Source organism: Streptomyces yangpuensis (assembly GCF_001005295.1).
Taxonomy (GTDB): domain Bacteria; phylum Actinomycetota; class Actinomycetes; order Streptomycetales; family Streptomycetaceae; genus Streptomyces; species Streptomyces yangpuensis.
In genome coordinates, this window is the sequence record NZ_LBMK01000003.1 from 1 (window position 1) to 56,757 (window position 56,757).

Annotated in this window: 45 protein-coding genes, 2 tRNA genes and 2 pseudogenes; 26 read left to right on the top strand and 23 right to left on the bottom strand. The window is 70.4% G+C overall.

Annotated features, from left to right (window positions below; genetic code table 11):
- Positions 1–342 precede the first annotated feature (342 nt).
- Positions 343–879, bottom strand: coding sequence for a MarR family winged helix-turn-helix transcriptional regulator (locus AAT21_RS15235; RefSeq protein ID WP_030666248.1), 537 nt, complete (start codon positions 877–879; stop codon positions 343–345).
- A gap of 124 nt (positions 880–1,003) precedes the next feature.
- Between AAT21_RS15235 and AAT21_RS15240 the strand changes: the two genes are divergently transcribed.
- Positions 1,004–2,287 carry an MFS transporter gene (locus AAT21_RS15240; protein ID WP_046778358.1) on the top strand — a complete coding sequence of 428 codons (1,284 nt, stop codon included), beginning with the start codon at positions 1,004–1,006 and terminating at the stop codon, positions 2,285–2,287.
- A gap of 122 nt (positions 2,288–2,409) precedes the next feature.
- On the opposite strand, the gene AAT21_RS15245 is transcribed toward AAT21_RS15240, so the two are convergent.
- A complete protein-coding gene (locus AAT21_RS15245; RefSeq protein WP_046777472.1) occupies positions 2,410–4,224 on the bottom strand; it encodes an ATP-binding SpoIIE family protein phosphatase in 1,815 nt (604 codons plus the stop codon).
- Between the two features lie 135 nt (positions 4,225–4,359).
- Positions 4,360–5,790: an NAD(P)/FAD-dependent oxidoreductase gene (locus tag AAT21_RS15250; RefSeq protein ID WP_046777473.1), complete on the bottom strand. Its 1,431-nt coding sequence runs from the start codon at positions 5,788–5,790 to the stop codon at positions 4,360–4,362.
- A gap of 333 nt (positions 5,791–6,123) precedes the next feature.
- On the opposite strand from AAT21_RS15250, the gene AAT21_RS15255 reads away from it, so the two are divergent.
- Both AAT21_RS15255 and AAT21_RS15260 read left to right on the top strand, forming a co-directional pair.
- Complete coding sequence (locus tag AAT21_RS15255; protein ID WP_079025722.1) at positions 6,124–6,900, top strand: TetR/AcrR family transcriptional regulator; 777 nt, start codon at positions 6,124–6,126, stop codon at positions 6,898–6,900.
- Between the two features lie 310 nt (positions 6,901–7,210).
- Positions 7,211–9,235 (top strand): sigma-70 family RNA polymerase sigma factor, encoded by a 2,025-nt coding sequence (locus AAT21_RS15260; RefSeq protein ID WP_046777475.1) that lies wholly within the window; start codon positions 7,211–7,213, stop codon positions 9,233–9,235.
- 77 nt (positions 9,236–9,312) lie between these two features.
- Here AAT21_RS15260 and AAT21_RS15265 read toward each other — a convergent pair whose 3' ends face one another.
- Positions 9,313–12,900, bottom strand: a complete 3,588-nt coding sequence (locus tag AAT21_RS15265; protein ID WP_046777476.1) for an AfsR/SARP family transcriptional regulator — start codon at positions 12,898–12,900, stop codon at positions 9,313–9,315.
- A gap of 41 nt (positions 12,901–12,941) precedes the next feature.
- Positions 12,942–13,448: a MarR family winged helix-turn-helix transcriptional regulator gene (locus AAT21_RS36800; protein ID WP_046777477.1), complete on the bottom strand. Its 507-nt coding sequence runs from the start codon at positions 13,446–13,448 to the stop codon at positions 12,942–12,944.
- Between the two features lie 151 nt (positions 13,449–13,599).
- Here AAT21_RS36800 and AAT21_RS15275 point away from each other — a divergent pair, with 151 nt between their 5' ends.
- On the top strand, positions 13,600–14,880 hold the full coding sequence (locus AAT21_RS15275) for an MFS transporter (RefSeq protein ID WP_046777478.1): 1,281 nt from the start codon (positions 13,600–13,602) through the stop codon (positions 14,878–14,880).
- A 46-nt stretch (positions 14,881–14,926) separates the two neighbouring features.
- Here AAT21_RS15275 and AAT21_RS15280 read toward each other — a convergent pair whose 3' ends face one another.
- Complete coding sequence (locus AAT21_RS15280) at positions 14,927–17,137, bottom strand: asparagine synthase-related protein (protein WP_235438887.1); 2,211 nt, start codon at positions 17,135–17,137, stop codon at positions 14,927–14,929.
- Positions 17,138–17,776: 639 nt separating this feature from the next.
- Between AAT21_RS15280 and AAT21_RS15285 the strand changes: the two genes are divergently transcribed.
- The 4 genes from AAT21_RS15285 to AAT21_RS15300 all read left to right on the top strand — a co-directional run bounded on the left by AAT21_RS15285 (position 17,777) and on the right by AAT21_RS15300 (position 23,190).
- On the top strand, positions 17,777–19,498 hold the full coding sequence (locus AAT21_RS15285; RefSeq protein ID WP_046777479.1) for a sporulation protein: 1,722 nt from the start codon (positions 17,777–17,779) through the stop codon (positions 19,496–19,498).
- Positions 19,499–19,527: 29 nt separating this feature from the next.
- Entirely contained in the window at positions 19,528–20,760 is a 1,233-nt protein-coding gene (gene lhgO, locus AAT21_RS15290) for an L-2-hydroxyglutarate oxidase (RefSeq protein WP_046777480.1), read from the top strand.
- Positions 20,761–20,885: 125 nt separating this feature from the next.
- Positions 20,886–21,725, top strand: coding sequence for a tRNA (guanosine(46)-N7)-methyltransferase TrmB (trmB, locus tag AAT21_RS15295; protein WP_046777481.1), 840 nt, complete (start codon positions 20,886–20,888; stop codon positions 21,723–21,725).
- Positions 21,726–21,789: 64 nt separating this feature from the next.
- On the top strand, positions 21,790–23,190 hold the full coding sequence (locus AAT21_RS15300) for a PrsW family intramembrane metalloprotease (protein WP_235438888.1): 1,401 nt from the start codon (positions 21,790–21,792) through the stop codon (positions 23,188–23,190).
- Here the strand turns inward: AAT21_RS15300 and AAT21_RS15305 are convergent.
- Complete coding sequence (locus AAT21_RS15305) at positions 23,099–24,115, bottom strand: M23 family metallopeptidase (protein WP_046777483.1); 1,017 nt, start codon at positions 24,113–24,115, stop codon at positions 23,099–23,101. The genes AAT21_RS15300 and AAT21_RS15305 overlap by 92 nt on opposite strands.
- Positions 24,116–24,702: 587 nt before the next feature.
- Positions 24,703–24,776: transfer RNA gene (locus AAT21_RS15310), tRNA-Met, on the bottom strand.
- Positions 24,777–25,094: 318 nt separating this feature from the next.
- Here AAT21_RS15310 and AAT21_RS15315 point away from each other — a divergent pair.
- Positions 25,095–26,366, top strand: coding sequence for a hypothetical protein (locus AAT21_RS15315; RefSeq protein ID WP_046777484.1), 1,272 nt, complete (start codon positions 25,095–25,097; stop codon positions 26,364–26,366).
- 83 nt (positions 26,367–26,449) lie between these two features.
- On the opposite strand, the gene AAT21_RS15320 is transcribed toward AAT21_RS15315, so the two are convergent.
- Together AAT21_RS15320 and AAT21_RS40135 are read right to left on the bottom strand one after the other, a co-directional pair.
- Complete coding sequence (locus AAT21_RS15320; RefSeq protein ID WP_046778360.1) at positions 26,450–26,965, bottom strand: GNAT family N-acetyltransferase; 516 nt, start codon at positions 26,963–26,965, stop codon at positions 26,450–26,452.
- Between the two features lie 242 nt (positions 26,966–27,207).
- Positions 27,208–27,420, bottom strand: a pseudogene (locus AAT21_RS40135) (hypothetical protein); the annotation flags it as partial.
- A gap of 478 nt (positions 27,421–27,898) precedes the next feature.
- Between AAT21_RS40135 and AAT21_RS15325 the strand changes: the two are divergent.
- The 4 genes from AAT21_RS15325 (at position 27,899) to AAT21_RS15340 (ending at position 34,525) form a co-directional block, all read left to right on the top strand.
- Complete coding sequence (locus AAT21_RS15325) at positions 27,899–31,393, top strand: helicase-related protein (RefSeq protein ID WP_046777485.1); 3,495 nt, start codon at positions 27,899–27,901, stop codon at positions 31,391–31,393.
- Positions 31,394–31,448: 55 nt separating this feature from the next.
- Positions 31,449–33,317, top strand: a complete 1,869-nt coding sequence (locus tag AAT21_RS15330) for a hypothetical protein (protein WP_046777486.1) — start codon at positions 31,449–31,451, stop codon at positions 33,315–33,317.
- Positions 33,293–34,105 (top strand): phospholipase D-like domain-containing protein, encoded by an 813-nt coding sequence (locus tag AAT21_RS15335; RefSeq protein WP_046777487.1) that lies wholly within the window; start codon positions 33,293–33,295, stop codon positions 34,103–34,105. Before AAT21_RS15330 ends, AAT21_RS15335 begins: the two co-directional genes overlap by 25 nt.
- 225 nt (positions 34,106–34,330) lie before the next feature.
- Positions 34,331–34,525 carry an AbrB/MazE/SpoVT family DNA-binding domain-containing protein gene (locus AAT21_RS15340; RefSeq protein WP_046778361.1) on the top strand — a complete coding sequence of 65 codons (195 nt, stop codon included), beginning with the start codon at positions 34,331–34,333 and terminating at the stop codon, positions 34,523–34,525.
- Here the strand turns inward: AAT21_RS15340 and AAT21_RS39865 are convergent.
- Together AAT21_RS39865 and AAT21_RS15350 are read right to left on the bottom strand one after the other, a co-directional pair.
- Positions 34,502–35,311 carry a very short patch repair endonuclease gene (locus AAT21_RS39865; protein WP_046778362.1) on the bottom strand — a complete coding sequence of 270 codons (810 nt, stop codon included), beginning with the start codon at positions 35,309–35,311 and terminating at the stop codon, positions 34,502–34,504. The two genes, AAT21_RS15340 and AAT21_RS39865, sit on opposite strands and share 24 nt — an antisense overlap.
- 5 nt (positions 35,312–35,316) lie before the next feature.
- Positions 35,317–36,594, bottom strand: a complete 1,278-nt coding sequence (locus AAT21_RS15350) for a DNA cytosine methyltransferase (protein WP_079025724.1) — start codon at positions 36,592–36,594, stop codon at positions 35,317–35,319.
- Between the two features lie 143 nt (positions 36,595–36,737).
- On the opposite strand from AAT21_RS15350, the gene AAT21_RS15355 reads away from it, so the two are divergent.
- Positions 36,738–37,583 carry a GIY-YIG nuclease family protein gene (locus AAT21_RS15355; protein ID WP_046777488.1) on the top strand — a complete coding sequence of 282 codons (846 nt, stop codon included), beginning with the start codon at positions 36,738–36,740 and terminating at the stop codon, positions 37,581–37,583.
- 29 nt (positions 37,584–37,612) lie between these two features.
- A complete protein-coding gene (locus AAT21_RS35670; protein WP_079025725.1) occupies positions 37,613–38,296 on the top strand; it encodes an Eco29kI family restriction endonuclease in 684 nt (227 codons plus the stop codon).
- A 69-nt stretch (positions 38,297–38,365) separates the two neighbouring features.
- Here AAT21_RS35670 and AAT21_RS38050 read toward each other — a convergent pair whose 3' ends face one another.
- Both AAT21_RS38050 and AAT21_RS15365 read right to left on the bottom strand, forming a co-directional pair.
- A complete protein-coding gene (locus AAT21_RS38050; protein ID WP_167350592.1) occupies positions 38,366–38,506 on the bottom strand; it encodes a hypothetical protein in 141 nt (46 codons plus the stop codon).
- 29 nt (positions 38,507–38,535) lie between these two features.
- Positions 38,536–38,913: a hypothetical protein gene (locus AAT21_RS15365; RefSeq protein WP_046777489.1), complete on the bottom strand. Its 378-nt coding sequence runs from the start codon at positions 38,911–38,913 to the stop codon at positions 38,536–38,538.
- Positions 38,914–39,075: 162 nt separating this feature from the next.
- Between AAT21_RS15365 and AAT21_RS15370 the strand changes: the two genes are divergently transcribed.
- Entirely contained in the window at positions 39,076–39,354 is a 279-nt protein-coding gene (locus tag AAT21_RS15370) for a GntR family transcriptional regulator (protein ID WP_046777490.1), read from the top strand.
- Positions 39,355–39,518: 164 nt separating this feature from the next.
- On the opposite strand, the pseudogene AAT21_RS15375 reads toward AAT21_RS15370, so the two are convergent.
- The 3 genes and pseudogenes from AAT21_RS15375 to AAT21_RS15385 form a co-directional block, all read right to left on the bottom strand.
- A pseudogene (locus tag AAT21_RS15375) lies at positions 39,519–39,713 on the bottom strand (NUDIX hydrolase); the annotation flags it as partial.
- 160 nt (positions 39,714–39,873) lie between these two features.
- Positions 39,874–40,590: a creatininase family protein gene (locus tag AAT21_RS15380; protein ID WP_046777491.1), complete on the bottom strand. Its 717-nt coding sequence runs from the start codon at positions 40,588–40,590 to the stop codon at positions 39,874–39,876.
- Positions 40,591–40,608: 18 nt separating this feature from the next.
- Entirely contained in the window at positions 40,609–41,667 is a 1,059-nt protein-coding gene (locus tag AAT21_RS15385; protein WP_157879716.1) for a hypothetical protein, read from the bottom strand.
- A 350-nt stretch (positions 41,668–42,017) separates the two neighbouring features.
- Here AAT21_RS15385 and AAT21_RS15390 point away from each other — a divergent pair, with 350 nt between their 5' ends.
- The 7 genes from AAT21_RS15390 to AAT21_RS15420 all read left to right on the top strand — a co-directional run bounded on the left by AAT21_RS15390 (position 42,018) and on the right by AAT21_RS15420 (position 49,223).
- Positions 42,018–42,914, top strand: coding sequence for an aminoglycoside phosphotransferase family protein (locus AAT21_RS15390; RefSeq protein WP_046777493.1), 897 nt, complete (start codon positions 42,018–42,020; stop codon positions 42,912–42,914).
- Positions 42,915–42,990: 76 nt separating this feature from the next.
- Positions 42,991–44,241 (top strand): methionine adenosyltransferase, encoded by a 1,251-nt coding sequence (locus AAT21_RS15395; RefSeq protein ID WP_046777494.1) that lies wholly within the window; start codon positions 42,991–42,993, stop codon positions 44,239–44,241.
- Positions 44,242–44,351: 110 nt separating this feature from the next.
- A complete protein-coding gene (locus AAT21_RS15400; RefSeq protein WP_235438889.1) occupies positions 44,352–45,167 on the top strand; it encodes an aminoglycoside phosphotransferase family protein in 816 nt (271 codons plus the stop codon).
- On the top strand, positions 45,164–45,880 hold the full coding sequence (locus AAT21_RS15405) for a histidine phosphatase family protein (RefSeq protein WP_046777496.1): 717 nt from the start codon (positions 45,164–45,166) through the stop codon (positions 45,878–45,880). Before AAT21_RS15400 ends, AAT21_RS15405 begins: the two co-directional genes overlap by 4 nt.
- The gene (gene serS / locus AAT21_RS15410) at positions 45,873–47,165 is read left to right on the top strand and encodes a serine--tRNA ligase (protein WP_046777497.1); all 1,293 of its coding nucleotides are present in this window, start codon (positions 45,873–45,875) and stop codon (positions 47,163–47,165) included. Before AAT21_RS15405 ends, serS begins: the two co-directional genes overlap by 8 nt.
- Before the next feature lies 1 nt (position 47,166).
- Positions 47,167–48,189 (top strand): glycosyltransferase family protein, encoded by a 1,023-nt coding sequence (locus AAT21_RS15415; RefSeq protein ID WP_046777498.1) that lies wholly within the window; start codon positions 47,167–47,169, stop codon positions 48,187–48,189.
- The gene (locus AAT21_RS15420; protein WP_235438890.1) at positions 48,186–49,223 is read left to right on the top strand and encodes a hypothetical protein; all 1,038 of its coding nucleotides are present in this window, start codon (positions 48,186–48,188) and stop codon (positions 49,221–49,223) included. The genes AAT21_RS15415 and AAT21_RS15420 overlap by 4 nt, the downstream gene beginning before the upstream one ends.
- A 33-nt stretch (positions 49,224–49,256) precedes the next feature.
- On the opposite strand, the gene AAT21_RS15425 is transcribed toward AAT21_RS15420, so the two are convergent.
- The 5 genes from AAT21_RS15425 to AAT21_RS35675 all read right to left on the bottom strand — a co-directional run bounded on the left by AAT21_RS15425 (position 49,257) and on the right by AAT21_RS35675 (position 53,702).
- Positions 49,257–49,901 carry a hypothetical protein gene (locus AAT21_RS15425; protein ID WP_046777499.1) on the bottom strand — a complete coding sequence of 215 codons (645 nt, stop codon included), beginning with the start codon at positions 49,899–49,901 and terminating at the stop codon, positions 49,257–49,259.
- Positions 49,902–50,456: 555 nt separating this feature from the next.
- Entirely contained in the window at positions 50,457–52,013 is a 1,557-nt protein-coding gene (locus AAT21_RS15430) for a P-loop NTPase family protein (protein WP_079025726.1), read from the bottom strand.
- On the bottom strand, positions 52,010–53,110 hold the full coding sequence (locus AAT21_RS15435) for a bifunctional DNA primase/polymerase (RefSeq protein WP_052757830.1): 1,101 nt from the start codon (positions 53,108–53,110) through the stop codon (positions 52,010–52,012). The genes AAT21_RS15430 and AAT21_RS15435 overlap by 4 nt, the downstream gene beginning before the upstream one ends.
- A gap of 65 nt (positions 53,111–53,175) precedes the next feature.
- A complete protein-coding gene (locus tag AAT21_RS15440) occupies positions 53,176–53,457 on the bottom strand; it encodes a hypothetical protein (RefSeq protein ID WP_046777500.1) in 282 nt (93 codons plus the stop codon).
- Positions 53,454–53,702: a helix-turn-helix domain-containing protein gene (locus AAT21_RS35675; protein ID WP_079025727.1), complete on the bottom strand. Its 249-nt coding sequence runs from the start codon at positions 53,700–53,702 to the stop codon at positions 53,454–53,456. The genes AAT21_RS15440 and AAT21_RS35675 overlap by 4 nt, the downstream gene beginning before the upstream one ends.
- 255 nt (positions 53,703–53,957) lie before the next feature.
- Between AAT21_RS35675 and AAT21_RS15445 the strand changes: the two genes are divergently transcribed.
- Positions 53,958–54,620 carry a hypothetical protein gene (locus tag AAT21_RS15445; protein WP_157879717.1) on the top strand — a complete coding sequence of 221 codons (663 nt, stop codon included), beginning with the start codon at positions 53,958–53,960 and terminating at the stop codon, positions 54,618–54,620.
- Between the two features lie 2 nt (positions 54,621–54,622).
- The gene (locus tag AAT21_RS15450; protein ID WP_046777502.1) at positions 54,623–56,236 is read left to right on the top strand and encodes a site-specific integrase; all 1,614 of its coding nucleotides are present in this window, start codon (positions 54,623–54,625) and stop codon (positions 56,234–56,236) included.
- A 34-nt stretch (positions 56,237–56,270) separates the two neighbouring features.
- On the opposite strand, the gene AAT21_RS15455 is transcribed toward AAT21_RS15450, so the two are convergent.
- A tRNA-Lys gene (locus AAT21_RS15455) sits at positions 56,271–56,343 on the bottom strand.
- Between the two features lie 209 nt (positions 56,344–56,552).
- Here AAT21_RS15455 and AAT21_RS39010 point away from each other — a divergent pair.
- A partial coding sequence (locus AAT21_RS39010) for a hypothetical protein (protein ID WP_235439062.1) occupies positions 56,553–56,757 on the top strand: 205 nt, incomplete at its 3' end.

Below are 56,757 nucleotides of genomic sequence, written 5' to 3' on the forward strand. Positions count from 1 at the left end.
CTCACCCTCAGCAACATCGGCTGGGGCTTTCCTCCGGGCTTTCGTTCTGCTGTCTTGCGTTTCCGACTCTATCAGACTCTTTCGGGCCTGACCCCCGGTCAGCGGGGTTTGCCTTCCGGGCTGTTGGGCCCTTCCGACTCCCCAAACTCTAGTGGATTTCCCCGGCGATTCATAATCGGCCTTCGGAAATGAATTCGGGCATGCCGAAATCTTTCCCAGTGGGAGATCGTGCTGAGTTGGGTGCCGCAACGAGGCGGCGGATTCGTTGTCGCCGAATCCTTCCGGCTCCGGGGCAACTCGAAGAACCTTACGGATCTGCGGAGGCTGTGTCAACCCCGGCGGTCAGCTGGGCGACTGGAGGTCTTCCACCCGGTCGAGCAGGCGCGTGAGCATGTCGCCGAGCACCCCGCGCTCCGCCGTCGAGAGGTCCTGGAGGAGGTCCTCCTCGAAGATCGTGGCCGCCCGCATCGCGTCCAGCCACTTGCTGCGGCCCTCGTCGGTGAGCTCCACGATCACGCGGACCCGGTTGGACTCGTCCCGCTCGCGGGTCACCAGGCCCTCCGCCGTCATGCGGTCGATCCGGTGGGTCATCGCCGCCGGTGTGAGGCCCAGCTGCTTCGCGAGCTCGCTCGGGCCCATCCGGTAGGGGGCTCCGGAGATGACCAGGGCCTTGAGGACCTCCCACTCCGCGTTGCTGATGCCCAGGGCGGCGGTCTGGCGCCCGTACGCGACGTTCATCCGGCGGTTCAGCCGGCTCAGCGCCGACACCACCTTCTCGACCTGGGGGTCGAGGTCCTGGAATTCGCGCTGGTAGACGGCGATCTGCTCATCGAGGCTCGGCTCGGGGACGGACGTGGTGCCGTCGGGGGTGTCACCCATGCCTCGAAGTATGGCACGAGCGCGTTGGCGTCTAACTCCTTCGGTGTGTACTGTTAAGGGTCGAACTTTAGGTATGAAGTCTTCAGTCTTCAGCTATCAAGGCAGGTGAGAAGTGACCAAGGTGATGGGCGCTGCGATGCGGCGGATCCAGGCCGGGAACGCGCTGACGGCGTTCGGCATCGGCTTCACGGTTCCGTTCCTCTACATCTATGTGGCGCAGGTGCGAGGTCTGGGCTCCATGGCCGCCACGAGCGCGTTCGTGGCCTTCGCCCTGGGCGCTCTCGTCGCGCTGCCCTTCACCGGTCGGGTCATCGACCGACGTGGTCCGGTGCCCGTGGTCATGGGTGCGGCCGTGGTCGCCTCGGCGGGCGCGCTCGCGCTCGGGCTCTCCACGGGGGTCGTGCCCATCCTGCTGTCCGCGCTGGCGCTGGGCGCCGGCCAGGCCGTGATGCAGCCGGCCCTGGCCACGATGATCGTGTGGTGTTCCACGCCGTCCACCCGGACCCGTGCCTTCGCCCTCCAGTTCTTCATGCAGAACCTGGGTCTGGGCATCGGCGGTCTCCTCGGCGGTCAGATCGTCGACGAGACCCGGCCGGGGAGCTTCACCCTGCTGTTCGGCATCGAGGCCGTGATGTTCCTGGTGCTGGCGGGTGTCGTCGCCACCGTGCGGCTTCCGCACGTACCGGCCATCAAGGACGCCCTGCCGAAGGACCCGGCGCAGGCCGGTGCCGGCGGCTGGAAGCGGCTGCTGCGGCACAAGGCCATGGTGCAGCTGTGCGTGCTGGGCTTCGTGGTGTTCTTCGCCTGCTACGGGCAGTTCGAGTCGGGTCTGGCCGCGTTCGGTACCGAGGCCGCCGGGATCTCCCCCTCCACGCTCGGTTTCGCGCTCGCCGCCAACACCGGTGCGATCGTCCTCGCGCAGTTCGTCGTGCTCAAGCTGGTCGAGAAGCGCCGCCGGTCGCGGGTGATCGCGCTCGTCGGGCTGATCTGGACCGGGGCGTGGCTGATCGCCGGGTTCTCGGGCCTGGGCCACGGCAGCGCGGTGATGGCCGCCGCCGCGTTCGTCACCACGTACGCGCTCTTCGGCATCGGCGAGGCCATGCTGTCGCCGACCCTGGCCCCGCTTGTCGCCGATCTGGCGCCCGAGGGCTCGGTGGGCCAGTACAACTCGGCTTTCGCGCTGGTCAAGCAGATGGCGTTGGCGCTGGGGCCGCTCGGGGTGCCGCTCGGTGCGGGCGCGCCGATGCTGTACATCGCGGTCTTCGTGCTGGTGTCGCTCGGGATCGCCGGTCTGGCGCTGCGGCTCGGCAAGGGCCTCACGCCGATGCAGGACAACCCGGTGCTGGCGAGCAGGATCGTCGCGCAGGGCGGTCCCGCCGTCGTGGTGAAGGAGCCCGTGCACGTGTAGCCGCATCGGTACGTAGGTACGTAGGTACGTAGGTACGTAGGTACGTAGGTACGTAGGTACGTACGGTGGGCAAGGCCCCGGTCCTCGTGGACCGGGGCCTTGCGCGTGTCCGGCTGCTGCGGCTACTTGTCCGGCAGGGCGAACTCGCACCAGACGGCCTTGCCGCCGCCCGGGGTGCGGCGGGAGCCCCAGGCGGAGGCGATGGTGGCGACGATGGAGATGCCGCGGCCGGTCTCATCGGCCGGTTCGGCGCGGCGGCGGCGCGGCAGGTGGTCGTCGCCGTCGGTGACCTCGATGATCAGCCGGCGGTCGGTGCGGCGCAGTCGCAGTCGCATGGGCGGGGTGCCGTGCTGGAGGGAGTTCGCCACGAGCTCGCTCGCCGCGAGGACCCCGAGGTCGCAGAGCTCGACGGGGAAGCGCCAGGAGGCGAGGACGCCCTGGGCGAAGGCACGGGCGCGCGGGGCCGCTTCGATGCCGCCGAGGAGTTCCAGGGCGGCGTTGTGGAAGAGCTCGGCGTCGGCGCCGGCGCGGGCGGGCTGCTGGAGCACCATCACGGCGACGTCGTCGTCGTGATCGGCGTCCACCCCGAGGGCGCGCATGAGGCGGTCGCAGATGACGGTCGGGGGGCCCTGGGCGCCGGCGAGGGCGCGTTCGAGCGCGGCGACGCCTTCGTCGATGTCCTCACCGCGGCGCTCGACCAGGCCGTCGGTGTAGAGGACGGCGGTGGAGCCGGGGCCGAGCGCGATGGTGCCGGAGGTGTGCAGCCAGCCGCCGGTGCCGAGCGGCGGGCCGGTGGGGTCGGCGGCTCTGCGTACGGTGCCGTTCTCGTCGCGGACGAGGATCGGCAGGTGGCCGGCGGAGGCATACGCGAGCAGGCCCTCGTTGGGGTCGTGGACGGCGTACACGCAGGTGGCGATCTGGCTTGCGTCGATCTCGGCGGCGAGTCCGTCGAGGAGCTGCAGTACCTCGTGCGGGGGCAGGTCGAGGCGGGCGTAGGCGCGGACGGCGGTGCGCAGCTGGCCCATGACGGCGGCGGCGCGGACGCCGCGGCCCATGACGTCGCCGATGACGAGGGCGGTGCGGCCGGCGCCGAGGGTGATGACGTCGTACCAGTCGCCGCCGACAGCGGCCTCGGTGCCGCCGGGCTGGTAGGTGGCGGCGATGCGCAGGTCGTCGGGCTGTTCCAGCTCCTGCGGGAGCAGGGAGCGCTGGAGGGTGACGGCGGCCTCGCGCTGGCGGCGTTCGCTGGCGCGGAGGCGCTCGACGGCCTCGGCGTGGTCGGTGACGTCGGCGAGGTGGATCAGGACGCCGGTGTGGTGGGCGTCCGCCTCGTGCGCGGTGGTGGGCCGGGGGAATTCGACGGGTGTGCAGGTGACGGTGTACGAGCTGCCGCCGCCCGGTGCGGTGCGGTTCTTGGCGGTACGGGATTTGCCGCTGCGCTGGACCTGGTCGAGGAGGGGGAGGAGGCCGAGCTCGCCGAGTTCGGGGAGGGCCTCGTGGGCGGGGGCGCCGGGGGTGCGGGCGCCGAAGCCCGCGGTGTAGGCGTCGTTGACGTAGGCGACGCGGTGCTCGGGGCCGTGGACGAGGGCGACCAGGGCGGGGAGCCTGCCGAGGACCTCGCGTACGGGGAGTTCGTCGAGGGAGGGCACGGCGGTGAGGACGCCGGCCCGCCGGGCGGGGGCCGTGCCGCTGCCCGGTCCGGTCCCGGCGCCGCCCGGATCGGTGCTGCTGCCGGAGCCGGTGCCGGAGACCGTGGGGTCGGCGGGGTGGCCGTCGGCGGCGGGCGTGGACCGCTCCGTTCCGGGGTCGGGACGGCCGCCGCGGGCTGCGGGGACCGCGCCTTCACCCCGCTTGGCCTGGGCGGCGTCATGTTCGGTCCGGGCGGCGGCGCGGCGCTGCGTTCCGGGAAACCGGGCGCTCCAGCGCGTGAAGTTCACTGCGTTCAAGCCTCGTGGTGTCGCGAGTGGTCGCTGTGTCGCTCGTGGGCGGTCGCTGACGGGACGATGTCACTCTGTGCAGGTGTGAGCACACCTATGGTCACACGTCCAGTGTGGCCGACCGCACTGACAACGTCAGCCCTGGCCGTTCTGCGGGGGGTTGGGAGCGAGGGGCGGGGGAGGTGTTCTGGGGCCGCCGCCGGCGGCCAGTTCGAATTCTGCCCTGGGGTGTTCGAGTGAGCCAAGGGAGACGATCTCACGCTTGAAGAGGCCTGAGAGGGTCCATTCGGCAAGTACGCGCATTTTCCGATTGAAACTGGGGACGCGGCTGAGGTGGTATGCGCGGTGCATGAACCAGGCCGGGTAGCGCTTGAGCTTGCGCCCGTAGACGTGGGCGACGCCCTTGTGGAGGCCGAGGGAGGCGACCGAACCGGCGTACTTGTGGGCGTACTCGGTCAGGACCTCGCCCCGCAGGGCGGCGAGGAGGTTGTCGGCGAGGACCTTCGCCTGGCGGACGGCGTGCTGGGCGTTGGGGGCGCACTCGCGGCGGGGGCCCTCGGCGTCCGGCGGGGCGGTGATGTCGGGGACGGCGGCGGCGTCGCCCGCGGCCCAGGCGTGCTCGACGCCCTCGACGGTGAGGAACGAGGTGCAGACGAGGCGGCCGCGCTCGTTCCTGGGAAGGTCGGTCGCGGCGAGGACGGGGTGGGGCTTGACGCCGGCGGTCCAGACGATGGTGCGGGTGGGGAAGCGGGCGCCGTCGCTGAGGACGACGACGCGGTCCTCGCACGATTCGAGCCGGGTCTCCAGCCGGACGTCGATGTTGCGGCTGCGCAGTTCGCGGACCGTGTAGACGCCCATCTCGAGGCCGACCTCGGGGAGGATGCGGTCGCTGGCCTCGACGAGGACCCACTTCATGTCCTCGGGCTTGATGTTGTGGTAGTACCGCGCCGCGTAGCGGGCCATGTCCTCCAGCTCGCCGAGAGCTTCGACGCCCGCGAAGCCGCCGCCCACGAAGACGAAGGTGAGGGCGGCGTCGCGGAGGGCGGGATCGCGGGTGGAGGAGGCGATGTCCATCTGCTCGATGACGTGGTTGCGCAGGCCGATGGCCTCTTCGACGGTCTTGAAGCCGATGCCGTAGTCGGCGAGGCCGGGCACGGGCAGGGTGCGGGAGACGGAGCCGGGGGCGAGGACGAGTTCGTCGTACTCCATCTCGACGGGGCCGGTGCCCTCGTCGGCGGTGGCGAGCGTGTTGATGGTCGCGGTCCGCTTGGCGTGGTCGATGCTCGTGGCCTGGCCGATGACGATGCGGCACCTGCCGAGGACGCGGCGCAGGGGGACCACGACGTGGCGCGGTGAGATCGCGCCGGCGGCCGCTTCCGGGAGGAAGGGCTGGTACGTCATGTACGGCTCGGGCGTGACCACCGTGACCTCGGCTTCTCCCGCTCTCAGCTTTCGCTGGAGCCGGAGCGCCGTGTACATGCCGACGTAGCCGCCGCCGACGATCAGGATGCGCGTGCGGGGCGGGGTACCGGGGGCCGTGCCCCGGGGGTTAGCAGCCTTCACCATCCCATGACGCAACGTGGCCGGGAGTTTGTCCACAGGCCCGGCACATTGTGTGACCGGTGGTGGCCCTGGGACGGGGCGGAAGAGGACCGTCGGGGGCGGCGGAAGTTCGCAGGTCAGGGCGGTCGGAGAGGGAGGTTCCGAGGGTGTGGGAGGGAAAAGTGGGAGTGAATGCTCCGATCGGGCGGTGGTCCGTCCGGGGCTGCCTCTTCTGAATTGACTCTGGCTCAACTATGTTCGTATCTCGTCGAGGACCGGGCCTGAGACCGTGGCCCCCCTCGGCGTGAAGGCGGGGAGTGTCTCCGGGGGGAGACAAATGATTACCGGGGGATACATATGAACATTTCCGATTTCCATGGTTCTGCGACCGCGCTTTCGGTCGAGAGCAACGGCCGCGCCATGACCGGCGCGACCACGCACGGTGTGGGCAGGTCCACGCCGCTGCGCGTCGACGCCCAGCGCAACCTGGAGCACGTGCTGCGTGCTGCCCGCGAGGTCTTCGGCGAGCTGGGCTACGGGGCTCCGATGGAGGACGTGGCGCGCCGCGCCCGGGTCGGTGTCGGCACCGTGTACCGGCGTTTCCCGAGCAAGGACGTCCTGGTCCGGCGGATAGCCGAGGAGGAGACCACTCGGCTGACCGAGCAGGCCAGGACCGCGCTGGGGCAGGAGGAGGAGCCGTGGCAGGCGCTGTCGCGCTTCCTGCGCACCTCCGTGGCGTCGGGCGCCGGGCGGCTGCTGCCGCCGCAGGTACTGCGCGTCGGCGGGGCCGCCGAGGAGGCGGCCGAGGAGGCGGAGGAGGCACGGGTTCCGTACCAGCGCCAGGCGGCCGAGGCTGCCGGGGCTCCCGGCCTGCGGGTCGTGGGCGGGGCGCGGGGCGCGGCCGATGACGAGCCTTCGGACGACGCGGGTGCGGGTGCGCTGCTGGAGGTCGTCGGCCGGCTGGTCCACCGGGCACGGGAGGCGGGCGAGCTGCGTGCCGATGTCACGGTGGCCGATGTGCTGCTGGTGATAGCGACGGCGGCGCCCGCGCTGCCCGACCCGGCACAGCAGGCGGCGGCTTCGACCCGGCTGCTCGACATCCTGCTGGAGGGGCTGCGTTCGCGGACGGTGTGATCCGGGCGGTTTCGGTGCGGGCCCGATGACGGGCCGGCACCGGGCCGGCGCGGTAGTCGGTAGCGAGTCGGCGCGGTAGCGGTCCGGCGCGGGGCCCGGTTGCGGTCCGGCGCGCTCCGATGGCGGTCGGCAGGGGTTCGGCTTCGACACCGGGGCGGCGGCGCTCCGTTGGCGCGGCCGGGGCCTGTTCGGGCATGCGCGCATGCCTGCCCGGACGGGTGGATGGTGCGCGGAGGGGTCCGAGGCGTGTCCGCCATGTGACACGCTTGCTCGGTGTACCGGTGGAGCGTGTCGTGCGGGAGCTTCCGCTATGAGCATTGACGGGCGTGAAGAGTCACCCGGTGGCGCCGGGGGCGATACCGAGGTGGGCAGCCTGCCCGCCGGGCAGGTGCCGGCGCAGCGCGAACCGGGCGGGCGCCGTGCACGGTCCTCGCGCTCCTCCGGCCCGGGCGGGGCCGGGGGCGAGCTGCCACCGTCCGACGGGGACTTGATCGCCCGGATGCGGGGCGGCGACGACGGTGCGTACGCGGAGCTGTTCCGTCGTCACGCCGACCCCGTACGGCGCTACGCGCGCTCCTGCTGCCGGGACGGGCACACCGCCGACGACCTGACCGCCGAGGTGTTCGCGCGGACCCTGCAGGCGGTACGGGGCGGTGCCGGGCCGGACCAGTCGGTGCGGGCCTATCTGCTGACGACCGTACGCAGGGTCGCGGCGGCCTGGGCCAAGACGGCGAAGCGGGAGCATCTCGTCGAGGACTTCGCGGTCTTCGCGGAGCAGGCGGCCACGCGCACCGAGAGCGGCGGCGGGATGTCGGGGCTGTCGGGGGACGACACCCTCGAACTCGGCGCGGACGTACGGGCGATGCGGGTGGCGGAGCAGTCGCTGGCCATGCAGGCCTTCCGGAGCCTGCCCGAGCGGTGGCAGGCCGTGCTGTGGCACACCACCGTCGAGGACGAGTCGCCGAGTGCGATCGCGCCGCTGTTCGGGCTGAGCGCCAACGCGACCGCTGTGCTGGCCAGTCGGGCCCGCGAGGGTCTCAAGCAGGCCTATCTGCAGGCCCATGTGAGTTCGGCGCTGAGTGAGGGCGGCGACTGCGCGCGGTACGCGGACCGGCTGGGCGCCTACGCGCGCGGCGGCCTGCGGATGCGGGCGGAGCGGGGACTGCGGGGGCACCTGGAGGAGTGCGTCAAGTGCCGGCTGGCCGCCGGGGAGCTCAAGGACGTCAACGCGGGCATTCCCGCGCTGCTTCCGGTGGCGGTCATCGGCTGGTTCGCCGCCTCGTACGCGGCCAAGGCCGCCGGGGTGGTGGCCGGTGGGGCGCTCGCCGCGGGCGGGGCCGGTGCCGCGGCCGCCGCCGCGGGCGGGTCGACGGCCGGAGGCGGTGCCGGTGCCGGTGCCGGTGTCGCCGGTACGGCCGGGGCCGGGGCTGCGGGGAGTACCGCCGGGGCCGGGGCCGGTGGTTCCGGGTCCGCGGCCGGGGGTGTTCTGGTCTCCGAGGGGATCGGGCTGCCGGCCAAGGCCGGTATCGCCGCCGGGATCGCGGTGGCCGCGGCCGCCGGGGTGGTGTTCGCGCTGGCCGGGGACGATCCCGAGCCGCAGGCCCGGGTGCGGCCCGCGCCGAGCGTGGCCGCTCCGGCCGCGCCGAAGGCTCCCCCCGCGCCCTCGCCGTCGGCGGAGCCGAGCCCGGCCGGGGCGGAGCCGCCGCCCGCGCGTAGCTCCGTACCGCCGTCGCCGAAGCCGACGCCGACGCCGGCGCCCTCGGCCTCTCCGACCGCGGCGGCGCCGGCGCCCTCGGTGTCCCCGTCGCCATCCCCCGGCCGGGAGAAGCCCGCGCCGACGCCGTCCCCGAGTACGCCCTCGCCGGAGCCGACGACGCCGTCGCCCGCCCCGAAGCCGCCGCAGTCGTTCCGGCTGGCCGCTCTGCCGCGCTCGGCGCAGGGCGACCACAGCGGCCCGGAGCTGCAGACGTGGCGCAGCGGGTGGGTGTGGCAGCGCTGGGGGCTGTCGGTGGGCGACCGGCGCTTCTCGCAGGGGATCACCGTGCACTCGCGTTCCTCGGTGGAGATCGCCCTCAACCGGCAGTGCACCACCTTCTCGGCGTGGGCCGGGGTGGACGACCTGTCGCTGTTCACCGACCGGTCGGTGCGGTTCGCCGTGTACGCCGACGGGCAGCGGCTGTGGCAGTCCGGCGTCCTCGGGCACGACGATCCGCCGGCGGCCGTCGAGGTCTCCGTCGCCGGGCGCACGTCGCTGCGGCTGGTGGTGGAGCGGGCCGGTCCGGGCAACCTGCCGACGCTGGCGAGCTGGGCCGACGCGGTGATCGGCTGCCGGTGACCGACGGCCGGTGACCGACGGCCCGGCGAGGCGAGGGCCCGGCGAGGCGAGGGCCCGGTGAGGCGACGGGCCGGTCCTCAGCTGCCGGTGAGAACCGTGACGACCTCGGTGGGGGTGAGCAGGGCGCCCGCGGCCTCCTCCCGCGCCCAGCGGTCGGGGCCGAGCAGTGCGCGGGTGCGTTCCGGCAGGCCGTCCACGACGGTCGCCTCGGGGGCCGAGCGGGCCAGGCCCGCCCGCCAGGCGGTGGCCGCCGCGAGGACCCGTACGGCCTCGGCGGGGCGGTCGGCGTCGGTCAGGAACCGGGCCGCCGCCTCGGCCATCCCGGCCAGCACGCGCTCGGCGCACCGCGCCGTGACCGCGGCCCCCAGGGCGGGCCCGATCAGGGCCAGGGCGGCCCCCGGCCCCTGTTCGCGTGCGGTGAGGACGGCGTCGACGGTGTCCAGCCCGGCGGTGAGCTGGCCCGGGACGGTGATCCGCTCGGTCTGGACGCGAGCGAGCTGGCACTCGGTCCTGGCCCGGCCGGCGTCACCTCGCTGGAGGGCGAGCAGGGCGCCGAGCAGCCGGGCGTAGGCGCTGACGTCGTACACACCGCCGTGCTGTTCGGCCTCCTCGTCGGCCTCGGCCAGGAGCCGTTCGGCGTCGTCGAGGTCGCCCGCGCTGTAGGCGACCTCCGCGATCCGGGCGATGGCGAAAGGCGCCTCGACGTGGGCCCCGACCTCGCGGGCCAGGCGCAGGCACTCCTCGAACTCGGTGCGGGCATCGGCGTACCGGCCGCGCGAGAGCGCGATCTCCCCGGCGGCGCTCGCCACCTGGGCACGCGTCCAGCGGTCGCCGACGCGCTGGGCGATCACGTGGAGTTCGGCGAGGTCGGCGTCGACGGTGGGAAGGCCTCCGGTGACGTCGATGGCGACGTGGGTGCGCAGCATCAGCACGACGCCCAGTTCCCATGCGCCGGCGTGGCGGCGGCAGTTCTCGACGGACCGGTCGAGGTCGGTGTGGAAGGCGAGGACGTCGCCGGTGAGGAAGGACGTGGCGGGCCAGAGGAATCCGGGGAAGAGCGTGGTCTCGGGGGAGCCGTGGCGGAACGCCGTCTTGATGCGCACGGCGAGGTCCCGGTACTCGGGGGTGCGGAACCTCTCGGCGGAGTTGCTCTCGGCGAGCAGGAAGATGTCGAAGACCTGCAGACGCATGTGGCGCCAGTAGGCGGGCGTGCCCTCGGGCGGCCGGACAGGGGTGAGGGCGAGGATCCGGCTGGTCCACTCGGCGCCCTCGGCGCGGTAGTTGCGCAGCCACCAGAACCAGCCGAGGGCGAAGGCCAGGCGCTGCGCGGACTCGACGTCGACGTCATCGACGGTCGTGGTGTGGAGGGCGGCGCGGAGATTGTCGAGTTCGGTCTCGACGAGCCGGATCCAGGGGAGCTGGGCGGCGGAGCGGATCAGGGGTTCGGCCTGCTCGGCGAAGGCGAGGTAGTGGGCGGTGTGGCGGCGGGCGGTGGCGCGGGCGTCGGCGGGGTGGACGGCGGCGCGTTCGGCGGCGTACTCGTGGATGGTTTCGAGCATGCGGTAGCGCATGCCGCGGTCCTCGTACGGTTCGGCCAGGACGAGGGACTTGTCGACGAGGGAGCCGAGGGTGTCGGCCACGTCCCGGGCGGCGTCGGCGTCGGCGTCGGCGTCCCCGAACGGGCCGGCGCAGACGGCTTCGGCGGCGGCGAGGTCGCAGCCGCCCGCGAAGACGGACAGGCGGCGCAGGACGGTCCGCTCGGCCTCGTTGAGGAGGTCCCAGGACCAGTCCACCACGGCCCGCAGGGTCTGCTGGCGGGGCAATACGGTACGGGCGCCGCCGGTCAGCAGCCGGAACCGGTCGTCCAGGCGGTCCGCGATCTGCCGCGGAGTCAGCAGCCGAAGCCGCGCCGCCGCCAGCTCGATCGCCAGCGGCAGCCCGTCGAGGCGGGCGCAGATCTCGGCCACGGCGGCCGGGTCCTCGTCCACGGTGAACCCGGCGCGGGCCGCCGCCCCGCGGTCGGCGAAGAGCCGGTGGGCCGGGTGGGGCGGCAGGGGTTCGACGGGACGGACGGTCTCTCCCGGGATACCGAGGGGTTCGCGGCTGGTGGCGAGGATCTGGACGCCGGGACAGTGGGTGAGGAGGCGTTCCGCGAGCTCGGCGGCGGCCTCAACCACGTGCTCGCAGTTGTCGAGCACGAGCAGCAGGCGGCGGCGGGCGCAGTGCTCGAGGAGGCGGGTGGTGGTGTCGGCGGCGGCCGTCGGGGCCGGGGTATCGCGGGCGACGAGGGTGTTCTCGCGCAGGCCGAGGGCGCTGAGGACGGCGCCGGGTACGGCGGCGGGATGGTCGAGGCGGGCGAGTTCGACAAGCCAGCCGGGCTCGGGGTGGGCGGCTGCGGCGTGTTCGGCGAGGCGGGTCTTGCCGGAACCGCCGGGGCCGGTGAGGGTGACGAGGCGGAGGCGGGCCAGGTCGTCGTGGAGGGCGGCCAGTTCGGGCTCGCGGCCGACGAAGGAGTCCAGCCGGGGCCGAAGGTTCCCCCGCACCGCCTCCGGCCGGCCGGACGGGTTCCCGGCGCCCCGCGAGACTGCCGCCGCGATCTGCGCAGCCTGCGGGGTCGGCAGGGGCTGCGGGTCCGCCTGGGTCTGCGAAGCCGACGGGGGCTGCGAAGCCTGCACAGGCCGGGAGATCGACGCAGACTGCGGAGACGCCGGGGGCGCTGCGGCTCGCTCGGTCGCCGGGACCTGTGGCTCCAGCGAGATCGACGCAGGCTGCGAGGGCGGCGCGGGCCGGGAGATCGACGCAGACTGCGGAGACGCCGGGGGCACCACGGCTGGTGCGGTCGGCGGGACCTGCGGAGCCGGCGGGGGTGCCGCGGTCTGCGGTGTTGCCGGGGGCTCCAGGTGCGCCGGGGTTGGTGGGGGCTGGGGTGGGTGGGGGTGGAGTAGTTCCGTGTGGAGGGCGGTGAGTTCGGGACCCGGGTCGGTGCCGAGGGCGTCGGCCAGGGCGCGGCGTGTGTGCTCGTACGCGGCGAGGGCCTCGGCGGGACGGCCGGCGGCGCGCAGGGCGCGCAGTTGCAGGGCCCGCAGCGGTTCGTCGTACGGGCTCACATGGACCAGTGCCTCGATTTCGGGCAGCAGCAGCGCCGGGGCGGTGGTGCCGCTGAGCAGGTCCGCCTCGATGCGTCGGCGCAGGGCGGCGGCGCGGCGGGCCTCGGGGGCGGTGGCGTGCGCGGTGCGGCCCGGCTCCGCCAGGTCGGCGAGGGCGGGGCCGCGCCAGAGGGAGAGGGCCGTGTGCAGGGTGCGGGCGGCGGCAGCGGGGTCCTCGGCGAGTTCCCGGTGTCCCTGGGCGACCAGGCGGGTGAAGCGGTGGAGGTCGACGTCGTCGCGGTCGGCGGCGAGGCGGTAGCCGCCGGTGGGGGCCGAGGGGACGGCGTCCCGGCCACCGAGGGCGCGGCGGAGACGGGCGACGAGCGCCTGGAGGGCTGCGGGGGCGTCCAGGGGCGGGGCGTCTCCCCAGACGTCGTCGACGAGTTCGGCGACGGCGGCCGGGCGGCCGGCGCGCAGGGCGAGGGCGGCCAGGAGTGCGCGCAGCCGGGCGCCGCCGATCGGGAGGGGGGCGCCGGTCTCGTCGCGTGCCTCGGTGACGCCGAGGATGAGGTACCGCACCCGCCAATTCTGCCCGGCCGCACGGCGGGTGGCGTCGGCCCTCAGGTGATCGAGGTGTCGCCGCCGGCCTCCAGAAGGGTGCGCAGGGCTTCGGCGACGGTGGCGCAGGTGGCCGGATCCAGCGGGGCGAGCAGCTCGGCGTACTGGCGAAGGTGGTCCTCGAACAGCGATTCGGTGAGCGCGATGCTCCGCTCGGTCAGCCGGATCCGGACGGTGCGGCGGTCCTGGCCGTCCCGCACCCGTTCGACCAGCCCCTTGGCCTCCATGCGGTCGATGCGGTTGGTGATCGCTCCGGAGGTCACCATGGCGGCCGGGATCAGGGCGCCGGCGGTGAGCGCGTAAGGGGGGCCGCTGCGGCGGAGGGTGAAGAGGATGTCGACCTCGCCCACCTCCAGGTCGCGTTCGGCCGCGAAGGCCTTGAGGTGCTTGTCGAGGATTCGGTTCATCCGCTGGATGCGGGCCAGGAGTTCGACCGGCCACAGGCCCGGCGCCAGCTCGGGGCGCTCCTGCGTCCACTGGTCGATGATCGCGTCCACCGCGTCGCTCATGCTGCCGCTCCCTCTTCCGCCGGCGTGCTCGCCCGCTCCGTTCCACCCGAGAATATCTCAACGTTGAGACACTTGACGTTGAGAGAACTGCCCTGATTTTATCTCAACATTGAGATTCTGAATCTTGAGATGAATCGGAGCGGGCGCCACCATGACCACGACCGCCACCCCTGCCACCGCGACCGCCAGGGCCGCCACGGAAACCACCACCGCCCCCACCCGGGCCGCGGCCCCCGGCCCGGCCGCCGACCGCGCACCCGTCCCCGTGCTGTGGCTGGCCCTGCTCGCCACCCCCGCGGCCGCCGCCGCCAACGCCCCCGTGCTGATCCTCCCGGACATGGCCGCCTCCCTCGGGGTGGCCACCTCGACGGCCGCCTGGCTCGTCGCCGCCTTCGCCTGGGCCATGGCGGTCTCCATCCCCCTGCTGGCCGGCCTGCTCCGCCGCCGCGGCCTCGCCCCCGTCCTCCGGCTGTCCGCCGTCCTCCTCCTCGGCGGCACGCTCCTCGTCGCCGCGTCCCCCTGGCTCCCCGCGACCCTCCTCGGCCGGGCCGCGCAGGCCGCGGGCGGCGCCGGCCTGGTGGCGGCCGCGATGAGCCTGGCCGGCTCGGCCCGCCGCATGGGCGTCATCAGCGCCGGCTTCGGCATGCTCGGCGCGTCCGGCCCCCTGCTCGGCGCGCAGCTCTCCCACACCGTGTCGTGGCGGCTCTCGCTCTCGGTGTCGCTCGTCTCGCTGCTGGCCGTACCCGCGGTGAGCAGGTACGCGAAGGCCCCGGCCACCAGCCCCGCCGCGCCGCAGGGCCGGTTCGACGCACGCGGCGCCGCGCTGCTGACCGTGCTGGCCACCGCCCTGGTCCTGCTCCCCCACGCACCGGCCGTCGCCCTCGGCTCCGCGGCCGTCGCCGCCGCGCTCCTCGCGCTCCACGTACGGCGCCGGCCCGACGGCTTCGTCCCGGCCGCCCTGGTCCGCAGCCCGCTCTTCGCCGGCTCGGCGCTGCTGGCGCTCGCGCTGTCGACCTCGTACTTCACGCTGCTGTTCGCCGTACCGCGGCTGCTCGGCGACCGCGCGGGCTGGGACGTCACCACGGCCGGGACCGGTCAGCTCGTCGCGCTGCTCACCGGATCCGCGCTGTCCTGGCTGCTGGCGGCCGGCTCGGCGCGCATGGGGCGGACGGCCGTGCGCACGGTGCTGGTCGCGGCCGGCACCCTGGCCGCGGTGCTCGCGGTGTTCGCGAGCTGGGGCCCGCTGCTCCTGACGGCCACCCTCGGCGGCGTGTTCGGCGCGACCGGCGCCAACGCGGTGCTGTCCATGCAGGCCGCGTCGAGCGTCCCCGACCCCCAGCGCCCCACGGCCATCGGCCTGTTCACCCTCTGCTACCAGCTGGGCGGCGCCTTCGGCCCCGCCATCGCCACGGCCCTCGTCCTCGGCTCCTGAACCCCGGCCACCACACGTACCGCGGCCACCGGACACACCGCCACGGTCAGGACAGCGCCGGACGGTGCACGGGGACGCCCTCGGGTACCGCCCGGCGCCGGGCCGCGGACGTGCCCGTCCAGCAGGTGCCGCGCCGCGCCAGCAGCCGGCGCAGCCACAGCTCCATCGAGACGAGTTCCGCGAGCCCGTCCAGCGGGACCGGGCGGCCTTCGGCCGCGTCGAGCAGCGCCTGCCGCACCACCCGGGCCTCGATCAGGCCGGCGTCCGCGAGCAGCGGGGCGGCGAAGAGGTCGAGCAGCTCGCCCAGAGCGGCCCGCAGCCCCAGCCTGGTCGCCGTCTCGTTCGGCGTGTGCGCGGTGGCGCCCCAGCCGGGCGGGAGCTCACGCACCCCGGCCGAGTACAGGACGCTGCGCAGGATCTCCGCCCGGGCGCCCGGCTGCACGCGCAGGGACTCGGGCAGGGCGCGCGCGGCCCGTACGACCTGGTTGTCGAGGAAGGGGGCGTGCAGGCGCTGGCTGCGGACCTCCACCGCCTGTTCGAAGACCCGGTGGTCGGCGGCCTGCCGGGCCAGCACCGAACGCGCCCGGGCCTCCCCGGGCCGCAGCGACAGCGGGGGCCGCCCGGCCGCGGCCGTGAGCCGGATCGACACCTCCGCCAGCGCCTCCCCCGTGAGCCAGCCCGCGGCCGGACCCGGCCGGGACCAGGTCAGGGCGGCGAGGGAGGCGTCCACCGGACCGGAGGCGCTCGCGGTGACCCCGCCCTCGCGGAGCCGGGCCGCGGCGGCCTCCATACCCGCGCGGTACGTCGTACGGGCGAGCCGGCGGGCCGCCGAGTACACGGTGAGCGGCACCAGCAGGGACTCCCCGGCCGCTCCGGAGGCGGAGGCGGAACGGGCCAGCGCCGCCACCGGGCGCAGCAGGTGGCGTCGGCGCCGGTCCATCAGGAGGTCCGCCATACGGGCCGGGTGGGCGTCGAGGACCTGCCGGGCGCCGTGGCCGGTGAAGTGGTCGGCGGCTCCGGCGGCGAGTCTGCGGCGCTCGCGGGCGGCGAGGACGAGCGAGGGGCCCGGTTCGTCGGTGAGCGGGCCGTCCAGGTCGGTGTACGGGAGGGCCTCGGCCGCGGCGGCGACCACGACGTGGTGCAGGCGCGGGTCGGCGGCGACGGCCCTGGCGCGTTCCAGTTCGTCCTCGCGCCCCTGCGGGGTGGCCAGGTCGTTGAAGGTGACGGCGAGCAGCCGGGCCCCGGCGGGGCTGGTGAGGCTGCCGGGCGCTCCCGGGAGTCCGGCCGCGAGCAGGGCGAGCGTCGCGGAGGCGCTGCCGCCGGACAGGTCGGCTCCCACCCCGGGGGCCGGGGCGCCGCGGGCGGCACGCCGGTCGGCCGGGCCCATGCCGGGCACGGGGCCGGGATCGTACGGTGGCAGGGTGTCGGGAGCATGCCGCGGTGCCGTGAGCCGGGCGCGCACCGCGTCGACCAAAGCTTCGCGTACGCCCTCCACCGCGCGGTCGGCGTCGGCCTCGGGCGCGGCCACCGCGAGCGAGGCGACCTGTTCGTAGCCGGTGATCTCGCGGGAGCCCTCGCGCAGGATGAGGGCGTGCCCGGGCGGGATGCGGCGGACCCCCGCGTACGGGGTGCCGTCGCCCAGCGCCTCGGGGCTGTCCGGACAGGCCAGCAGGGCGGCGAGATGGCCGATGTCGAGCTGCGCCTCGATGAGGTCGGCGAGCGGGAGGGCGGCGGTGGCGTACGCGGTGCCGCTCGCCCAGGGGGTGTAGAAGACGGGCCGGGCGCCCGCGAGGTCTCCGACGACGGTGATGCGGCGGCCGGCCTGGACGACGGCCGTGTAGCTGCCGGACCACTGGGTGAGGTGGCGCAGCGCACCGCCGCGGGCCGCGTAGAGGGCCCGGCGCAGCTCGGCGTCGGTGGCGCCGCAGCAGCCGAGGACGGCGAGCCGGGTGAAGGGGTCGGCCGGGTCTGCGGTGACGGTGCGGATCTCGTCGGGGCGCCAGTCGCCGACGGCCCAGAGCGGGTCGGGATCGCCCCAGAGCAGCTGGGAGCCGACGGGGTGGACGGTGCGTTCCGCGTCCGCGCCGGGGTCGGCCGCGTGGGCGGCGTCCGCGATGCCGCCGTGCAGGGGCGCGCCGTCGGCGCCGTATCCGCCCGGTCCGTATCCGCCCGGTGCGTGGCCTGCCCCCTGGCCGGAGACGCGGCCCGCCGTGCCGAAGCTCGCGGCGATACTGCTCCACCCCACCAACCAGCGCACCGCCGCCTCCCCAGCCCGTGGGCACATGACCGGGGCGCGGGCAGCACGGACAGCGCTGAGGGCGCGGTCGGCCGGTCCCCGGTGGCTCGGGTCCATGCTGCCACGGGACAGGCGTGCGAGAGGGGTTATAGGGGGCGCACACGCAAACGAACACGCCCCGGCCACGCGGTATTTGGCGTTCCGTTCCCACCGCCCCATAGGTCGCTTTCGGCCATTCTTCGGCCGCCTGGAGAGCCGTCGCGCGGTGTCGGCGCCCGGCGCGCAGGCGCGGTCCGGGAGGCGGATTCCGCCCCCCGGACCGTTCCGCCACCCGCGGGGATTGAGGCAGCGGCATCCCCCGGCCCACCCGGTCCACGCAGCGGGCCGACCCACGCACCGCACATCGAATCGCCGGGCTCCCGGACCGGCCAGAGCGCACGGGCGGGCGCACGGCCACACGGGCGGAGCACGCGACGGGACGCGCGCCCCCGCCAGGGGCGCCGGACCGGACCGCGCAAACGGACAACAATCCCGCCATACGGAAGTAAGGGCCTTAACGCTTGGGAGGCGGGGAACTACGCTGGGTTTACGAAATGCCGGGCGCCTATGCCCCGGCGGCGTATGCGTTGTATGCGTTCCGCGTGTGACGAGGGGTGGCGCATGTCCAGGGAGCTCCGCGAGCCCAACGAGAAGCTCGGCGCCGTCCTCGCCCTCGCCGGCATCAGCAACGCCGGGCTGGCCCGGCGGGTCAACGACCTCGGCGCACAGCGCGGCCTGACACTTCGGTACGACAAGACGTCGGTGGCGCGGTGGGTGTCGAAGGGGATGGTGCCGCAGGGCGCCGCCCCGCACCTGATCGCCGCCGCCATCGGCGCGAAGCTGGGGCGGCCGGTGCCGCTGCACGAGATCGGCCTGGCGGACGCGGACCCCGCGCCCGAGGTGGGGCTGGCCTTCCCCCGCGACGTCGGCGCGGCCGTGCGCTCGGCCACCGACCTCTACCGGCTCGACCTCGCCGGCCGTCGGGGCGGTGGCGGGATCTGGCAGTCGCTCGCGGGCTCGTTCTCCGTGGCGGCCTACGCGACGCCCGCGTCGCGATGGCTGATATCTCCCGCCGACAGTTCGGTGGCGCGGGAACCGGCAGGTCCGGCAGGTCCGGAGGGTCCGGCGGGTCCGGCGCATCAACGGTCCACGACTGCGGCCCCCTCCCCTCACCACACCGGGGCGCAGGCTCCGGACGCACCGGCGCGCGACCTCCCGTCACAGCAGTCGACGCCGCCCGGGGCACCGGCGGCGCACGGCACGCCTGCGCACGGCACGCCCGCGCCGGCTCCCGGGTCCTCCCCGGAGGGCCGGACGACCGGGCCGGCGACGGGCTCGATGTCGGCACCGGCCGGCGCGCCGACAGGCCCGCCGACCACCGTTGTGCCCGCGCAGAACGGACCCGAAACGCCGCGCGACCACGTGCAGCGCGTGGGCCACAGCGATGTGACCAAGCTGCGCGAGGCCGCCGAGGACGCCCGCCGCTGGGACTCCAAGTACGGCGGCGGCGACTGGCGTTCGTCGATGGTCCCCGAGTGCCTGCGGGTGGACGCGGCGCCGCTGCTGCTCGGCTCGTACACCGACGAGGTGGGCCGCGCCCTCTTCGGCGCGACGGCCGAACTGACCAGGCTGGCCGGGTGGATGGCCTTCGACACCGGCCAGCAGGAGGCCGCCCAGCGCTACTACATCCAGGCACTGCGCCTGGCCCGCGCGGCCGCGGACGTACCGCTCGGTGGCTACGTACTGGCCTCGATGTCCCTGCAGGCGACCTACCGGGACTTCCCCGACGAGGGCGTGGACCTCGCGCAGGCGGCCGTCGAGCGCAACCGCGGCCTGGCCACGGCGCGCACGATGAGCTTCTTCCGGCTGGTCGAGGCACGGGCGCACGCGAAGGCGGGCGATTCGGCCGCTGCCGGGGCGGCGCTGCGGGCCGCGGAGGGCTGGCTGGAGCGGTCCCGCGAGGGTGATCCGGATCCGACCTGGCTCGGTTTCTACTCGTACGACCGGTTCGCGGCGGATGCGGCGGAATGCTACCGGGACCTCAAACTCCCCCGGCAGGTGCGGCGCTTCACCGAGCAGGCGCTGTCGCGGCCCACGGAGGAGTACGTGCGGTCCCACGGGCTGCGGCTGGTCGTCAGCGCGGTCGCGGAGCTGGAGTCGGGCAATCTGGACGCGGCGTGTGCGGCGGGCACCCGGGCGGTGGAGGTGGCGGGCCGGATCTCCTCGGCGCGCACGACCGAATACGTACGGGACCTGCTGCACCGCCTGGAACCTTACGGGGACGAACCGCGCGTCGCGGAGCTGCGCGAGCGGGCCCGGCCGCTCCTGGTGGCTCCGGCGTAGACCCGCGTGGCCTCGTTGTCGGTGCGGGGGTGCAGTATGCAGGGGTGGGAGGTGTCGGCGTGGGCGGTGGCGTGGACTGCGATGTGCTGGTGATCGGCGGCGGAATCGTCGGCCTGTCGACGGCGCACGCCTTGTCGCGCCTGGCTCCGGGTACGAGGGTGATCGTCCTGGAGAAGGAGTCGGGCCCGGCCCGGCACCAGACGGGCCGCAACAGCGGGGTGATCCACAGCGGGATCTACTACCGCCCGGGCTCGCTGAAGGCGCGCTTCGCGGTGGGCGGCGCCGCCGAGATGGTGAAGTTCTGCGCGGAGCACGGGATCCCGCACGAGGTGACGGGCAAGCTGATCGTCGCCACCGAGCGCGAGGAGCTGCCCCGGCTGCACGCCCTGGTCCAGCGCGGCCGGGAGAACGGCATCCCGGTGCGCGAGCTGGGCCCGGCCCAGATCACGGAGTACGAACCGCAGGTGCAGGGGCTGGCCGCGATCCACGTCGGCAGCACCGGCATCGTGGACTACGGCCGGGTGAGCGCCCAGCTGGCCGAGTCCTCCGGCGCGGAGATCGTCTACGGCGCCGAGGTGGACCTGATCTCGCGCCGCGCGTCGGCGGTGGCCGTACGCACCACGGCGGGGCTGGTCTTCCGGGCCCGGATGCTGGTGAACTGCGCGGGCCTGCACTGCGACCGGATTGCCCGCCTGGCCGGAGACGACCCGGGGATGCGGATCATCCCCTTCCGCGGCGAGTACTACGACCTGACCCGCCCGGACCTGGTCCGCGGGCTGGTGTACCCGGTGCCCGACCCGGCGTTCCCCTTCCTTGGGGTGCACCTCACCCGCGGCATCGGCGGCGGCGTCCATGTCGGCCCCAACGCCGTGCCCGCCCTGGCCCGCGAGGGGTACGACTGGTCGACGGTTCGCCCCCGGGACATCGCGGACGAGCTCGCCTGGCCGGGCGCCTGGCGGATGGCCTCCCGGCACTGGCGGTTCGGGACGGGCGAGATCCACCGCTCGCTGTCGAAGCAGGCCTTCACCCGGGCGGTACGCCGCCTCCTGCCGGCCGTCACCGCGGCGGACCTGCAGCCCGCCGCGGCCGGGGTCCGCGCGCAGGCCGTCCTGCGCGACGGCACCCTGGTGGACGACTTCCTGATCCGCGACGCCCCGCGCACGGTCCACGTCCTCAACGCCCCCTCCCCGGCCGCGACGGCCTCCCTCCCCATCGGCCGCGAAATCGCCACCCGAGTCCTCCGCACCCTCGGCCCGGCCTGACCCCTGCGGGCCTCCGCCCCGCGCCCCAAACGCCGGCGGGGCTGGAATCGACCGGCTCCGGCCCCCACCCCGTGCGGGGTCGGCGCCCGGCAGGGCCCGACGCCCCGTCGTAGAATCAGCGCATTGTGTCTGAGTCCCTGAACCCCACGCCGCCCGCCGTCCCGGACGCCCCCGTCGCCGACTACTCCGCCGACGCCGCGCCGGAGGCGAACTCGTACGTGCCCCCGAAGTGGCGCACCGAGCCCCGCTTCCCCGACGGCCCCGCGCCGGACCCGGCCGGCTCGCACCACGAGCGGCGGATCCGGAGCTTCCAGCCCCGGCGCAGCCGGGTCACCACCGGCCAGGGCGAGGCCCTCAAGCGGCTCTGGGGCATCTGGGGCCTGGACATCGACGGCCACTCGGTCATCGACCTCGAGGCCCTCTTCGGCGGCCTCCCGGTCGTCCTGGAGATCGGCTTCGGCATGGGCGAGGCCACGGCGCAGATGGCCGCCGCGGACCCGGCCACCGGCATCCTCGCCGCCGACGTGCACACCCCCGGCCAGGGCAACCTCCTCGCCCTCGCCGAGCGGGGCGGGCTGAGCAACGTGCGTGTCGCGAACGGCGACGCGATCATCCTGCTCCGCGAGATGCTGGCGCCCGACTCGCTCGCCGGGATCCGCGTGTACTTCCCGGACCCGTGGCCCAAGGCCCGCCACCACAAGCGCCGGCTGATCCAGCCCGAGTTCCTCACCCTGGCCGCCACCCGGCTGGCGCCCGGGGCCGTACTGCACTGCGCGACCGACTGGGAGCCGTACGCCGAGCAGATGCTCGAAGTCCTCACGGCGCACCCCGACTTCGAGAACACGCAGGCGGACGGCGGCTACGCCCCGCGGCCCGACTTCCGGCCGCTCACCCGCTTCGAGGGACAGGGCCTCGACAAGGGGCACGTCGTACACGACTTGCTCTTCCGTCGCACGGAGAACTGACAACGTCACCGCCCGTGTCGGAGCGGATCGCTAGGGTCATCATGTGTTCCGAGCGCTTCGCCCTGTGTTCACCCGTCCGTCCGGCACGGTCCGCACGTGCGTGCTCCTCGTCCTGCTCGCCGCCACCGGCATCGCCATCCTGGAGCTCGTACGGGAGCAGACCGGCACCCCGGGCTTCTTCGTCGGCCTCGGCCTGGCCCTGCTGCCGGTGGCGCCCCTCATGGCGGCCTTCCGGTGGCTGGGCCGGGCCGCGCCCGCGCCATGGCCCCAGCTGCTGTTCTGCTTCGGCTGGGGCGCCTGCACCGCCGCGCTGATCGCCATACTGGCCAACAACTTCGCCACCGAGTGGATAGCCGCGGCCACCGCCGACCCCTCGGGTGCGGACCGGCTCGGCTCGGTCGTGATCGCCCCGGTGGTGGAGGAGAGCGCCAAGGCGGCCGCCCTGCTGCTGGTGTTCGCGTTCCGAAGACGGCATTTCACCGGCCCCGCCGACGGTTTCGTGGTGGCCGGCTTCACCGCGACCGGCTTCGCCTTCACCGAGAACATCCTCTACCTCGGCAACGCGTTCGTCCAGGACCTCGCCGACGGCACCGGCGTGCTGGACTCGGTGACCGCGGCGACCTTCTTCGTACGGGTCGTGCTGTCGCCGTTCGCGCACCCGCTGTTCACGGTGCTCACCGGGCTCGGAGCCGGCGCGGCCGCAGTCAGCGTCCGCCGCTCGCACCGGATCTGCCTGCCCCTGCTCGGCCTGGCGGCGGCCATGGGCATGCACGCCCTGTGGAACGGCTCCTCGCAGTTCGGGGACCACGGTTTCTACATCGTCTACGCCTGCGTGATGGTCCCGGCGTTCGGGCTGCTGGGGTGGCTGGCGGTGCGGCTACGGCACCGCAGGCTGCGGGCCGTCGCCGACGAACTCGCGCTGTACGCGGCCGCGGGCTGGCTGGCTCCCGCCGAGGTGCCCGCCCTGGCCTCGATGCCGGCCCGGTCACTGGCCCGCGGCCTGGCGCGGCGCAGCGGGGGCCGGGCCGCCGGACGCACGGTCGCCCGGTACGAGGCGGACGCGGCCGCCCTGGCACTGCTGCGCAACCGGGCCCGCCGCGGGGGACCGCCGCTGAAGGCGGACTTCGCGCGCCGGGAGAAGGAGTTGCTGCACCGGCTGTGGCAGCGGCGCGCGACGGCGGGACCCGCACTGGCCCGGGCGGCGGTGCTGGAGGAGCTGCTGCCGCCCTGGACCCACGCATCGGAGCCGGCGGGCCGGGTCACGGCAGCGGACCCGGCGACCGTTCCCGGGCCACGACGGGAGGAACCGCGGCCAGCGGAAGCGCGGCAGGCTGAACCGCGGCGAGCTGAACCGCGACGGGAGGAACCGTTCCTCAGACGTTCAGGCCCTTGGACTCCAGCCACGCCAGCGGGTCCACCGTCGATCCGCCCTTGCGTACTTCCAGGTGGAGATGGGGTCCGGTGACGTTCCCGGTGGCGCCGACCCGGCCGATGGTGTCGCCGGCGCCGACCGCACCGGAGGTCACCGACATCGAGGAGAGGTGGCAGTACCAGACCTCCGTACCGTCCTCCAGCTCCAGCACGATCCGGTAGCCGTACGCCCCGGACCAGCCGGCCGAGGTGATCTTCCCCGCTCCGACCGCCTTGGCGGGGGTGCCGGTCGGGGCCGCGAAGTCGAGGCCGGTGTGGTGGCCGGAGGACCACATGGAGCCGGCGACCCCGTAGTGCGAGGTGAGGGTGTAGGCGGACGTGGGCAGGGACCAGCTGCCCGCCGCTGCGGCGCGCTCCTGCGCCGCCTTGGCCTCGGCGGCCTTCCGGGCGGCCTCGGCCTCCTCCGCGGCCTTCGCCTCGGCCGCGGCCTTGGCGTCCTCGGCCGCCTGACGGGCCGCTTCCAGCTTGCCCTTGGCCTCCTGGGCGGCCGCCTCGTGCGCGGCGCGCTCGGCCTCCGCCCGGGCCTTCGCCTCGGCGGCCTCCGCTTGCGATTCGGCCTGCTGCAGGATGCGGTTGCGCAGGATCTCGCCCGCGTCGGCGCCGCTGTCGGCCTGCTGGGCGATGATCCCGGTGGTGGCGGCGGCTTCGGCCTGCCGGCCGGAATCCCCGTCGCCCTGACGCTCGTCGCCCCCGGGCATCAGGCCGGGGAGGGAGGGAATGGATATCGCGACCTGCGGGCGGTCCTGCGCGGTGGCGATGCCGCTGGCTCCGACCGCCGCGATGACGCCGACGCCGAGCACGGTGGAGCTGCGGGCAAGTCCCCCGCGCTGCTTGGCCACCCGGTGCTTGCCCCGGACCGGACGGACCGAGTCCTCGGTGGGGTTCCACTCGCCCCAGGCACCCGCGGTGGGCGGCTCCTGGATCTCGATGCCTTCGGGAGCAGGCGAGTTGGAGGCCACCGGGGCACACTCCTCATTGACACGCACGCGCACGGTGCCGTCTCTTGCGACGGCCGGGACGACCGCGCTGCGTTATCGAAAGGTAATAGACGTGGGGGAGTGATTCCAAGCTGTTGCGCTTGATCGTTCCCACCAATCGGCCACGCCCTGGCTTGCTTTGGTCATTCCTTTTCGGTTGATAAGGGGTGCAACTCGGGCAAAGATCAAGTGATTCAGCCACCTCCTCGGCCACGGAATCGACATGACCGACCCTCAATCAGCTTGCACTGAGCGCCCGTTCCCTCACGCACCGTCACAGTGTCCCGCCGTCTCGTCGCCCCGCCTCACCACCGGCGCCGTCCGTTGCCGTTCCGGCCGCCGCCGCTCCGCCTGGCCGGCCGCGGGTGCGGGCGCGGGCGACCCGACGGCGGCCGTACGGGGGACGGGGCGCGGGGAGGGTGCGCAAGTGCGGGGCGCGGGCGGGGCGGCGGGCCGAGGACACGACGAAGGCCCGGTTCCCAAGGGAACCGGGCCTTCGTCTTCAGTAGCGGGGACAGGATTTGAACCTGCGACCTCTGGGTTATGAGCCCAGCGAGCTACCGAGCTGCTCCNGGGGACAGGATTTGAACCTGCGACCTCTGGGTTATGAGCCCAGCGAGCTACCGAGCTGCTCCACCCCGCGTCGGTGAACCCAACTCTACGGCATCCGGGAGCGGCTCTCCGCCAATTAATCGCCGGCCCGCCCCAGAAACGGCATCACCGCAGGTCAAAGCCCGAAAACCGGCCTGAAACCAGCACCCCGCAGATCAAGATCATCTCTGTTGCACGGCGGTGACACTGCAGGGATGGTTCCGCGATCGGTTCCGGGTGAAGATTCATCTGTCGCCAGGGCCAGGGGGAACACGAACCGGCCGGACGACCCAGACCAGGTCAGACCAGACCACACCCACCGGCTCGGCGCTCTGCCGATGCCCTTGTGATTCCCGGGGGGAGTCCCACCATGTCCGTTCGCACCGCAGCCGCCATCGCAGTCGTCGCCGGCGTTGTCACCACTCTGCTGCCGCTCTCGGCCACCGCCGCGTCCGCCGCACCCGCCGCCGACGGCCACGCCGTGCTGCGTACGGAAATGGGCGCTCCCGTCCCCGGCGGCCCGCTGACCCGCGGCGGCGCCACCGAGACCTTCGACCTGACGGTGAAGAACCCGACCGGCAAGGCCGTCGAGTACAAGCCCTGGATGCTGCTCGACCCGAAGGGCCCGAGCCGGCTCGACGAGAGCGACATCGTCTTCAAGGTCGAGGCGGTGGACGCCCCGGCGACCAAGTCCCACATCGGCCAGCAGGACGGCGAGTGGCAGGGCGAGTTCTCTCCGTCCGCCGGCGAGCCGGGCGCGGGCTTCGACATCCCCGCGAACGGCAGGATGACCTGGAAGGTCACCATCGGTCTCGGCGCGAACTACCCGACCAACAACGGCGACTTCACCTTCACCGCCAGCAGCTACAACAACTCCGTCGCCCCCGGCGGCGCCGACTCCCACCTCTTCAAGGTCGACCCGCAGATCAAGACGGGCGAGCTGAAGACCTGGTTCAAGCAGGTCAGTTCGGGCAAGGACGGCCAAGAGCAGCGCGCCTACCTGGACCTGAACCACCAGGCCACCGGTGACGGCACCTTCGGCACCGCCCTCGCCACCAGCCTGACCCTCTCCCACCCGGGAACGCAGGACGCCGACTTCCGGCTCCAGGCCCTGGTCGACGGCCGCTGGCAGGACCTGAAGGCCGAGGACAGCCGCTACGAGCTGCCGCGCATCGCCAAGGGCTTCGGCGCCGCCTCCGGCGTCCACACCCAGCCCCTGCGCCTCAGCCTGGGCAAGAACACCGAGCTGACGAAGCGCACCACGATCACCATGGAGGCCGAGGTCCGCCAGGCCGAGGGCAACACCTGGCCCGTCAGGACCGCCCGCGTGCAGTTCCCGCTGGTCCCGATCACGGAGCCGGCGCCGACCGAGCCGACCACCGCCCCGACCACCCCGACCACCACCCCGTCCCCGACCGCCTCTCCCTCCTCCACCACGGCGGTCCGGCAGGCCGTCGCCACCACCACCGGCAACTCCGACGTGACGACCACGGGATCCTCCACAGGCTCCTCCACGGGCTCGCTGGCCAGCACCGGCGCCGGCTCGTCCACCGGCCTGTACGCCGGCCTCGCCGCGGCCCTGGTCGCGCTCGGCGCGGCCGCCGCCTGGCTCGGCCGTCGCCGCCACCGCACCAACGTCTGATCGCACCTCCCCACACCCCTGAACACCCCGAAGCGCCCCGCCCGATCCCTCGGGCGGGGCGCTTCACATGTACGGGGGTGCGGTCAGGCGTCCGCGGGCGTGCGGTGGCGGGTCAGGACGCGGGTGGTGGAGCCGTCGTCCTCCTGCACGTCCCGGACGTGGGCGAAGCCGATACGGGCCAGCAGGGCCAGGGAGGCCGTGTTGGCCGCGGCCACCGTGGCGTGCACCTCGGTCAGGCCGAGCGCGTCGAAGCCGTACGCGACGACCGCCTCCGCGATCTCGGTGCCGAGGCCGGATCCCCAGGCGCCGGGGGCGAGGGCGTAAATGATCTCGTGGCCGTCGACCTCGTCGGTCCGCTTGATCTCGGCGTGCCCGACCAGCCGTCCGTCCCTGCGCACGGCCCAGACGTCGAAGAGGTCCTCGGCGTAGACCTTGGTGAAGACCCGCCCGAACAGGGCGCGGTCCTCGGCCTCGGTGGTGGGGCCGTCCCCCATCCACCGGGAGACCCGGGTGTCCTGGAAGAGCGCCACGAAGGCTTCCTCGTCCTCGGGGGTGTACGGGTCGAGCAGCAGGCGTTCGGTACGCAGAACCGGAGTCACGGCGCCGACGCTACCGCCCAGCGCCTGCACGGCTCACCCGTTTTTCACGGCCCGGCCGGACATGACACAGCGCCCCGTCCGCGGGAGCGGACGGGGCGCTGGGAGCGGTAGGCCATGTCGGACTCGAACCGACAACCAACGGATTAAAAGTCGAAAGGTGTTCGTCCAACTGGGTGAGTCATGATCCAGCTCGCGGACTCCCGTGCAGGTCAGGGGCTACACCCCGTCCAGCTCGGACAGCATCAGGGAGTCCGCGAGCACCCCATCCAAGGGCGTCCGCTCCCGCAATGCTCCCGCATCGCATGCGCCCTGACCTGCCCAGGTGGCGCACCGCGCTTGTTAGCCACCTTGCTGAGCATGGCGTGGTGAACACCGTCACCCTTCAGACGGCAGTCCCGGAGAACCTTCCAGGTCTTCATGCGAGCGAGGACGTGCTCAACGCGGGGGCAGACTTGTTACCGCGAGTGATTGCCCACCCCTCCAGCTGGTCAGTCCTTTCCGCAGTCGCTGCGGTTGCCCGCCAGTAGGCAGCCGACCACGCGAGTGTCCCCGTCGATCACGTGGAGGACGCCTGCCCGGGGCTGGGCGATCAACGTCGATCTGGAGCTTCATATCTCGGAGCTGCCCGACACCTCACCGCGCACTCGGCCTGTGCGGAACGAGTCGCACCGATCTCATCGTCGCGGCACTCAGATAGGGCCGACGCTTGACGACCCCGCGTGATGCGGGACTGTCGATTCATCAAATCTTCACTGTGAAACAGGAGTTGGATTGATCAGCGTGCACGGGCACTTTCACTCTTGCTACGCTATGCGGCCAGAAGCGCAGTACACACGTAGCTCTCCTATCTCACACCACATGCAGGTCACGCGAGGGGTCGCCCGGACGTGCCCATGGCTTCCTGCCCACGTCCCTTGACACAGGAGCTTCGCCATGTCCGTGTTTCAACATGCCCATGCCAGCGCGGTGGCCGAAACCCCCGCCCAGAGATATGACGCTCTTCTGGGCTGCCTCTCACGTCGCATCGTCAGTCAAGCGGCCGGTACGTTCATTCCCGCTGGGACTCGACTGCTTGACCAGCCGCAAAAGCACCTGTGGCTTGGCATGCTCGCCAGCGAGGCGAAGTTGGTCAACGAGACCAACGCCGGCTTCCGCGGGCTTCAGATCACTCCACCCGCCCAGGGTTTCTCCTTCCGCGTCCGAACGCTGCCGAAGGCCCTCACGATCGAGGTCGCGGCATCAACGTTCCTGGCACTCCATCCGACCGTGGAGGAGCAGCGGGACACCGCGATTACCCCACGCGACGCACGTCCTTCCGACGCGCGCGGCGGGGCGGCTCGGGCGGGTGCAACCGTTCGGGCGTCCACCGGGCCCACGGCTGGCGGCTCACCTCAGACTCGTACGGCGGCCTCAGGAAACGGCGGGAGGACGAAGTACCCTCTCGCGCAGATCTGGACGAAGGCCACGATGGATCCTGTGCGGATCCCCGTCCACCTGCCTCCCGCAGGGGCCCTGTCGATGCGTGTCGGGGAGGCCGAGATCGCCGCAGCACTCCGCTCCGCCGCGTCCCGCCACGACCATCAGCTCTTCCGTCATCGCCTGGGCGCCCCGGCGAACGGCTCCCTCCCGCTCGAACATGACTTGGCCGATGAGCAGACGTGGGCCGCGTACGGCGCCCGCAACCTGGTCGCGCCGACACATGTGTTGCCGCCCGAACATCGTGCCGCCGTCGAGATCGAGATCACGCCGGTCGACGGCCTCTTCGAGGTCTTCGTCGCGGTGGTGAACACCACGCCGGCGCCCCAGGACCAGTTGATCGATGGCGTTCGCCCCTATGAGGAGGCGTACCTCGACACCCGCCTGTACCAGGTCGTCCTGACCGCGACGCTCGACGTGCCCGTCGAGCCGTACGAGCTGGAGCAGGTCGCGCAGTCACATCGGTATGAACGGTCTGTGCCCGCGTTCGGGCACGCCTCGCCCGTCTCACACCAGGACGACGACGGACACACCACCCTCCGGACCGAGTTCGCCGCCACGGAACCGACCTGGCGCGGGTATCCCAGAAGGGAATCCTCCGACGCCGCCGGCCGACAGGTCCCGATTGACACGTCCTTCGCCTCCTTGATCGCCGAACCGGTCGGCACCGTCTCCACACTTGTAGACCTTTTGGACGTCTGGGTAGACGACAAGTGGGGGACAACGGCCCTGGACGCCCTTCACGCGGAACGCGGATGGAACGACAAGGCGCGCGCGGAGGCCGAGAAGGACGCGACGGCTGCGCGCGCGGAGGCGGCATGGGTGCGCGCCGGCTTGGATCTTCTGCGCTCGGACCCGAACGTGCGCAACGCCTTCGTAGCGGCGAACAAGGTGGTCCGGGCCGCCGCGGACGACTACGTCGATTGGCACCCGTTCCAGGTCGCCTGGATCGTTGGGTGCCTGCCCGGCATGGTCGACCCCAAGCGACACCCCGCTGTCAACATCGTCTGGTTCCAGACGGGCGGCGGTAAGTCCGAGGCCTATCTCGGCCTCATGCTCGCCACGCTCTTCTACGGCCGGTACACCGGCGTCACCCGAGGCACTCAGGTCTGGGCGCGCTTCCCCCTGCGCCTGCTAGCCCTCCAGCAGACCGAGCGATTCGCGAAGATGGTCATGAACGCGGAGGTCCTGCGGCGACAGGATCCCCGCATCGCCCATACGGCGGCCTTCGGAATCGGGTATTTCGTCGGCGGCGGCAACACTCCCAACCGGCTCCGCAAGCCTGACGGCAGCAACTACTACAGCGGACCGGACCCCACGGACCCCACGACCGCCGAAGCGTGCAGGGTCTTGGACAACTGCCCACTCTGTGGGCAGGGCCTCACCGTCAAGTGGGACGACCCGACCCACACCATGCGCCACATCTGCCAGAACTCCAGCTGCGAACTAACCGGCGTGCTCCCCGTCTGGGGTGTGGACGACGACATCTATCGCCGGGCCCCATCCGTACTCGTCGGAACAGTCGACAAGCTCGCGCAACTCGGACAGAACCAGGCCTTCCAGATCCTGCTCGGCCGTCCGCACTCCCTGTGCCCCAAGCACGGCTACTCCGCCAGCCCCACCTGGTGCCCCGTCTTCGGATGCAAGGAAGACCGGCGCCCGGTGCCCAAGGGCTTCGGACATGTGCGGCTTGAGATCGCCGACGAACTGCACCTGCTCGACGAGAGTCTCGGCGCGCTGGACGGCATGTATGAGTCGCTACTGCAGAAGATCAGCGAGCATCTCAAGAACGATCCCTTCCAGATCGTCGGCGCCACCGCGACCATCGAGGGCTACCAAAACCAGGTGCGCCACCTCTACGACCGCGAGGCCCGGCGCTTCCCCGTCAATGGCCGGGAGGCGGGGGAGACGTTCTGGTCGACTACCCGTAAGGGCGACCCCCTGCGCCGGTACCTCGGCGTGCGCTCCCGGGCAAGCACCATGGTGACCGCCACCCGAGAGGTCGCGGTGGTTCACGATCAATGGGTGCGTGACCTGTGTGACGACCCCAAGAGCGTCGTCGCGGAAGCGGGCCTCGACGCGACCGATGCGGAGATCGTCGAGGAGGCGCGACGCGCGGGTGAGGATCTCTTCGAAGTCCTGGTCACCTACTGCCTGCGCAACGAGGACCTGACCAGCTTCGTCCGGGACCCCGCTGTACGGGAGCTGCTGGAGAGCGAAGACAACCTCGCGATCATCAACGGCGACACCAGCCCTGACGTCATCCGCTCAGCCGTCGCCCGCCTTCGGAACCCTCCGGCCCACAAATCAGAGCGGGTCAGGCTGATCGCCGCCACCAAGGCCATCGGGCACGGATTCGACGTCGCCCGCCTTGGCGTCATGGCTGTCATGGGCACACCGACACAGGCGTCCGAGATCATCCAGGCGTCTGCCCGCGTAGGCCGTCGCTTTCCCGGGCTGGTCGTGAACGTGATCAACCCCAGCCGAGACCGCGACGCGAGTGTCTTTCGCTACTACCCGGAGTGGATCCGCTACCTGGACCGCTTGGTCCACAAGGTGCCCGTGAACCGGGAATCGGTGCCCGTCCTCAAACGGGTCCTGCCGGGCGGATTGATGGCGTGGTTCCTGCAGGTCCTCGACCGCGAGTGGATCACAGGGGGACGCCGGCGGCGCTCTCTCGCCGACTCCACCGCCTTCCGCGACGCCGTGCGGGATGGAGTGTTGAACCGCGCGCTGCTCGTTTCCCTACTTCGTCACGGATTCGGCATCGACGACACGAGTGTCTACCACCGGATGCACCGTGAGGCCATCGACGTCTGGGTCGACGATCAGCTGGCCACGCTTCCGTTTCGCGCGGAAGCTGGCAAGCGCCTCCCCGACCTGCTGCACCCGTCTGTGCCACGATCCCTCCGCGATATCGAGGAGCCCTTGACCATCTACGGCGAGTTGTAGTCGCACGCGCGTCTCGTGCCCCGCCATCCCGCTCCCGTATCCGGAGAGATTCCGCATGGTCTTCGAACAACTCAACCGCAGCAACATCCAGGCGCTGTGGCGCTATATGCCGGGCCAGCCCTACAACTGGTCCTCAAAGGGCTCCGTCCTCGGCGAGCCGCCCCGCCAGGTAACCCCCCTTGATGTTCCCGAGGGCTGGGTCGCCCCACAGCTTCGCCGGTTGCTCCTGCCCTTCGAGAGCGCGTCGAACAACGGTTCCCGATCCGGCACCGAGCTCACCGCGATCGAACGACGTCAGTTCAGCCTGGTCAAGGCGGAGGACCTCCGAGCCGCCCGCTTCCCCAACACCTTCCTCTGCCGCGCGTGTGGCGCCTTCCGGCTCATCCGCAACAGCGACAGCTTGCCCACGTGCCCCACATCCAGCCACGGGCGGATGGAGCAGTTCTCCTGGTGCGAGGTCCACGAGTGCGGCCACCTGAGCGAGCTCGCGCCTCCTCGATGCGGCTCCGGCTGCCGTGCCGCGATGCGACTCAACAACACCCGCGACCTGAACACCTCCCGCTGGTACTGGACCTGCGACCGCTGCCAGCGGCGTTCTGACGATCCCGTCGTCAGATGGTGCGCCACCTGTCGCGACGGCCGTCCGCAAGTCATGCGGGTGCCACAAACCGCCGCCTACTACCCACAGCAGATCACTGTCATCAACCCGCCCACCCGAGGCGACTACGGCGCGCTCGCCTATGAGGGTGTGTACGCGGCAGCCGTGGCTCAAAGCCTGGGCGCCCTGCCCAGAGGGGCCGAGGGGCTCCGGCGTGCCGGAGGCGCCAGCGTTGCGGGCGGCGCCGTAGAACAGGCTCGCGAGACGGCGGAAGCACTCGGCCTCAAGCCGGAGGATGTGCTTTACCGCCAACTCATCGCGAAGGCCAAGGAACGGGAAGGCGACACACCAGCCTGGGACACGCGGGTCGACGCCTTGGGCCGCGATCCCGAGACGATCGAGGTCTTCGGCGAAGAATGCCGGCAGCTTGGCCTCGCCTGGGACGCCAAGCCCCTGACCGTCCAAAATCTGCTCGATGGTGACGCGGGCACGCAACTGGAGGCCTACTACCAGCAGTACCGCAAGCTGATCTCGCGCTACGGATTCTCCGACGTCACCTTGCTGCGAGAACTGCCCATCGCGTACATCGTGGCGGGCTACACGAGGATCAGCAGCAATGCGGTGGCCACCACGCGCCGCGGGACCCAGACCAGGCAGCGGTTCCGCTTCTTCCCGGCGGGACGCGACAGTAAGTTCCCCATGTACGGAGTGCGAACCGAGACTGAGGGCCTGCTGTTCGAACTGGACAAGCTCGCCGTGGTGCGGTGGCTCGTCGGCTCCGGCGTCATCGACGACCCCGGCCTGGAAACCCAGGAAGAGGCGCAGCGATGGATTTTCCAGTTCAGCGATCCGGTCCTCGACGCCTTCAACGCACCTGACAACGACATCACGAAGGCCATCCTCGGCCTCGTCCACTCCATGGCACACCGCATGATGAAGGCCCTCGCCACCCGGTGCGGGCTCAACGTCGACTCACTCGGGGAATATCTCTTCCCCGCCAATTGCGCTTTCCTCGTCTATGCCAACACCCGCAGCAACTTCACACTCGGCGGGCTCGAACACGTCTACCGATTCGACTTGGAGGATGCGCTGTGTGAACTAGACGCGGAGACCCGCTGCGTGTTCGATCCGCCTTGCCGACGCGACTTCGGCGGAGCGTGTGCCGCGTGCCTCCACATCTCCGAGGTCGCCTGCGCAAGGTTCAACACCGTTCTGGACCGGAACCTGCTGTTCGGCACGCTTCCCCCCCTCCTGTCCGGCACCACCCAAGGCTCGCAATCAGGAAGAGAAGGCGAACGACAGTGGCGCGGGTACTGGAGCCGCTGAGACCCCTGGTCTCCCTGTTCCTGCAGGCACCAGCCCCTGCTGAAACCGCGGCGGCCGCGACCAACATCGCGGCCGCCGCCGGCACTGGTCCCGAGATAGCCGCACTCATCCAGGACGCCGTAGTCGATCGACGGCTCGTGTCGTACGCCCTCGTCCACGCTGGCGTCGTGGACGAAGTCGGCGAAGTCACGCAGGCCGCGCCTCTCCTGCTCGCTCAGGCCCACGCCATGGTGGCGATGTCACTCGAAGAAGGGTGGGAGCTCGTGCTCACCGTCCCGGCCTTCCTCACCGAGTCCTTGAACGAGATGTCGCGTGACAACGGAGGTCCCGGGCTGCCACTCGACACGGGCCGGACGATTCGCCATGTCGCCGAGAGCGCGCAATCGCACCTGGTGATCGCCGCGCTCTACCTGCACCCCTCCTTCGCGGCCACGGTGGCGCCAGCCCTCAGCACCCTCACAGAGGCTGGCGGGACTGGCACAGTGATCACGAGGGCGCTGGGTCGGTCCGCGCCCGACCGCTCCAATGCCAACGTGGCAGCGGTGGAAGTTTTACGGGGTGCGGCGGGCGGCGGGCTGAGGGTGTGCTCATGGGACGAGAGCGGGCTGGGTATCCACTTCAAAGTCGTCCTGGCCGACGACCAACTCGCGTACATCGGTTCCGCGAACCTCACCCCCGGCGGAACCCGTTCTCACGCTGAAGCTGGCATGCTCCTGCGAGGCAGTCGAGTAAAGGCTCTCTCCCGTTGGCTCCACGTTGTGGCAGACGAGCTCGCACGGCGCTCGTAACGTGGCGGAGGAAGATCGACTCACTGAAGTGAATGAGGCCGTGGCACTACGAGGCCGTTGACAGCCTTCCCCACCCCCGAGCGCAGGAGACAGGGCAGCGGATGCGCTCGTGAGTGTTGTACCACCGGTCGCCTCGTCAGGCGGCCTCAAATCGTGACGCCGATAGAGTCGGCATCACATCCCGCGCACGTCTCGGGCTGTATTGACATGAGGGAGTGGTGGAAGATGGCGCCGATCCGCGAGCCAGCGCAGATCACTGTCCAACAGAACGGGACCGTGGAGCTGCCCATGGGCCTGCTGGCGGAGGCTGGTTTGGCGCCCGGCTCCACTCTGCTCGCGTTCAGCGATGGTGACGGGCGCATCGTGCTACGTCGTCTCGAGGATTCGGTGGAAGACCTACTCGGTGGGCTCGGGTTGTAGTCCCGCCCCACCGCCGGCCGCTCCACCTCGCGCAGGCAGCATGCCGCGGATCCGCTCAGCGGCCTCGGCTAGGTCCTCGTGCTCCCAGACTCGAACTACCTGCCAGCCGGCATCCCGTAGAAGGCCATCCGTCTCCGCGTCCCGCCTGCGGTTGCCCTCGATCTTCTCCCGCCAGAACTCGCTGTTCTTCGTGGCCGGGCGGTGATGCTCAGGACAGCCGTGCCAGAAGCAACCATCGACGAACACAGCGACACGCGCCTTGGGAAAGACGACATCGGCCGTCCTTCGCAGGTTCGGCAGGGGCCTGATCCCAACCCTGTACCGCAGGCCCTCCGCGTACAGGAGGGAGCGAAGGCGAACCTCAGGCTTCGTGTCCTTGCCGCGATTCCCCTGCATGACTGACCGAACCGCCGGCGATGTGGCCCACGAATCCTCTGGCGGCGCCTGCTCCGCGATGAGGCCAGCGACACGCGCCATTCCCCAGGCTTGAGCGAGATTCGCGGACCGTGTGTCGTTCGTAACCTCGCCTACGTACTCGGCGGGCGACCGACCCTTGTCAGACCACCGAAGGTAGGCCCGGATCCGCCTAGTCCTCGGAAGCAACTTCAGCTCGATCGAGGCTCTCGCGAAGCGTCCGTCCCCGAGGTCGACCATGCGTCGGTTCCGCCCCCCAGCCGCCCGGTCCTGTTCGGCCGCCAGGTTCGCCCGGCTCCTGCCCTGTTTCCCCTTCCAAGCCTTGGTCGGTGGCGGCTTCTCCTTCCAACGGCCCGATTCTGGCGCCGTCATCTCACTCACCTACGCTTCTCCGCGCCGTCCAGAGCGGCGGCGACGGCCTTAGCGAACACCTCTCCAAGGAGGACGGGAACAGCGTTTCCGAGCTGCCGCATCTTCTCTCCGCGAGGACCCTCAAGCTTCCAATCATCGGGGAACGTCATAACGCGAGCGGTCTCCCGCACGGTCATGTAGCGGTGGAGGTAGCGCCAGCCGTCCGGCGCCGTGGCATCGGGGACTCGGTCGTCCAGGAGCATCACCGACTCTCCACCTGGGACGCCGTGCACACCCGCCTTGACGGTCTTCGCCGGCCGATCAAGTTCGTTGGGTGTATGACCGTCGTAGATACGAGCGTTCGGCCATCCGACGTGGTAGGCGATCCCCCCGTGCTCATGCTTCTTGTCCTGCTGATCGAGCGGGATGGGCGGCAGCCTCAGCTGCCCATCTCCGTGGATCGCGTCCCGCATTGTCCGCCAGGGCTTAAGGCCGTCGTCCATCGGCAGCGTCTGAGGGACGCGCTTCATCACCCGAGCCCTAACGTGATCCGGTACGTCCGGGTGGTTTCTCCAGTAGGTGCCGTCAGCGAATGATCGAAGCAAAGCCGCCTCCGAATGCGTCGGACTCACGAGCCGCTTGAACTCGTCGACGTCCACTCTCAGATCGGCACGGAAGGCCACGATGATGACCCGGTTCCTGATCTGCGGGACCCCATAGTCAGCCGCGTTGACCGGGACCATAACGGCCTTGTACCGCTTGCTCAGATCAGCACTGGACACTTCGCCTTGAGCGATCAGGGCCTGATCGTGTTCCTGCCACGTGGTGCCCTCTCGCCGCTCCTCGAATGGGAGTTCCAACTCCCTCAAGATGTAGTTGAAGTACGGCTTGAAGGAAGGTCGCAGAAGACCCCTCACGTTCTCGCAGATGACGGCCTTCGGCTGAATCTCCCGAACGGCCCTGAACATCTCCGGGAACATGTTGCGCTGATCCTCATCCCCCTTCGCCACACCTCCCAGGCTGAAAGGCTGGCACGGGGGGCCGCCAGCGAGCACGTCGACCTTCCCCTTGAGGTAGTCCATGTCGAGCTTCCGAATGTCCCCCTCGACGAGAGGCGGCCGCGCCGCGCCTCGGGGAACACGGGGACGCTCCCCGTCCTCGCACGCCTCCGCGCCGTTGGCGGCGAGGGTCTCGCACGCCCGCTTGTTGAACTCATTCAGCAGCAGGGGGCGGAACCCCGCCCGCTCCACCGCCATCGCCAGCCCTCCGCCACCGGCGAACAGCTCGACAGACGTGCGCTTCATTCTCGACTCCCCGGGCAGCTCAGCAGTCTCAAAAGCATACCGCGGAGTTGTTGATCAACAGGGTCATTCCGCGAGACGCCGCATCTGCGCTGAGGTACGACGGGTATCGTGCGGTGATCATCTACGCGTAAGGAGTTGCCGGGATGACGCCCACGCTGGAGCCCAACGGCGGCGACGGTTACCACAAAGACTTCACGCTCAGCATCACGAAGGCCCTCGGCGATCAGCTCGCCATCGCCTTGGACGGGTTGGACCGGGCGCCGCTGAACGAAGCCAGTATCGCGGGCCTCAAGGAGAAGCCGGGCGTTTACCAGCTCTACCTGAACGGCCAATTCGTGTACGTCGGAAAGGCCGACAAGTCGCTTCCGGCCCGGCTCCGCAACCATCTCCGCAAGATCTCCGGGCGCAGGCGGATCAGCCTCGACGAGATGGCGTTCTCCTGCCTCTATGTCGCGGAAGACTTCTCCGCCCTGGCGCCAGAGCAGCTGCTCATCAGCCACCACAAGGAACTTGGCAACATCCCTTGGAACAACAACGGGTTCGGCAATAAGGACCCTGGCCGGCAGCGCGACACCACGGTCCTCAAGAGCAACCACTTCGACACCCAGTTCCCGATCGACCTGGATCGCCCCGTCGACGGGCTGAGCATCGGGGAGTCAACGCTCGAAGAGTTTCTGGAGACCGTAAAGGCGGGCCTGCCCTATAACTTCCGGTACCAGAAGTCCCCTCTCTACAAGAGCCGGACCGTTCACGTCCCCTCAGAGAGCTTGACCGCCGACCAGGCGTTCCGCCTGATCTCCACAGCCATACCAGAATCATGGCAGATCACGGCCCTGATGGGGTACGGAATCATGTACGACGACGCTCCCGCCACTTACAAGAGCGCATGGCGCTACTACCGCGCCGGCTCGCATGTCGACGCTATTCCCGAGGCGGACCCGGTGGGCGAAGTCGAAGCGGAAGACGCCCTGCAATCCAGTGACGAATAGAACCAACCGCCGGGAGAAATGAGGTCCGCATGAGTGACAGAGATGATATCTACGACCCGCTGCGTCGCGAGAACTTGGGACGCAGCGTCCAATGGGCTCTCGAAGAAACAGACCCGATCCCTCTCGGGAGCGTTCGAAGCAGATCGTTCATGGGGTGTGGTATCTACGCCATCTATTACGTCGGCGATCATGATCTCTACAAGCCTCTCGCAGCTCACCCGTTCGAAGTTCCCATATATGTGGGCAGGTCGACTCCCGAAGGCTCACGCACCGGGTCGGATGTGAAATCACCGGAGGAAAGCAAATCCCTCCGTTCTCGCCTCATGACGCACGCGAACAAGATCAAGAAGGTCAATGACCTTGAGATTGACGACTTCTACACCCGGTTCCTGCCGGCGGACGACCTGTTCACACCAATGGCTGAGAGCATGATGATCGCCGAGCTCCAGCCGGTGTGGAATGTAATCCTGCATGGTTTCGGTGTGAATACGCCGGGCGACGGCCGGAAGGACCAGACTCGCTCGAAGTGGCATGAAGTCCATCGAGGTGTACCGGCAGGCGATGCGCTTCCGCCGCATCCGGGTGGTCCCGTCCCACTTCGCGAGAAGGTGATTCTCCACCTGGGCACGCACGCAGTACGCCCGGCGCACGCCGCTGGCGTGCCGCCTACTGCGGGCTCTCTCGACTGGGACGGCGCCGCCTCCAGCGATTGACCCTTCCTCGCTCGACCATGACGAGGTCCTCCCGGACGGCGCCATCCGGGAGGGGCATCGCTTGGGGAGTCAGCCGCCCGCCGGTGAGGCGGTCTCCGCCGGGAGTGGGCCAGGGGTGAGGAGTGGGGCGCAGTCGGGGCAGGCGTACACGGTGACGCCGGGGCCGCTCGCCCGCTCGATGTGGCGCACCGCGACAGGGGCGACGGTCATCCGCTCGCACCGGCAGCAGGAGGTGGCCGTCATACCCCCACCGCCACCCGAATCGTCCGGCTGTCAGGGCGGATCTGCCTGCCATGGATCACGGTCGGGCCCACGTCGATGCCGCGCAGCGCCATATCCAGTGCCCAGCGACGTTCAGCCTGAGCCCGACGCTTCGGGTCGTCCGGACGCCGGCGGGGCGATGCGGTGACGTAGGGACGCACCGGATTGATCGTGTCCACGAACGTCTGCCTCCGCGCGGCCTCGCGGGCGTATGGGCTCTTGTGCTCCGGCAGCGGTCGCCGGGGCTGAGAGAGCGGACCGGGCGCCGGCTCCGGCGCAGGGGTGGAGCGGTGCTTCCCTCGCGCGGGTAACAGCATCGCAAGGAGGCGCGCGAAGCGCGCGATAAAGTCGGTCATGTTCGTCAGCTCCCAAAAGCTGATGGGCCACGCCCCCGGACGTTCGCTGCGTCGCGGGGGTCTTTTCGTGGGCGACCCTAGCCCGACCTGTCAAAGCCTGTAAAGGGCTGTATAGCCCTGTCAGGGAATGCTGTCACGGGATCGGCCGGATACCGTCGGCCCATGGAGTACGGGCCGGATGACCAAGTGCAGCGCGATGCGCCCGACGCGCCGTTTCAACAGCTCGCGGGGATCTTGCGAGCGCGCGTGAAGCGGGGCGACTGGAAGCCGAACCGGGCAATTCCTGGTGAGAACGCCCTCGCGGACGAGTACGGGCTTTCCCGCCCGACCGTCCGCCGCTCGATCGCTGTCCTCGCCGACGAAGGACTGGTGTACGCGGTGCCGGGGCGCGGCACCTACATCGCCGAGCAGAAGCCGGACGCACCGCCCACGCAAGAGTGAGACGGTCCCGCCCATACCCCACGGAACTCCCGCCGGATGTGGACTACGCCGAGGGGCGGGGCCATGTCGTGGGCCGATGCGGGGCTGTCGGCAAGGACGTTTCATCCGTCAGGCGCTGCGCGCGTGTTCGCTGCCGCGGAACGAGTGAAGACGGGGCTGGCAATTCAGCCGAGGTAGGGGTACGTGCCAGCGAAGTAGTCGCCGATCTGCTGGCGCATGCTGGGGTGGATGTCGTACTGGCCAAGCTCGGCGGGCTGAACGAAGCGGACGCCGTCGGCCTCGTCGTTGATCGTGGGCTCGCCACCCACGGGGCGGCCGAGACAGGTGTTCTCGTACCGGTGACGGATCCCGCCGTCGGTTTAGGTGAACCTCCCGGCACGCAACCGATTTCACCAGCGTGGCCCCTGAGCCAGGGGCCACGCACACCGCTGCCCCGCCGCTGGCCTGGCAGTAGGCCAGCAGAGGCCTACTGAATACCGGCTCCTCGGCCTGCCCTACGCCTTCAGCGATTCCGGAGGCCTACTCATCAGTCTCGCCCAGCAGGCTGAGATGTACGGCAAAGCTGATCTTCAAGCTTTCGAGCACGGCCTTGCCCTTGCCCGCAGTCGCGTAGGACGGGTAGCCGATCACCCCGGAGTCCGTGTAGGCGCTCATCCCCTGTACGAGGAGGAAGGGGCGGGCGCCGCCGTCGTGGTCCGCGTCGGTGTAGCCCTCCCGCACCAGCTCTGGGGCAGCGTGCAGGAGGATGGAGGTCTCGATCTCGCCGGCGTGCATGTCGCTGTGCCGGTCTGAGGTCAGTCCTCCGCAGTCCCGCGCGCGGTCCCAGTCCGGTCCGAGCGGGAAGAGGGACACAGCGGGGCCGTCGACGTTGGCCTCCTGGGCGATGTTCGACAGGACGTAGTTCCCCCCGTGCCCGTTCACGATCACCAGCTTGGTTATGCCGGATCGTGCGAGGGAGGCCCTGATGTCGTCGATCACGGCAAACAGCGTCTTGGCGCTGATGCTGACGGTGCCCGGGAAGGACGCGTGCTCGTGACTGCACGACATGGTGATCGGCGGGAGCAGGTGCACGGGGTAGGCGCTAACGATCTCCTGGCCGATAATGCAGGCGATCGCCGTGTCCGTGATGAGCGGTAGGTAGCGGCCGTGCTGCTCGAAGGATCCGATTGGGAGAACGGCGACGCGAGGCTGCTGCTCTTGGACGTCTGTGCTCGTGGCGGTCGGCAGCAGGTTCACAGCACTCCCTCAAGTCGGCTAGGGAGCAACTCTCTTCATGGTGTCCAGCTCCCTGTTCAATTCTGAAACTTCCACCAGCTTGCGCCAACGCGCAAGACGAGTCTGAAGTCGGTACAGCTCGTTGAGGATGCGTGCCGAGCCTGTCCGTTGGGCGATTCCGAGGGCTTGCTCAGCAGCCTGGTGGGCGCCTTCGACGTCCTCGAGGATGGCGTTCGCCGTAGCGAGCCTGGCGAGGCATAAGCCGCGGTCGCGCTCTTGCACGGCCGGCCAGTGACTCAGGCTCTCCCGGTAGGTCTCCACAGCTTGGGTGGGCCGCTCCAGGCGCACGTTGCAGTTCGCGCCCTCCATCTCGATGTACGCCACCGAGCAGTACCCAGCCATGGGGTCTGCGTCATCGCCTCTGTCGGCAGCGACGAGGGCCTGTTCGATGGCGCGGTCGGTCTCGTCATGTTCCCCGAGACTGGCCTTGCTGTTCGCGAGTTGGCGCAGCACGACGGCGTGGACCCGGGGTGAGAGTTCCGCGGCGTACCGGAGGGCGGCACCGGCAAGCCCCGCGCCGTGGCCTGCGTGTCCTGCCTCGGTGGCGATGTTGCTCCGGCGCTGGAACAGGTACGCGATCAGCATCGGGTCACCCAGCTCTTGGGCGTATTCCATCGCCAGGCCGGTCCAGCGCATGGCCTCGTCCGCGCGGCCAGTGTCCTGGTGCAGCCAGCCCAGGAACTCTGTGTATCGCGCGCCGATGCGCAGCACTTCTTCGCGTAAGGGGCCGTGCGCATCTCGGCACATCTGCTCGATGAGGGGCATCTGGCTCTGGACAGGGGCCATCAGGAATTGCGGGCCGACGAGCGGCTCGGCCTGTGCGTGCTGGTGGAGGAGAGACGTCAGGTACCGCAACATCTCGGGGCTGACAGGCACGGGGAACTTGGTCCGCAGGGAGGACACGGTCGGGTGCGGTGTCTGGCCGCCCAGGAGCAACCCGGACTCCGGGAAGCCGAGCTCCCGGTCCGTTGCCTGGTACGCCTCACGAAAGAGCAGCTGGTGATCCGCGCTCACCGGGCGCCGGCCGTTCTCGTACATGGAGATGAGCGTCTTCCAGCTGGCCGCTGAGGGCGATTCGACGCCGAGGCGCTCAGCGGCGCCGACCAAGGCGTCAATGAGGTCGCCCTGTCTCCATCCGCGGCTCTGCCTTACCTCTCGGAGCCTGCTCTTGGACTTCATCGATCCCCCGAAACACCTCGCGGTCCGCCCCTTCTCATCATGCGGCCAAATGGGCCGCTGGCGTGGGGAGTTAACAGTTAACGGAGCCCCTTGTTAACCCTGTCCACTGCCGATCTGAGGGGAGTCGGGCTTACTTGGCGCAAGCACGGCGGCGGGGTCACCTCGCCTCCGTCTGTACCACTCAAGCGGACATGGAAGGCAGAGGTGAGATGGGGTTCAACGTTGAGGCGACAGAGCTGGAGATCGAACACCATCTCGGTCCGTTCGGGTTGGCGACCGTCAAGCCGAACTCCAGGACACGGCGGTCGGTGGACGGCAGTGCGCTGATGAAGGTCTACCTGGGCATAGACCCGGAAGGTCGTCGTCGGCGTGAGGTCGAGACGGTCAGGCTCGCTGCCATTCGAGACTTCTCGGTTCCGGCCGTCCTGGCCACAGGCCAGGACAGTTCCGGTTCCTGGACCGTGTTCCGGATACTGCCCGGGACTCCTTGCTCGATCGGCACGGACAGGGCGATCGAGGAGTACCTCGGCCACGTTCTTGATGTGGCTGGCCGACTGCATCAGCCGGCTGCTGGCCTCCCGCCCGGATCTGGCTGGACGGCGGGTCCAGGCGACCCTACGACGCAGCCCTGCTTCCTCCTGGACCAGCTCTCCGGACGCTGCAGGACCAGACCCTGGTGGGCGGCGATGGAGAAGGCCCTCCGGCCGATCGAATCGCATCCGGTCGTCCACCTCCACGGAGATCTCAAACCCGAGCACCTGCTGGTCGATGGTCAGGACCTCCATGTCGTGGACTGGGAGGCCAGCGGACGCGGTCCGGCTGTCGTGGACTACGCGGACGTGGTGTTTCACCTCGTCCGCGATCTGATCTACGAGGACGCGTTGCCTGGCCGCATCCCAGTCGATCGCATGGCAGAGCTGCCGCTGGAGGGTCCAGTGCTGGCCTGGCGCCTGATCCTCTGGCTCGATCGGCGGCGGCCATCGGACATCGACTTGATCTCCATGCACGACGTCGACCGGCTCACTGCCGAAGAACATCCCGCAGCCGCATGTATGGAGCTTGCTCGGGTCGTCTCGTTCCTGCGCGCCGCCGGCGTTCCCCGCTGAACCTCCGCTCTCTCGCTCGACCAGGCGCGCTGACGCCTGCGCTCACCCCTTCTCCGATCCTGATTGGGAGTTCGTGATGCCTCGTACGAGCACGACCATCGGAAACAGCCACCTCGTCATCGAGACCGGCAGGGCCACGCCGGACGCGACGACCATCGTGGAGCGCAAGGGCCTCGGCCACCCGGACACCCTGGCGGACCACCTCGCCGAGCGGCTGTCCCGCGCTTACAGCTACTACACCGTTCAACACTTCGGTGCCGTCCTGCACCACAACTTCGACAAGCTCGCCCTCCTCGGTGGGGCCAGCGAGGTCCGCTACGGCGCCGGCGGGATGACGTCCCCCGTCCGCGTCCTGGTCAACGGGCGAGCCGCGCCCATGTGCGGCGGGGAACGGATCCCCGTCAAGGAGATCATCGAGGCCGAGGTTGCGGCCTTCTTCGCCGAGCGGCTCCCCGAGGTGTCGAACCACCTCGACATCACGTTCAACATCACCAGCAACTCCAGCCCGGGCGCCGTCCTCACCGGTGACGGAGTGCCGGACCGCACCCGCTGGTTCAACCCGCGCTCCATCGACGATCTCCGCGAGCGGCGGGTACGGCTGTCCAACGACACGTCCCTCGGGACGGGCTGGGCGCCCGAGAACCCGTTCGAGTCGTTCGTCCGCGAGCTCGTGGACCACTTCTCCGGCGAGAGTGACTTCACCCTCGCCCACGCCTGGTGCGGCTCCGACGTCAAGCTCATGGGCTACTGGGATGGAGAGCGGGCGGACGTCGTGCTGTGCGTCCCCCAGAAGTCGCGCCATGTCGCCAGCCGCGCTGAGTACGTCCGCAACTCGGAGAGCGTCCTCGCCGAGTGCCACCGGCTCGCCGCCCTCCGGCTCTTCGGGGCGGAAACCCGCTTCCGGCTGAACGCACGTGACGTGCCAGAAAAGGACGAGCTGTACCTGACGTACACCGGCAGCTCCATCGAGTCCGGCGACGAGGGCGTCGTCGGCCGAGGCAACCGCGTGAATGGCCTCATCACGCCGCTGCGGCCGATGAACCTGGAGGGGGCGAACGGCAAGAACCCGGTCTACCACGTCGGCAAGCTCTACAACATCGCCGCGCAGCGGCTGGCCTCCCGGCTCCACGAGGCGACCGCGGGCCACGCGGAGGTGCACCTCGTGAGCACCACCGGGCAGCGGCTCGACGAGCCCTGGCGCATCCTCGTCCGCCTCTCCGCTCCCGACGCCGGGGTCGACAAGGTGCAGGCCCTGGTCGCGGAGATCCTCACCGAGTTCCCGGCCCTCACGGACGAGCTCGTTTCCGACGGGATCGTGCTGAGCTGATGCCGAAGCGGACGCTCGGAGAGATCCCCGCAGGCTGCCGACGGCGTTTACTCGCGCACTACGGCAACGGAGTCGAGGGATGGATCGACGCAGCCCCGAGCCTGCTAGCGGTGGCTGCGGAACGCTGGAAGCTCTCGCTCGGGGACTACTTCGACGCTGGACACGCCTCGGTGATCGCCACGGCGACCAACCTCGACGGGCGTCCGCTGCTCCTCAAAGCCTGGGTCGACCCCGACCGGTACCGCCACGAGGTGGCAGCTCTGCGCCTGTGGGCCGGCGGACCCACGGCAGACGTCCTGGAGGCTGCGGACGATCTGGCTGTGGCCGCCCTCGAACTCGTTGGGGGGCGGCCCGGGGGAGCGGATCGGCCGACGCGTGAGACGCCGATGGTTGCCGCGGCCCTCCAGGGACTCCACGTCCTCGGGCGGCGCAGAAATCGACCGAACGACTTCCCCCGGCTCGCCGACTACCTCGACGGGGAAGTCCTTCCCCGGATCCGGCGGCGGGAGCACGCGCTCGACACCGGCGCTTGGCGCCCTCTCGTTGACGCCGCCCTCCCGGGACTCACCGACCGTGAGGAAGACCCGAGCCGGGTGACGGTCCTGCACGCGGACCTGTACCGGGAGAACGTGCCCTTCGACTGGCTGGCGCACCCGCGCCTGATCGACCCGCTCCCCATGGTGGGTGACCCGGCGTTCGACTGGGCGTTCTGGACCATCTACTACGACCTCGCCCACGGAACCGGGGAGCGGCTGACCACTGCCTCACGCATCTCCCGGATCCCCATCCCCGTACTCGCGCCCTGGTGCCGCCTGCTATCCCTCGACGGTCTCCTCTTCTACCTGGAGACCGGCGATCCGAGAGCACCGCAGATGGCGGGAGTGCTCTCCGACCTCTCGGCATCGACTTCACGGAGCGGAACGTGACCACCTACATCGTTCGCCACGGCCAGACGAACTACAGCAAGCGGTACCTCGTCAATGGCGACCCGACCAAGCACATCCACCTCAACGAGGAAGGCCGGCAATCACTGAGCCGCGCCTGGACCATCCTCCCCTTACACTCCGTGGCCACGTGGCTGACCAGCGAATTCCCGCGGGCCCGGCAGACGACTTCTCTTCTGATGGGCGTCCCTGCGGCCACGCTGGTCGTCGATGGCAGGCTGAACGAACTCGACTACGGGGAATTCGAGGGCAGCCCGTTCCTCGAATACGCGGTCTGGCTCGACACTCACGGTGCGGCGCAGCGTCCACCCGGTGCCGCAGAATCCCAGCGCGAGGGCATCCGGAGGATGCTCTCCGGGGTCCTCGCCGCCCTGGAGCACCCCGGTCCCCGTGTACTCGTCAGCCACGGTCTGCTCGTCTCCGTGCTGCTCTGGCACCGGGACCGCTCCCCAGACGACCCCATGCCGCTGTTCTTCCCGGAGGCCCCGTACGTCGAACCGGTCGCCATACCCGACGACGAGCTGCCCATCCTCATCACGGCACTGCTGGACGATCTTGATACGAGCGTTCACCACGAATCAGCCACCGATGGTGACTCGACGATATTGCGGATCAGCGAGGGGTCGACGGTTGCTAACGTCGATGCGGTATCCCCATCCCACTCGCTGGATAAAAAGGATCTTCCTCATGCATGACGCCCGCGCCCTGATTGAAATGGGTGCCGAAGCAGTTCGTCGGCTCGCTCGTCGCGGTTACTCCCTGGACCTGTCCCGGCTGGAAGACCTCCAGTCCCGGCGCAACCAGAGCATCCGCTCAGCCGACGAGCTGCGGGCGGAGGCCAAGCGGGTGGCGAGCGAGGTCCAGCAGACGGCCAAGCAGGGCGGCGACATCTCCAAGCTGAAGGAGCGTGCCCGCGAGCTGAAGGACCAGATCCGGGACATCGACGCCGAGCAGGAGCAGGTGCAGGAGGAGCTGACCGAGCTGCTCCTGACCATCCCGAACCTGCCGGACGACGCGGCCCCGGACGGCGACTCCGACGAGTTCGCGGTCGAGGTCCGGCGCGTCGGCACCCCGCCGGCCTTCTCCTTCGAGCCGAAGGACCACGTCGACCTCGGCGAGAGCACCGGCATCCTCGACTTCACCCGGGCGACGAAGCTGTCGGGCCCCCGGTTCGTCGTCTCCCGCGGGGCGGGCGCTGCCCTGGAGCGCGCCCTGGCGACGCTCTTCCTCGACATCCACACCCGCCGGCACGGGTACGTCGAGCACGCGGTCCCGTACCTGGTCAGCCGCAAGACGATGACCGGTACCGGACAGCTGCCGAAGTTCGAGGAGGACCTGTTCAAGACCGGCGTAGCCGACCGTGAGCTGTTCCTCATTCCGACGGCCGAGGTACCGCTGACCAACCTCTATGCCGACGAGATCATCCCGCCGGCCGACCTGCCGCTGTCCCTGACCGCGCACACGCCGTGCTTCCGGTCCGAGGCGGGCTCGTACGGTCGTGACACCCGGGGCCTGATCCGCCAGCACCAGTTCGCCAAGGTCGAGATCGTCCAGATGGTCGACCCGGCGGACGCGGACGCCACGCTGGAGACGATGGTCGGCCACGCCGAGGCGTGCCTGAAGGAGCTCGGCCTCGCCTACCGCGTCGTCAAGCTGGCCGCCGGTGACACGGGCTTCTCCGCCCAGCTCACGTACGACATCGAGGTCTGGATCCCCAGCCAGAACACGTACCGGGAGATCTCCTCGATCTCGAACTTCGGCACCTTCCAGGCCCGTCGCGCGAACATCCGCACCCGAGGCGAGGACGGCAAGCCCAAGCTCGTCGCCACCCTCAACGGCTCCGGCCTGCCCATCGGCCGCACCGTGGCCGCGCTCCTTGAGCAGTGCCAGCAGCAGGACGGCTCCCTCGTCCTTCCCGAATCTCTCTTCCCGTACCTCGGCTTCCGCCGTATCTCGGCGGACGGAACACCGGAGGCATAACGTGCTCGTCGGCGTCTGCGACTTCCCTGGTAGCTACGCCTTTCCACCCGCCGGGTACGGCGGGATCGAACGATGGCTGTGGGCGGTCGCCGTAGGCGCCCGGGCCGCAGGCGCCGACGTACACCTCCTGGGGCCGGGCTGGCTCACGGACCTGGAGACCGACTGGGTCCGTAAGCCGGTCCGCCTGGAGGACATCACCGCCGGATCGCTCGCCGAGCGCGAGCTCCGCGGCGCCGGGTACGACCTCCTGGTCGTGGGGCACGAGTACCCCTCGCTGCCCGCCTGGACCCGGACGTGGAACGAACTGGACTGCGACGTCGCCACGTTCCAGCACTCGCCGGTCTTCCAGCACGCCCCCACCGCCTTCGACGGCAAGCGGTCACGCCTCTACTGCTACTCGCCCGAGATGATCGAGCGGTACGCCGACCACCAGCCGATCCCTGAGCTGGCCGTGCACCTCGGCCTCAACGAGAAGGAGCCGCCGGCGGTCGCCGGTACCGACCTCGTGTGGCTCGGCCGGATCGACGAGGAGAAGGCTCCGCACATCGCCGTACGTGCTGCTCAGATACTCGGCCGCCGGATCCGGATCGTCGGACCGGTCTTCGACGAGGGCTACGTACGACGCCACGACCGGCTCTTCAGCGCGGACCACGTCAAGTGGGTCGGCGAACTCGGCGGCCCCGCCAAGACCGCCGCCATCCGCGACGCGTCCGTCTTCGTCTACACCTACGCCCGCACCTACGTGGAGGCCGGCGCCGCCGTCTTCGGAGAGTCCCTCCGCGCGGGTACCCCCATGGCCGCCCTCACCTGGCGCACCGGCACCTGCGCCGAAGCCGCACTCTGCGACCAGACAGGCGCCATCACCGTGGCCAACCCGGACGAGGACGACGAGACAGCGGGCCGCCATCTGGCCAACGCCATCGAGCGAGCGGAGAGCCTCGACCACCGGCAGGTCCAGGAGATCGGGCAGAACCGCTTCGATCCCGCCCAGCACTTCCTGGCGATGGCGGCACGGTCCGCATGACCGGCATGGCCAGTGGAGACGGAAAGTCCCTGTCGGAAGGGATACCCGCTGCGCTCCGTGCGGCGTTAGGCGGGCACTGGGAGTTCACCGTCGCCGACTCCCGCATCGAGATCCGGCATCCGCAGCGCGGGACCCCCTATCGACCACCCCGCCGCCCGCCCTCGTGGCGGGAACTCCTCCACGAGCTGGAGAGCGGCTTCGCAAGGGACGGCGCCCCACGTGCCGCCTGTCTCCCGCTTCGATGGGGCCGTGAGACCGAACTGACCATCTCCGCTGTCCAAGCCCTCGATCCACTCCTCAAGGAGGGCAAGCCTCACACGTACCGGACTGGCTTCCTTCCTCAGCCCGTCGTGCGCTTCACCGGCCAGCGCGACACCGCCGGCGTCCTGTGTGAAGGATTCTTGACCTCCTTCGTCAACATCTCCCGCGTCCAACCCGTGCAGAGCTTGGATGAGTACGGATCCATCCTCAATGGCTGGCTGTCCGTCCTGTCCCAGCTCGGCTTCCACGGCCGGCATCTCAGCATCTACGGCAGTCTCACGACGTGGCGGCGACGACAGGTCGAAGGCGTAACGCTGCGCTTCCGCCACCTGGACCTCACCCTCGGCGACATCGTCCTCCTCTGGAACGTCGAGAGCCCGGAGCACATGGCCGTGGACCTTGGCACCGGACTGGAACGTCTGGTCTGGGCGCGCACCCAACTGGGCTGGCACGACTTGATCTACGGCCGCTTCGCCCAGGCGGCCCCAGCAGAGACGCTGGACGCCATCCGCACCGCCACGCTCCTCCTCAGCCACGGGATTACTCCTGCGGCCCGAGGGGCGGGCGGAATCACGCGGCGGGTCATAGGTTCGATTGATCCAGCCGCTGTGCGCCTCGGCGTCAGCGCCGTGGTCCGAGACCTGTACGACTACTGGTCGCTCTTCGGGACTCCCACCGTCCCGTGGGCCTCTGTCACCGCTGCCATGGAAGCGGAGTTACATGGCCAGTCACGCCGTCTCCTGCGCGTGGGAGGCTCATCGACCGGTCGCTAGGCACCCGCGATGGACTTCGGCCGGTAAAGCAGATCAGCTCCCCAGCCGGTGCCCCCCTCTGACGGTGGTCAGCATCCGGTCGAGAGAGGCAAGCGCCTGGGCATTCTCAACCGCTGGGTTCTTGGAGACTTCCATCATCCCCAGCAGCCCTACGTGGATCTCGGCGTCCTGGCGGACCGTACCCGCTCCTTGCCGTGCTGCGGCAAGGAGAAGCCCTTCACGGCTCCGAAAATCTGCTGCCGTCGGGAGGGTGTCATCCTCCTCCTTCGGCGCCCGAGCAAGCCAGTTGGGGCCGACGTCCTCGGCAAGACGAACGCGCCAGTCACCGACCAGGTCGACCAAAGCAGCGCGCAGCGCGCTTTGCTGCTTTCTGGGAAGGCCTCGGGCACTACCCACAACGGTGGATGTGAAGTCAATCAAACGGGGGCCAGCGAACGCCTGCGGGTCGTACACGCTGGTGACCTGGAGAGCCCGGCCGGCGTACGCGACATCGGCTCGCATACGAGCCACAGCGGTGCGCAGCTCCGCTTCGGCGGCGGCTTGAAGCTTGCCTCGCTCCTGGCGACGGGCTATCCACGGAGCCAGCCACGCCCCCAGACCCACTGTCGTCAGCGCGGCGGTCGGTACAGCGGGCCAGGCGTCCGCTATCCAGTCGAACACGGTGCTCAACCCGGTCATGAAGCTGTCCTTCCGCGCACGGATGTGGAGGTCAGTCCTACACGCCGGAGAGGCAGGCTCGCCAGAGGATTCGGGATCCTCCCGACGGGCACACTCGACGGCGCAGCAGCAGTGGGCCGTTTCCTGTTCGGGCCGTATTGACTGCCACGGTCAGCGGAGCTCGACACTCTCTGGAGTGGCCGCCACAGGCCAAAAATGGGCAGAAGAGGAAACGGTCAATACGCGCGCACACGCGCGCGAGGCGCGACCGGTCGCGGCACCGGACAGAGGGGGACGCCAAGGACGCGGAGGACGACGTTTCCGGTGTCTTCTCTGCCTCTCTTTATTCCTCACTTCTGGGACAGAGAAGAGAGGGTCCAACAGCGTCCCCCGCGTACCCGAAACCGGCTTTTCACCTGTGCCTGCTGGCTGAGCAGGCGATCTGAGCGCCGCTCGGGGCGTCCCCCCTCGCGTCCCCTCGTCCTCCTGGGCGTCCTCCTCCCGTCCCCCGGGTACGCAGCCGCCCCGGTCCGCTGTGGTCGCGGGCCGGGGCGGCTGGCTGGTCGAAGGGACGGGCTACGGCGTGAACGTGATCGTGTACTTCCTGCCGTTCTTGTTGCTCGTCGGGGCGATCACGCTGATACCTCGGGAGCGAAGAGCCGGCGCCGACTGCTTGAGCCGGGCGCTGAGGACAGCGGACGTCTGGGGCCATCGCTCCCCTGGGCTGCAACGGGCAGAGAGCAGCGCGTTCAGCTCGGACATGGTGCCGGTCCACCCTCCGTTGGGGAAGCCCGGTGAGCTCACCCAGTCCCGCAGTGCCGCAGTCACCGGGTTCCCATCGAGAACAGCTTCCACGAGCTCGTCCTGCGAGCCGTGGAAGGTCTCCAGAGCCGTCCAGCCTGTCACGCGGTCCAGTGCGTGCAGCAGCTCGGAGAAGTCGGCCATGCGCGGGCGATCGACCAGGGCAGCCGCAGCGTGGGGAAGGTCGGCCCACACCATGACCGCCAGGTCCAGGAGGGCGCCCAGGATTTGGGGGCTCGCCTGCTCGTACGCGCCCCACAGCTCCGCCAGGGAGCGACGCTTGGTGATGCGCTGGAGTTCAAGGGCCATGGACCGTTCGGCGAGGTCGTTGGACATGGCGCCGGTGTCGATGCCGGTGAGCAGTACGGGGCGTTGGCTGACCAGGATGCTGACGTCGTCGTCGCTATAGAGGGCGCGGCTGACCTGCGCTCCGCCGGTGACGACGCGGCATAGGGCATCCGACATCCACTTGGGGATTCCAGAGAGGTTGTCGAAGGGAAGGGTCCAGCCGGCCGAGGCGGTGACTCCGAGGTCTCTGAGGTTCTCCGGCGCTTGGCGGAGCGGGATCGCCGCGCCGTCGAGGAGACCTACGAGCATTCGCCCCGCAGTGGTCTTGCCGGTGCCCTGCTCCCCGGTGAGGTAGGCGATGGGGCGGGGGAGAGAGGGACGCAGGGCGGCCAGCCACCAGGCCACCGCGAGGGGCAGCGTGGCCGCGGTGAACGGGAGCATCTGGGCGAGGGTGCCAATGCCCGCCTGCCAGCCGCCCTGGGGGCGCTCGGGGAGGGGGAGTTCACCGATCAGCTTGGTGCGTCGCCAGATCGGTCCTTCTTCCGGGTCGGGGTAGGTGAGTGTCCAGCCGTCCGGGGCGATGCGTACGGACTGGCCGTCGGGCCGGCCGAGGTCGAGCCATGTCACGTTCGGGTCGTGCGAATCCGGTGCGACGCGGAGCCAGAGGTTTGTCTCGGGGGCGGACAGGGCGAGGGCGTCGAGGGCGGCCACGGCGTCGCTGAGCGCCGTCTGGGAGGGGGTGCGGTCATGGGCCTGGAGGTAGCGGACGGTGAGCAGCTGGCGGACGCTGCCGGTGGAGCTGTGCGCCTTGGCCCTGAGCGGTACGGCGATGGGCGCTCCGTCCCAGGGCACGGCGTAGGGGTCGCCGTTGCTGCGCAGGTACCGGAATTCGTTCTGTCCGATGGCGCGGAGCACCTCGACCTGCGGCGGGCCCTTGTGCTGACCGGGCCGTGCCCCGTCGTGCTCGGGGCTGCTCAGGCCCCCGGGTATGGAGACGAGCGAGCGAGCCGCGGATGCCGCGTCATACGGCAGCGGCGTGGTCATGCGGCCCCCTTGAGAGTGCGTGGCTGGCGTTCACCAGCGGTCAGGCCCGATCGGATCGCCGCTTCGGCCTCGCGGTCCGGCAGGCCAGCGTGCCGAGCCGCGTCGAGCAGCGCGTCAGCGACCTGCTGTCGGTCGAGAGATGCGGGAGCCAGGAGCGTGCCGAGGCTGAACGCCGCGCGGTTCAGGGCGTCGTTGCGGGTTCCGGATGGCGCCTCGGCGACGGCGGTCAGTTCGCGGCGTACCGCAGCGGCGACGTAGCCGCCGCCGAGCGAGCGACTGCGCCACGGTGGCACGATCCGTGGCCGCTCGGGCCGTACTCGGTGCCCGGTGCGGTCGAGCTCGCGGGCCAGCCAGACAGGCAGCTCCGCGACGCCCCGGCAGTCGCCCAGCGCCGTGTACGTGCCCTTCTTGGTGGTCGTGCCAGGTGCCACGGCGTACGAGGACCCGGCGCGCAGGTCGAGCTGCCAGCCCAGCGCACCGGCGAGCGGACGCCACGTCGTGCCCCTGGGCGCCTTGAACCAGTAGTGCACTCCGCCGGACGGCGTCAGGACGGTCAGCGTCTGCTGGCCGCAGCCGGGCAGCGGTGCGCGCCTCACTTCGGCGAGGAGGGCGAGCGTGTCGCGGCCATCCGTGATGCTGCCGGGGGTGATGTCGAGGGGCAGGTCGACACCGGGGAGCAGTGCCCCCTGGTCGGCGGGTGCCGGCCCCCCGTGGCTGTCCACGTCGAGGATCACCAGTCCGGAGGGCCCGGCGGCGATCCCTACGCCGGCCGAAGGCAGGTGGTTCCACCAGCCGGTGATCCGGGCAGGGTCGTTGGTCGCGGCGAGCACTCCGTGGCAGGGGCGGCCGGAGGAGATGCAGGGGCAGCCGTGCCCGTCGTGCTCGGTGTACCGCGGGTTGGGGCGCTGCTTGCTGCCCTGGGAGCACCGGTCGCATCCGCGTACGGGGATCTTGGTTCCCGGCGTGAGCGGATGGACGTGCCAGCCTTGCGCGGCGGCCCACAGGGCGACGCGCAGGGGGTTCGGTGCGGCGGGTCGGAAGGGGTTCGAGCATGAGTCGGATTCGGCCGCGCGGGGGAGCTGGATAGGCTCCTGCATGTAGAGGTCTCCTTGCGGCGGCACGGGGCGGGCTTGGTCGTTCGCACCCCGTGCCGTCGTGCTGTTCAGGCTTGGACGGAGCTGGAGAGTTCGAGGGCTCCGGCGGATGCGCCAACATCCGTGCGGAGCCCGGCCTCTTCTTGTGGACGGACGCCGAGTGCCTCGTGCAGCTCGGCGGTGACGACCCGCAGCGCGCGGCCGAGTCGCAGAGTCCGCACCGGCAGCTCTCCCCGCTTGGCCAGGGCGTACGTCGTACTGCGCTTGAGCCCGAACGCACGGCCGGCGGTCTCAAGGTCGACGGTCGCGGGGAGGGCGAGCAGCTCGGCTCGGGTGAGGGCGCTGCTCATGCCACCTCATCTCGGCAACGCTGGTGCTGGGCCAGGTCTTCGAGGACGCGGGCGTAGGCGAGCGCGGCCTCTCCTCTCGGGGTTCGTTTCCCTCGCTCCCAGCGCCAGACCGTCGACGGGTCCACCCCGCACAGGTCCGCGATCTCCGACAGCGACAGCCGAGCGGCGGCGCGAGTACGCATCGCTGCCCCTGAGGCAGCGTCGGCCCGCACCTGCGCGAGACGCAGGACATCAGTTCTGATCATGGACCGAGCCTAGCCGATACCTTGCCTCAACTCCACAGGACTTCCTCACCCGTTGAACCGTGATGAACTTTGCCTACAGGCAAGGTTAGATAGGGACAGAGAAGGACTGAGAGGGAAGATGAGGGACCAGATGAGACTTGATGAGCAAAAACAAGGAAGGACCGGGAGAGCAGGGTGAAAGACATGAGCACATGGACGAGAGTGAGCGGGACAGTCATCCTTGCCACTTCCTTGCCCTTCGGGCAGGATTCAGGCATGCAGAATGATGGAGTGCCCGACGGATGGGACTACGTAGCCACCCCCGGCTGGCCCTACGACCAGTTCCGCGGGGAACCGCCCCTCGTCGATCTCGGGCACCTGAAGATGCCGAGCCACTTCACCGGTATCGCCGTGGGGAAAAAGGTCCGCGCCACGGTCGCGCTGTGCTTCCGCGCCGACCCCCAGTCGGGCGTGCAGCTGGTGTCGGTCATGACCGGTGACACGGGAGCCGACTTCGGACTCGAAGCGGTTCTCGAAGCGGCGGGGATCGCGACGTGGAAGCACGCCGCGTTCATGCAGCTGGTCAACAGCTCGGCTACCGAATGGCTCGGGGAGACCCTCGCCCCCCAGGCCGACCAATCGGCTTCCGCGTTCGAGCAGAAGAAGGAAGAGGCACGGCGGCTACTGGCCCCGCTGTTCGGTCTCCTGCCGACCCAGCAGACGCCTGGACAGCGCCGCAGCCTCACCCCGGACCACCTGACCAACGTGGCCGAGGTCTACCGCGAGGCGCACAAGCAGGGCCGGCCGCCCACCGTCGCGGTCGCCGAGCACTTCGGCGTATCGCACTCCGCTGCCGCGAAGTGGGTCGGGGCGGCACGCAAGCAAGGCCAGCTGGGGCCCGTCGCGAAGGGGTCTCGGGGATCTGTTGAGGGGGACTGAGATTGAACGGGTCAACTCACCGGCGGTGCAACTGCCGGGACCAGGAGAGCGGGAAGCTGCTCGGGAGTAAGTGCCCGAAGCTCAAGAACAAACGCCACGGGGCCTACAGGCTGCGACAGGAACTCCCGCCCACCAGTGAGGGCAAGCGGCGCTCGTTCACCCGTGGCGGCTACGAGTCCAAGGGGGAGGCTCAGGCCGACCTGGACCACATACGGGCCCTGCTCGCCCTGGCCGATTCGGACGACGACGAGGGCCGCGAGCGCATCGTCGAGCTGCTGGCCAAGGTGGCACAGGACAAGGCTCCTCTGCCGGACCTCGAAGAGACGCGGCGTCGGCTGCACACCACGCAATCCCTCACCATCCGGGTCACGGTCGGCGAGTGGCTCGACACCTGGCTCGCGGCGAAGAAGACCCGGAAGACCACGACAAACGGCTACGCCTCGCACCTCAAGGTGCACCTAAAGCCGCGCATCGGGCACCTGCGGCTGGACCGGCTCAACGTCGGGCACCTCGTTGAGATGTTCGACGCCATCGCCGACGAGAACGAGGTCATCGCGGCCGAGAACCAGGAGCGCCGCGATCAGATCGCGCGGTGCAAGCCGAGCAAGGCGGGGCGCCCAGTGGCCGCCGAGCGGGCCAAGCTGGCACTGGAGAAGGCGAAGCTCGCCGAGATGAAGCCGTTCCGGAAGCTCACGGGGCCGGCGACCCGTCAGAGCATCCGGCGGACCCTGCGGGCCGCGCTGAACGCGGCGATAGCCCGGCAGCTCGTCACCTTCAACCCGGCCGCGCACGTGGAGCTTGAGTCGGGCAAGCGGCCCAAGCCGCTCTTGTGGACCGCCGAGCGGGTGGAGCGGTGGCAGGAGACCGGTGAGAAGCCCAGCCCGGTCATGGTGTGGATGCCGGAGCAGCTCGGGGCCTTCCTCGACCACGCGTCAGAGCACCGGCTGTACGCCTTCTTCCATCTGATCGCCTTCCGCGGGCTGCGGCGCGGCGAGGGCGTGGGCCAGGACTGGACGCACGTGAACCTGGACGCCGGGCTCCTCACCGTCGCGAGCGAGATCGTGCAGGACGGATGGACGCCGTACGAGTCGGAGCCGAAGACGGACTCCAGCGCGAACACCATCGGCCTGGACAACGACACAGTGGCCGTTCTGCGGGCTCACAGGGTCCGGCAGAACAAAGAGCGCCTCAAGTGGGGCAAGGGCTGGCAGAACACGGGGAAGGTCTTCACCAAGGAGGACGGCACCTGGCTGCACCCGGACACCGTCTCCAAGGAGTTCCGGCGGCTCTACGAGGAGATCGGCCTGCCGCCCATCAACCTCCGGGACCTGCGCCACGGGACGGCGACCCTCACGCACGCCGGCGGTGGCGACCTCCACACCATCAAGGAAACGCTGCGGCACTCCACCATCACGCTGACTTCGGACACGTACACGAGCCTGCTGCCCGAGGTCGACAAGGCCGCCGCGGAGGCAGCCGCTCGGCTCGTCCCGAGAGCGCGTCCAGCCGCGGCGGCGAACGGGAGTTCCAGCACCGCCGCTCCCGCATCGCTCCCGCATGGGGCCGTGAACGACGAAGCGCCTCGACCGGCCGAAGCCAGTCGAGGCGCTAAGTAGCAGGTCAGAGAGCTAAATCCCCGCCTGCGAGCAGTAGGCCATGTCGGACTCGAACCGACAACCAACGGATTAAAAGTCCGCTGCTCTGCCAATTGAGCTAATGGCCCTCCGGGTGCTCACCCCAGAGCATAGCCGGACAGCGCCGGTCAGCCGATCGGGTATCGACCGACCGGCCTGTCGGCGTCAGTTCGGGGGCGGGCCAGCGGCCGGGACGCGGGGGACGGAAACCCTTCCATGCCGGGCGATCGGGATGCCTGACGCCTTGTCACCGGCAGGTCGCACACCATGCGACAGGGCCCCCACGACCGGAGGAGTCGTGGGGGCCCTGTCAGGAGTTCTTGCTCAGCTGCTGTCAGCCGTTGCGCTTCCAGCGCGGCTTGTCGTCGCGGCGGCCGAAGCCACCGGCGGGACGGTCGTCACGGCGGAAACCACCACGGTCGCCACCACGGTCACCGCGGTCGTCACGGTTGAAGCCACCCGACGGACGGTCGTCACGACGGAAACCACCCGACGGACGGTCA

Excerpts from the sequence above, each read along its gene's own strand:
- AAT21_RS15435 (WP_052757830.1), bottom strand. The coding sequence starts at position 53,110 with ATGCAGGAGCCTATCCAGCTCCCCCGCGCGGCCGAATCCGACTCATGC.
- AAT21_RS15275 (WP_046777478.1), top strand. The coding sequence starts at position 13,600 with ATGACCACGACCGCCACCCCTGCCACCGCGACCGCCAGGGCCGCCACG.
- AAT21_RS15370 (WP_046777490.1), top strand. The coding sequence starts at position 39,076 with ATGGAGTACGGGCCGGATGACCAAGTGCAGCGCGATGCGCCCGACGCG.
- AAT21_RS15440 (WP_046777500.1), bottom strand. The coding sequence starts at position 53,457 with ATGAGCAGCGCCCTCACCCGAGCCGAGCTGCTCGCCCTCCCCGCGACC.
- AAT21_RS15425 (WP_046777499.1), bottom strand. The coding sequence starts at position 49,901 with ATGACCGGGTTGAGCACCGTGTTCGACTGGATAGCGGACGCCTGGCCC.
- AAT21_RS39865 (WP_046778362.1), bottom strand. The coding sequence starts at position 35,311 with ATGACGGCGCCAGAATCGGGCCGTTGGAAGGAGAAGCCGCCACCGACC.
- AAT21_RS15315 (WP_046777484.1), top strand. The coding sequence starts at position 25,095 with ATGTCCGTTCGCACCGCAGCCGCCATCGCAGTCGTCGCCGGCGTTGTC.
- serS (WP_046777497.1), top strand. The coding sequence starts at position 45,873 with ATGCATGACGCCCGCGCCCTGATTGAAATGGGTGCCGAAGCAGTTCGT.
- AAT21_RS15350 (WP_079025724.1), bottom strand. The coding sequence starts at position 36,594 with ATGAAGCGCACGTCTGTCGAGCTGTTCGCCGGTGGCGGAGGGCTGGCG.
- AAT21_RS15250 (WP_046777473.1), bottom strand. The coding sequence starts at position 5,790 with ATGGTGAAGGCTGCTAACCCCCGGGGCACGGCCCCCGGTACCCCGCCC.
- AAT21_RS35670 (WP_079025725.1), top strand. The coding sequence starts at position 37,613 with ATGAGTGACAGAGATGATATCTACGACCCGCTGCGTCGCGAGAACTTG.
- AAT21_RS15430 (WP_079025726.1), bottom strand. The coding sequence starts at position 52,013 with ATGACCACGCCGCTGCCGTATGACGCGGCATCCGCGGCTCGCTCGCTC.
- AAT21_RS36800 (WP_046777477.1), bottom strand. The coding sequence starts at position 13,448 with ATGAGCGACGCGGTGGACGCGATCATCGACCAGTGGACGCAGGAGCGC.
- AAT21_RS15285 (WP_046777479.1), top strand. The coding sequence starts at position 17,777 with ATGTCCAGGGAGCTCCGCGAGCCCAACGAGAAGCTCGGCGCCGTCCTC.
- AAT21_RS15445 (WP_157879717.1), top strand. The coding sequence starts at position 53,958 with ATGCAGAATGATGGAGTGCCCGACGGATGGGACTACGTAGCCACCCCC.
- AAT21_RS15365 (WP_046777489.1), bottom strand. The coding sequence starts at position 38,913 with ATGACCGACTTTATCGCGCGCTTCGCGCGCCTCCTTGCGATGCTGTTA.
- AAT21_RS15235 (WP_030666248.1), bottom strand. The coding sequence starts at position 879 with ATGGGTGACACCCCCGACGGCACCACGTCCGTCCCCGAGCCGAGCCTC.
- AAT21_RS15325 (WP_046777485.1), top strand. The coding sequence starts at position 27,899 with ATGTCCGTGTTTCAACATGCCCATGCCAGCGCGGTGGCCGAAACCCCC.
- AAT21_RS15330 (WP_046777486.1), top strand. The coding sequence starts at position 31,449 with ATGGTCTTCGAACAACTCAACCGCAGCAACATCCAGGCGCTGTGGCGC.
- AAT21_RS15340 (WP_046778361.1), top strand. The coding sequence starts at position 34,331 with ATGGCGCCGATCCGCGAGCCAGCGCAGATCACTGTCCAACAGAACGGG.
- AAT21_RS38050 (WP_167350592.1), bottom strand. The coding sequence starts at position 38,506 with ATGACCGTCGCCCCTGTCGCGGTGCGCCACATCGAGCGGGCGAGCGGC.
- AAT21_RS15255 (WP_079025722.1), top strand. The coding sequence starts at position 6,124 with ATGAACATTTCCGATTTCCATGGTTCTGCGACCGCGCTTTCGGTCGAG.
- AAT21_RS15385 (WP_157879716.1), bottom strand. The coding sequence starts at position 41,667 with ATGTACGAGAACGGCCGGCGCCCGGTGAGCGCGGATCACCAGCTGCTC.
- AAT21_RS15420 (WP_235438890.1), top strand. The coding sequence starts at position 48,186 with ATGACCGGCATGGCCAGTGGAGACGGAAAGTCCCTGTCGGAAGGGATA.
- AAT21_RS15355 (WP_046777488.1), top strand. The coding sequence starts at position 36,738 with ATGACGCCCACGCTGGAGCCCAACGGCGGCGACGGTTACCACAAAGAC.
- AAT21_RS15395 (WP_046777494.1), top strand. The coding sequence starts at position 42,991 with ATGCCTCGTACGAGCACGACCATCGGAAACAGCCACCTCGTCATCGAG.
- AAT21_RS15260 (WP_046777475.1), top strand. The coding sequence starts at position 7,211 with ATGAGCATTGACGGGCGTGAAGAGTCACCCGGTGGCGCCGGGGGCGAT.
- AAT21_RS15390 (WP_046777493.1), top strand. The coding sequence starts at position 42,018 with ATGGGGTTCAACGTTGAGGCGACAGAGCTGGAGATCGAACACCATCTC.
- AAT21_RS35675 (WP_079025727.1), bottom strand. The coding sequence starts at position 53,702 with ATGATCAGAACTGATGTCCTGCGTCTCGCGCAGGTGCGGGCCGACGCT.
- AAT21_RS15240 (WP_046778358.1), top strand. The coding sequence starts at position 1,004 with ATGGGCGCTGCGATGCGGCGGATCCAGGCCGGGAACGCGCTGACGGCG.